Annotated in this window: 47 protein-coding genes and 3 tRNA genes (2 of these 50 cut by a window edge); 34 read left to right on the top strand and 16 right to left on the bottom strand. The window is 58.5% G+C overall.

Features of this window, described 5'->3' with window-relative positions; genetic code table 11:
* The 3 genes in view from carB to ACA060_RS03795 are tightly spaced (at most 28 nt apart) and all read left to right on the top strand, a layout consistent with a single transcriptional unit that may run on beyond the window.
* Positions 1-1,382, top strand: the end of a protein-coding gene (gene carB / locus ACA060_RS03785) for a carbamoyl-phosphate synthase large subunit (protein ID WP_497315519.1). It extends 1,840 nt beyond the left edge of the window; only the last 1,382 of its 3,222 coding nucleotides appear in the window; the start codon falls outside the window, past its left edge; its stop codon occupies positions 1,380-1,382.
* Entirely contained in the window at positions 1,379-1,855 is a 477-nt protein-coding gene (gene greA, locus ACA060_RS03790; RefSeq protein ID WP_010463507.1) for a transcription elongation factor GreA, read from the top strand. Before carB ends, greA begins: the two co-directional genes overlap by 4 nt.
* Positions 1,856-1,883: 28 nt before the next feature.
* A complete protein-coding gene (locus ACA060_RS03795) occupies positions 1,884-2,288 on the top strand; it encodes an MFS transporter (protein ID WP_497318173.1) in 405 nt (134 codons plus the stop codon).
* Between the two features lie 9 nt (positions 2,289-2,297).
* On the opposite strand, the gene ACA060_RS03800 is transcribed toward ACA060_RS03795, so the two are convergent.
* Positions 2,298-2,606 carry a YhbY family RNA-binding protein gene (locus ACA060_RS03800; protein WP_008057408.1) on the bottom strand — a complete coding sequence of 103 codons (309 nt, stop codon included), beginning with the start codon at positions 2,604-2,606 and terminating at the stop codon, positions 2,298-2,300.
* Between the two features lie 105 nt (positions 2,607-2,711).
* On the opposite strand from ACA060_RS03800, the gene rlmE reads away from it, so the two are divergent.
* The 16 genes from rlmE to ACA060_RS03880 all read left to right on the top strand — a co-directional run bounded on the left by rlmE (position 2,712) and on the right by ACA060_RS03880 (position 18,219).
* Positions 2,712-3,341: a 23S rRNA (uridine(2552)-2'-O)-methyltransferase RlmE gene (gene rlmE / locus ACA060_RS03805; protein WP_008005470.1), complete on the top strand. Its 630-nt coding sequence runs from the start codon at positions 2,712-2,714 to the stop codon at positions 3,339-3,341.
* Between the two features lie 202 nt (positions 3,342-3,543).
* Positions 3,544-5,457 (top strand): ATP-dependent zinc metalloprotease FtsH, encoded by a 1,914-nt coding sequence (gene ftsH / locus ACA060_RS03810; RefSeq protein ID WP_109627910.1) that lies wholly within the window; start codon positions 3,544-3,546, stop codon positions 5,455-5,457.
* 8 nt (positions 5,458-5,465) lie between these two features.
* Positions 5,466-6,317, top strand: a complete 852-nt coding sequence (gene folP / locus ACA060_RS03815) for a dihydropteroate synthase (RefSeq protein ID WP_497315521.1) — start codon at positions 5,466-5,468, stop codon at positions 6,315-6,317.
* A 16-nt stretch (positions 6,318-6,333) separates the two neighbouring features.
* Positions 6,334-7,671 (top strand): phosphoglucosamine mutase, encoded by a 1,338-nt coding sequence (gene glmM, locus ACA060_RS03820; RefSeq protein ID WP_497315523.1) that lies wholly within the window; start codon positions 6,334-6,336, stop codon positions 7,669-7,671.
* 66 nt (positions 7,672-7,737) lie between these two features.
* Positions 7,738-8,493 carry a triose-phosphate isomerase gene (gene tpiA, locus ACA060_RS03825; RefSeq protein WP_497315525.1) on the top strand — a complete coding sequence of 252 codons (756 nt, stop codon included), beginning with the start codon at positions 7,738-7,740 and terminating at the stop codon, positions 8,491-8,493.
* Between the two features lie 4 nt (positions 8,494-8,497).
* Complete coding sequence (gene secG, locus ACA060_RS03830; protein WP_010463489.1) at positions 8,498-8,881, top strand: preprotein translocase subunit SecG; 384 nt, start codon at positions 8,498-8,500, stop codon at positions 8,879-8,881.
* Positions 8,882-8,903: 22 nt separating this feature from the next.
* Positions 8,904-8,989: transfer RNA gene (locus ACA060_RS03835), tRNA-Leu, on the top strand.
* Between the two features lie 96 nt (positions 8,990-9,085).
* Positions 9,086-9,162 (top strand) — tRNA-Met (locus ACA060_RS03840).
* 138 nt (positions 9,163-9,300) lie between these two features.
* Positions 9,301-9,759 (top strand): ribosome maturation factor RimP, encoded by a 459-nt coding sequence (gene rimP, locus ACA060_RS03845; RefSeq protein ID WP_010463487.1) that lies wholly within the window; start codon positions 9,301-9,303, stop codon positions 9,757-9,759.
* 47 nt (positions 9,760-9,806) lie between these two features.
* Positions 9,807-11,288 carry a transcription termination factor NusA gene (gene nusA, locus ACA060_RS03850; protein ID WP_008024459.1) on the top strand — a complete coding sequence of 494 codons (1,482 nt, stop codon included), beginning with the start codon at positions 9,807-9,809 and terminating at the stop codon, positions 11,286-11,288.
* A gap of 27 nt (positions 11,289-11,315) precedes the next feature.
* Entirely contained in the window at positions 11,316-13,844 is a 2,529-nt protein-coding gene (infB, locus tag ACA060_RS03855) for a translation initiation factor IF-2 (RefSeq protein WP_109627914.1), read from the top strand.
* A 159-nt stretch (positions 13,845-14,003) separates the two neighbouring features.
* Positions 14,004-14,405, top strand: coding sequence for a 30S ribosome-binding factor RbfA (gene rbfA, locus ACA060_RS03860; protein WP_007942872.1), 402 nt, complete (start codon positions 14,004-14,006; stop codon positions 14,403-14,405).
* 3 nt (positions 14,406-14,408) lie between these two features.
* Positions 14,409-15,326 (top strand): tRNA pseudouridine(55) synthase TruB, encoded by a 918-nt coding sequence (gene truB / locus ACA060_RS03865; RefSeq protein WP_109627915.1) that lies wholly within the window; start codon positions 14,409-14,411, stop codon positions 15,324-15,326.
* A gap of 115 nt (positions 15,327-15,441) precedes the next feature.
* Positions 15,442-15,711: a 30S ribosomal protein S15 gene (rpsO, locus tag ACA060_RS03870; RefSeq protein ID WP_003176135.1), complete on the top strand. Its 270-nt coding sequence runs from the start codon at positions 15,442-15,444 to the stop codon at positions 15,709-15,711.
* 195 nt (positions 15,712-15,906) lie between these two features.
* Complete coding sequence (pnp, locus tag ACA060_RS03875) at positions 15,907-18,012, top strand: polyribonucleotide nucleotidyltransferase (RefSeq protein ID WP_010463478.1); 2,106 nt, start codon at positions 15,907-15,909, stop codon at positions 18,010-18,012.
* A 134-nt stretch (positions 18,013-18,146) separates the two neighbouring features.
* Positions 18,147-18,219: transfer RNA gene (locus tag ACA060_RS03880), tRNA-Thr, on the top strand.
* Positions 18,220-18,230: 11 nt separating this feature from the next.
* Here the strand turns inward: ACA060_RS03880 and ACA060_RS03885 are convergent.
* Entirely contained in the window at positions 18,231-19,250 is a 1,020-nt protein-coding gene (locus ACA060_RS03885) for a hypothetical protein (RefSeq protein ID WP_497315528.1), read from the bottom strand.
* 315 nt (positions 19,251-19,565) lie between these two features.
* Here ACA060_RS03885 and ACA060_RS03890 point away from each other — a divergent pair, with 315 nt between their 5' ends.
* A complete protein-coding gene (locus ACA060_RS03890) occupies positions 19,566-19,871 on the top strand; it encodes a DUF6388 family protein (protein WP_497315530.1) in 306 nt (101 codons plus the stop codon).
* Between the two features lie 48 nt (positions 19,872-19,919).
* Here ACA060_RS03890 and nadC read toward each other — a convergent pair whose 3' ends face one another.
* On the bottom strand, positions 19,920-20,768 hold the full coding sequence (gene nadC, locus ACA060_RS03895; RefSeq protein ID WP_497315532.1) for a carboxylating nicotinate-nucleotide diphosphorylase: 849 nt from the start codon (positions 20,766-20,768) through the stop codon (positions 19,920-19,922).
* A gap of 285 nt (positions 20,769-21,053) precedes the next feature.
* Between nadC and ACA060_RS03900 the strand changes: the two genes are divergently transcribed.
* The 4 genes from ACA060_RS03900 (at position 21,054) to ACA060_RS03915 (ending at position 27,060) form a co-directional block, all read left to right on the top strand.
* Positions 21,054-23,261 carry a DUF1631 domain-containing protein gene (locus tag ACA060_RS03900; RefSeq protein ID WP_497315534.1) on the top strand — a complete coding sequence of 736 codons (2,208 nt, stop codon included), beginning with the start codon at positions 21,054-21,056 and terminating at the stop codon, positions 23,259-23,261.
* 65 nt (positions 23,262-23,326) lie between these two features.
* Positions 23,327-23,902 carry a 1,6-anhydro-N-acetylmuramyl-L-alanine amidase AmpD gene (gene ampD, locus ACA060_RS03905; protein ID WP_109627919.1) on the top strand — a complete coding sequence of 192 codons (576 nt, stop codon included), beginning with the start codon at positions 23,327-23,329 and terminating at the stop codon, positions 23,900-23,902.
* Positions 23,899-24,735, top strand: coding sequence for a regulatory signaling modulator protein AmpE (ampE, locus tag ACA060_RS03910; protein WP_497315536.1), 837 nt, complete (start codon positions 23,899-23,901; stop codon positions 24,733-24,735). Before ampD ends, ampE begins: the two co-directional genes overlap by 4 nt.
* Before the next feature lie 1,620 nt (positions 24,736-26,355).
* The gene (locus ACA060_RS03915) at positions 26,356-27,060 is read left to right on the top strand and encodes a methyl-accepting chemotaxis protein (protein ID WP_371922074.1); all 705 of its coding nucleotides are present in this window, start codon (positions 26,356-26,358) and stop codon (positions 27,058-27,060) included.
* Positions 27,061-27,186: 126 nt separating this feature from the next.
* Here ACA060_RS03915 and ACA060_RS03920 read toward each other — a convergent pair whose 3' ends face one another.
* Together ACA060_RS03920 and cra are read right to left on the bottom strand one after the other, a co-directional pair.
* Positions 27,187-27,963, bottom strand: a complete 777-nt coding sequence (locus ACA060_RS03920; protein WP_109627922.1) for a TatD family hydrolase — start codon at positions 27,961-27,963, stop codon at positions 27,187-27,189.
* 3 nt (positions 27,964-27,966) lie between these two features.
* Complete coding sequence (cra, locus tag ACA060_RS03925; RefSeq protein ID WP_497315538.1) at positions 27,967-28,962, bottom strand: catabolite repressor/activator; 996 nt, start codon at positions 28,960-28,962, stop codon at positions 27,967-27,969.
* Positions 28,963-29,253: 291 nt separating this feature from the next.
* Here cra and ptsP point away from each other — a divergent pair, with 291 nt between their 5' ends.
* The 4 genes from ptsP (at position 29,254) to ACA060_RS03945 (ending at position 36,530) form a co-directional block, all read left to right on the top strand.
* Positions 29,254-32,115 carry a phosphoenolpyruvate--protein phosphotransferase gene (gene ptsP, locus ACA060_RS03930; protein WP_497315540.1) on the top strand — a complete coding sequence of 954 codons (2,862 nt, stop codon included), beginning with the start codon at positions 29,254-29,256 and terminating at the stop codon, positions 32,113-32,115.
* Positions 32,115-33,056, top strand: a complete 942-nt coding sequence (gene pfkB / locus ACA060_RS03935; RefSeq protein WP_497315542.1) for a 1-phosphofructokinase — start codon at positions 32,115-32,117, stop codon at positions 33,054-33,056. The genes ptsP and pfkB overlap by 1 nt, the downstream gene beginning before the upstream one ends.
* An 11-nt stretch (positions 33,057-33,067) precedes the next feature.
* The gene (locus ACA060_RS03940) at positions 33,068-34,807 is read left to right on the top strand and encodes a PTS fructose-like transporter subunit IIB (protein WP_497315544.1); all 1,740 of its coding nucleotides are present in this window, start codon (positions 33,068-33,070) and stop codon (positions 34,805-34,807) included.
* Positions 34,808-34,988: 181 nt separating this feature from the next.
* The gene (locus ACA060_RS03945) at positions 34,989-36,530 is read left to right on the top strand and encodes an alkaline phosphatase D family protein (RefSeq protein ID WP_497315546.1); all 1,542 of its coding nucleotides are present in this window, start codon (positions 34,989-34,991) and stop codon (positions 36,528-36,530) included.
* Between the two features lie 190 nt (positions 36,531-36,720).
* Here ACA060_RS03945 and ACA060_RS03950 read toward each other — a convergent pair whose 3' ends face one another.
* From ACA060_RS03950 to ACA060_RS03960, 3 genes are all read right to left on the bottom strand, one after another.
* Complete coding sequence (locus ACA060_RS03950) at positions 36,721-37,086, bottom strand: endonuclease domain-containing protein (RefSeq protein WP_497315548.1); 366 nt, start codon at positions 37,084-37,086, stop codon at positions 36,721-36,723.
* A gap of 235 nt (positions 37,087-37,321) precedes the next feature.
* Positions 37,322-39,850, bottom strand: coding sequence for a PepSY domain-containing protein (locus ACA060_RS03955; protein ID WP_497315550.1), 2,529 nt, complete (start codon positions 39,848-39,850; stop codon positions 37,322-37,324).
* 166 nt (positions 39,851-40,016) lie between these two features.
* Positions 40,017-42,332, bottom strand: a complete 2,316-nt coding sequence (locus tag ACA060_RS03960; protein WP_497315552.1) for a TonB-dependent receptor — start codon at positions 42,330-42,332, stop codon at positions 40,017-40,019.
* A 205-nt stretch (positions 42,333-42,537) separates the two neighbouring features.
* Here ACA060_RS03960 and ACA060_RS03965 point away from each other — a divergent pair, with 205 nt between their 5' ends.
* From ACA060_RS03965 to ACA060_RS03980, 4 genes are all read left to right on the top strand, one after another.
* Positions 42,538-43,218 (top strand): Fe2+-dependent dioxygenase, encoded by a 681-nt coding sequence (locus ACA060_RS03965; protein WP_497315554.1) that lies wholly within the window; start codon positions 42,538-42,540, stop codon positions 43,216-43,218.
* On the top strand, positions 43,215-43,970 hold the full coding sequence (locus tag ACA060_RS03970) for a tetratricopeptide repeat protein (RefSeq protein ID WP_497315556.1): 756 nt from the start codon (positions 43,215-43,217) through the stop codon (positions 43,968-43,970). Before ACA060_RS03965 ends, ACA060_RS03970 begins: the two co-directional genes overlap by 4 nt.
* A gap of 346 nt (positions 43,971-44,316) precedes the next feature.
* Positions 44,317-46,530 (top strand): alpha-xenorhabdolysin family binary toxin subunit A, encoded by a 2,214-nt coding sequence (locus tag ACA060_RS03975; protein ID WP_497315558.1) that lies wholly within the window; start codon positions 44,317-44,319, stop codon positions 46,528-46,530.
* 45 nt (positions 46,531-46,575) lie between these two features.
* The gene (locus ACA060_RS03980; RefSeq protein WP_497315560.1) at positions 46,576-47,454 is read left to right on the top strand and encodes a hypothetical protein; all 879 of its coding nucleotides are present in this window, start codon (positions 46,576-46,578) and stop codon (positions 47,452-47,454) included.
* 44 nt (positions 47,455-47,498) lie between these two features.
* On the opposite strand, the gene ACA060_RS03985 is transcribed toward ACA060_RS03980, so the two are convergent.
* The 5 genes from ACA060_RS03985 to ACA060_RS04005 form a co-directional block, all read right to left on the bottom strand.
* The gene (locus ACA060_RS03985; RefSeq protein WP_033058084.1) at positions 47,499-48,662 is read right to left on the bottom strand and encodes a type III PLP-dependent enzyme; all 1,164 of its coding nucleotides are present in this window, start codon (positions 48,660-48,662) and stop codon (positions 47,499-47,501) included.
* 411 nt (positions 48,663-49,073) lie between these two features.
* A complete protein-coding gene (locus ACA060_RS03990; RefSeq protein ID WP_497315562.1) occupies positions 49,074-50,231 on the bottom strand; it encodes an osmoprotectant ABC transporter ATP-binding protein OsmV in 1,158 nt (385 codons plus the stop codon).
* The gene (locus tag ACA060_RS03995; protein ID WP_010463438.1) at positions 50,228-50,881 is read right to left on the bottom strand and encodes an ABC transporter permease; all 654 of its coding nucleotides are present in this window, start codon (positions 50,879-50,881) and stop codon (positions 50,228-50,230) included. Before ACA060_RS03995 ends, ACA060_RS03990 begins: the two co-directional genes overlap by 4 nt.
* Positions 50,882-50,893: 12 nt before the next feature.
* Complete coding sequence (locus tag ACA060_RS04000; RefSeq protein ID WP_497315563.1) at positions 50,894-51,787, bottom strand: glycine betaine ABC transporter substrate-binding protein; 894 nt, start codon at positions 51,785-51,787, stop codon at positions 50,894-50,896.
* A 20-nt stretch (positions 51,788-51,807) separates the two neighbouring features.
* Positions 51,808-52,524, bottom strand: a complete 717-nt coding sequence (locus ACA060_RS04005; protein WP_008148956.1) for an ABC transporter permease — start codon at positions 52,522-52,524, stop codon at positions 51,808-51,810.
* 492 nt (positions 52,525-53,016) lie between these two features.
* Here ACA060_RS04005 and ACA060_RS04010 point away from each other — a divergent pair, with 492 nt between their 5' ends.
* Complete coding sequence (locus ACA060_RS04010; protein WP_007942808.1) at positions 53,017-54,600, top strand: peptide chain release factor 3; 1,584 nt, start codon at positions 53,017-53,019, stop codon at positions 54,598-54,600.
* 337 nt (positions 54,601-54,937) lie between these two features.
* Positions 54,938-55,192 (top strand): hypothetical protein, encoded by a 255-nt coding sequence (locus ACA060_RS04015; RefSeq protein ID WP_109627937.1) that lies wholly within the window; start codon positions 54,938-54,940, stop codon positions 55,190-55,192.
* 190 nt (positions 55,193-55,382) lie between these two features.
* Here the strand turns inward: ACA060_RS04015 and ACA060_RS04020 are convergent, their stop codons facing one another.
* The 3 genes in view from ACA060_RS04020 to ACA060_RS04030 are tightly spaced (at most 10 nt apart) and all read right to left on the bottom strand, a layout consistent with a single transcriptional unit that may run on beyond the window.
* Positions 55,383-56,363, bottom strand: coding sequence for a peptide ABC transporter ATP-binding protein (locus tag ACA060_RS04020; protein ID WP_219096535.1), 981 nt, complete (start codon positions 56,361-56,363; stop codon positions 55,383-55,385).
* Positions 56,363-57,331 (bottom strand): ABC transporter ATP-binding protein, encoded by a 969-nt coding sequence (locus ACA060_RS04025; RefSeq protein WP_109627939.1) that lies wholly within the window; start codon positions 57,329-57,331, stop codon positions 56,363-56,365. The genes ACA060_RS04020 and ACA060_RS04025 overlap by 1 nt, the downstream gene beginning before the upstream one ends.
* A gap of 10 nt (positions 57,332-57,341) precedes the next feature.
* Positions 57,342-57,671, bottom strand: the end of a protein-coding gene (locus tag ACA060_RS04030) for an ABC transporter permease subunit (protein ID WP_371922044.1). It continues 600 nt past the right edge of the window; only the last 330 of its 930 coding nucleotides appear in the window; its start codon lies beyond the right edge, outside the window; the stop codon is at positions 57,342-57,344.

Here is a 57,671-nt window from a genome sequence, read left to right on the forward strand (position 1 = left end):
GCCTGTACTTCGAGCCAGTGACCCTGGAAGACGTGCTGGAAATCTGCCGAGTCGAGAAGCCAAAAGGTGTGATCGTCCAGTATGGCGGCCAAACCCCGCTGAAACTGGCGCGTGCCCTGGAAGAAGCCGGCGTACCGATCATCGGCACCAGCCCTGACGCCATCGACCGAGCCGAAGACCGTGAGCGCTTCCAGCAAATGGTTGAGCGTCTGAACCTGCGTCAGCCGCCAAACGCCACCGTGCGCAGCGAAGACGAAGCGATTCGTGCCGCGGCCAAGATCGGTTACCCACTGGTGGTTCGTCCGTCCTATGTTTTGGGCGGCCGCGCGATGGAAATCGTCTACGAAGAAGAAGAGCTCAAGCGCTACCTGCGTGACGCGGTGAAAGTGTCCAACGACAGCCCGGTGCTGCTTGACCACTTCCTCAACTGCGCCATCGAAATGGACGTGGATGCGGTCTGCGACGGCACCGACGTGGTGATCGGCGCGATCATGCAGCACATCGAGCAGGCCGGCGTTCACTCAGGTGACTCCGCATGCTCCCTGCCGCCGTACTCGCTGCCGGCGCACATCCAGGACGAAATGCGCGAACAGGTCAAGAAAATGGCCCTGGAACTGGGCGTTGTCGGCCTGATGAACGTTCAGTTGGCGTTGCAAGGCGAAGACATCTACGTCATCGAAGTCAACCCGCGCGCTTCCCGTACCGTACCGTTCGTGTCCAAGTGCATCGGTGTTTCCCTGGCAATGATCGCGGCTCGCGTCATGGCCGGTAAAACCCTGAAAGAAATCGGCTTCACCAAAGAAATCATTCCGAACTTCTACAGCGTGAAAGAGGCGGTGTTCCCATTCGCCAAATTCCCTGGTGTGGACCCGATCCTGGGCCCAGAGATGAAGTCCACCGGTGAAGTGATGGGCGTGGGCGACACCTTCGGCGAAGCGTTCGCTAAGGCCCAGATGGGCGCCAGCGAAGTGCTGCCGACCGGCGGCACCGCGTTCATCAGCGTGCGCGATGATGACAAGCCACTGGTTGCAGGCGTGGCCCGTGATCTGATCAACTTGGGCTTCGAAGTGGTCGCCACTGCCGGGACTGCCAAGCTGATCGAAGCGGCAGGCCTGAAAGTGCGTCGTGTGAACAAGGTGACTGAAGGTCGTCCGCACGTGGTCGACATGATCAAGAATGACGAAGTCACCCTGATCATCAACACCACCGAAGGTCGTCAGTCGATCGCCGACTCGTACTCCATTCGTCGTAATGCCTTGCAGCACAAGATCTACTGCACCACCACCATTGCTGCTGGCGAAGCCATCTGCGAAGCGCTGAAGTTCGGTCCCGAGAAGACCGTGCGCCGCTTGCAGGATCTACACGCAGGATTGAAGGCATGATCAAGTACCCAATGACCGTCCAGGGCGCGAAAGCCCTGGAAGAAGAACACGCTCACCTGACCAAGGTCGTCCGTCCGAAGCTCAGCCAGGATATCGGCACGGCCCGCGAGTTGGGTGACTTGAAGGAAAACGCCGAATACCACGCGGCCCGCGAGCAGCAGGGGATGGTTGAGGCGCGGATTCGTGACATCGAGGGCCGGATTCAGAATCAGGTCATCATCGACGTCACGACCATTCCTCACACCGGCAAAGTGATTTTCGGCACTACCGTTGAAATCGCCAACGTCGAGACTGATGAAAGCGTCACTTACCACATCGTGGGTGAGGATGAGGCTGACTTCAAACTCGGCAAGATTTCGGTCGGCTCTCCACTGGCCCGCGCCTTGATCGCCAAGGAAGAGGGTGATGTGGTTGCCGTGAAAACGCCGGGTGGCGTTATCGAGTACGAGATTGTCGAAGTCCGCCACATCTGAAAGACGGCGCCCGCTCCGTGCGGGCGCCATGCTTTGGCAGCTGGCCCAGATGTTATGGGTGGGTGGCTTGTGGCTGTTACACATTGGTCTGCTGCCGGTGCTGGGCCAGATAGGCCTGGCGCCGCTGCTGATCGACGAAATTGCAGGCGTGCTGAATACGCTGATGGTGGGATTCGCCACAGCGTGCGTGATTTTTCAGGCTTTGGTGCTGGTTCAGGCCGAGGGCCTTGCCAGTCTATGGCGCGATATTCGCGGGCAAATGCTGCTGATGGCACTGTATGCGTGCGGGATGTTTTTCGCGGTGCGAGTCGGTTGGCCGGATGCAGTGCGTTGGCAGGTGTTCAGCTATCTGGTTCTGGGGCTTTCCGGGCTGGTGCTGGTGTTGCAGCCGGTGCCTGGATGGAGTGGCAGGGTGCGCGAAGCACACCCTTGACCCTTGCCATCACTTGAAGCGATGAACGTTCGACAGCTGCTTGTTGACGCTGAAGTTCTTGCGATAAATCAGTGCCATCTTGCCGATGACCTGAACCAGGTCCGCTTTGCCGACCTTGCACAGTTCTGCAATGTTCGCCAGGCGCGACTCGCGATCGAGGATGTTGAGCTTGATTTTAATCAGCTCGTGATCCGCCAAAGCGCGTTCAAGTTCGGCTAACACACCTTCAGTCAAACCGTTGTCAGCCACAATCAAAACTGGTTTCAGATGGTGGCCAATGGATTTGTACTGTTTCTTCTGCTCTTGAGTGAGCGGCATAATCTGACCCCTGCGTCTGATCTTGTAAAAAGCGGCGGCCAGTTTACCCGAGCGAGTCCCGGACCGCCCAGTTAATCACGACCCGTTTTATTTTCGAGGTGGCCCGTGGCCCGTTCCAAGACAAGCCTTAAATGGCTGCAAAGACATGTCAATGATCCCTATGTGAAGCAGGCGCAGAAGGATGGTTATCGCTCGCGTGCGAGTTACAAGCTTCTGGAGGTCCAGGAGAAATACAAACTGATCCGTCCGGGTATGAGCGTTGTCGATCTGGGAGCGGCGCCCGGCGGCTGGTCGCAGGTCACTAGTCGGCTGATCGGTGGTCAGGGGCGTCTAATCGCCTCGGACATCCTGGAAATGGACAGCATTCCGGACGTGACTTTCATCCAGGGTGACTTTACCCAGGACGAAGTGCTCGCTCAGATCCTTGAAGCCGTGGGTAATTCGCAGGTGGACCTTGTGATTTCCGATATGGCCCCCAATATGAGTGGTACGCCTGAGGTGGACATGCCAAAAGCCATGTTTCTATGTGAGCTGGCTCTTGATCTGGCGGCTCGGATACTCAAACCGGGTGGTAATTTCGTGATCAAGGTGTTTCAGGGCGAAGGGTTTGATGCTTACGTGAAGGACGCTCGTCAGAAATTCGACAAGGTCCAGATGATCAAGCCGGACTCTTCCCGCGGCAGTTCCCGCGAGCAATACATGCTGGCTTGGGGCTACCGCGGCCGGAGTGAGTAAATCGAGGTTTTTTTGCGGGTCGATAGGTTTTTCGTATTTCGCCCCGTGAGCATTAGCGAATATTGTGTAGAAAGTGTTTCACAAAGGGTTACAGACGGCGCCTGCCAGAGTCGTAGGTAATGTAGTAAGTTAGGCCGGTGAATATCATGCGAAGCGCGCGCCATTAGCGGAGCTTGCTTCAGAGGGTAGTTAATTGAACGATATGGCAAAGAATCTGATCCTGTGGTTGATCATCGCGGCTGTCCTGGTGACAGTGATGAACAACTTCTCCAGCCCTAACGAGCCGCAGACCCTCAACTATTCCGACTTCATCCAGCAGGTCAAGGATGGCAAGGTCGAGCGCGTAGCGGTTGACGGCTATGTGATTACCGGCAAACGCAACGATGGCGACAGCTTCAAGACCATTCGTCCTGCCATCCAGGACAACGGTCTGATCGGCGACCTCGTGGATAACCACGTTGTGGTCGAAGGCAAGCAGCCTGAGCAGCAAAGCATCTGGACTCAACTCCTCGTTGCAAGCTTCCCGATCCTGGTGATCATCGCCGTGTTCATGTTCTTCATGCGGCAGATGCAGGGCGGTGCAGGCGGCAAGGGCGGGCCGATGAGCTTCGGCAAGAGCAAGGCGCGCCTGCTCTCCGAAGATCAGGTGAAAACCACCTTGGGTGACGTTGCCGGTTGCGACGAAGCCAAGGAAGAAGTGGGTGAGCTGGTCGAGTTCCTGCGTGATCCGGGCAAGTTCCAGCGCCTGGGCGGCCGCATTCCACGCGGCGTGCTGATGGTGGGGCCTCCGGGTACCGGTAAAACCTTGCTGGCCAAGGCGATTGCCGGCGAAGCCAAAGTGCCGTTCTTTACCATTTCCGGTTCCGATTTCGTCGAGATGTTCGTCGGTGTCGGTGCCAGTCGTGTTCGCGACATGTTCGAGCAGGCTAAGAAACACGCGCCATGCATCATCTTCATCGATGAAATCGACGCCGTCGGTCGCCACCGTGGCGCCGGCATGGGTGGCGGTCACGACGAGCGCGAGCAGACGCTCAACCAATTGCTGGTTGAGATGGATGGCTTTGAAATGAATGACGGCATCATCGTCATCGCCGCAACCAACCGTCCTGACGTACTGGATCCTGCGTTGCTGCGTCCAGGCCGTTTCGACCGTCAGGTTGTGGTCGGGCTGCCGGATATTCGTGGTCGTGAACAGATTCTCAAGGTTCACATGCGCAAAGTGCCAATGGGTGACGACGTCGCTCCTGCAGTGATCGCACGTGGTACCCCTGGTTTCTCCGGTGCGGACCTGGCTAACCTGGTGAACGAAGCTTCATTGTTCGCAGCCCGTACCGGCAAGCGCATCGTCGAAATGAAAGAATTCGAGCTGGCCAAGGACAAGATCATGATGGGCGCTGAGCGCAAATCCATGGTCATGTCCGAAAAAGAGAAACAGAACACCGCTTATCACGAAGCAGGCCACGCTATCGTCGGTCGTGTCGTGCCAGAGCATGATCCGGTCTACAAGGTGTCGATTATCCCGCGTGGTCGTGCGCTGGGTGTGACCATGTTCCTGCCGGAAGAAGATCGCTACAGCCTGTCCAAGCGTGCACTGATCAGCCAGATCTGCTCGCTGTACGGTGGCCGTATCGCTGAAGAAATGACCTTGGGCTTCGACGGTGTTACCACCGGCGCGTCCAACGACATCATGCGCGCCAGCCAGATTGCGCGGAACATGGTGACCAAGTGGGGGCTGTCGGAAAAACTCGGTCCGTTGATGTATGCCGAAGAAGAGGGCGAAGTGTTCCTCGGTCGCGGCGGCGGTGGTCAGGGTGCGAGCTTCTCCGGTGAGACAGCCAAGCTGATCGACTCCGAAGTGCGCAGCATCATTGACCAGTGCTACGGCACGGCCAAACAGATCCTCACGGATAACCGTGACAAGCTCGACGCCATGGCTGACGCCTTGATGAAATACGAGACGATCGATGCCGATCAGATCGATGACATCATGGCCGGTCGTACGCCTCGCGAACCACGCGATTGGTCGGGCGGTGGCACCGGTACTTCCGGGACACCTCCGGTGGTGCAGGATGAGCGTCCGGAAACACCGATCGGCGGTCCGGCTGCTGACGTCTAAGGTTTGAAATGACTTCTGTTCAGTCCTCAACCCGGTTGCCTTGCGGCAACCGGGTTCTTGATTTGGCCCAGACGCATGTCATGGGCATTCTCAATGTCACTCCCGATTCCTTTTCTGATGGCGGCCGATACAGCCAGCTCGATGCGGCCTTGCGCCACGCCGAGTCGATGGTTGCGGCGGGCGCCACGCTGATAGATGTCGGTGGCGAATCGACGCGGCCCGGAGCAAGGGCGGTTTCGCCTCTTGAGGAGCTGGAGCGCGTAGCGCCTATCGTTGAGTGCATCAGTCGCGAGTTGGATGTCATTATTTCGGTCGATACTTCCACTCCCGCAGTCATGCGCGAAACCGCACGGCTCGGGGCGGGTTTGATCAATGATGTGCGCTCGCTACGTCGAGACGGTGCTCTGGATGCGGCAGCCGCCACCGGATTGCCGGTGTGTCTGATGCATATGCTCGGTGAACCGGGTGACATGCAGGATAATCCGCACTACGGGGACGTGACCAAAGAGGTCGGCGAGTTTCTCTCTGAGCGCATGGCCCAATGTGCGTTAGCGGGAATTCCGGCCGAGCGGATTATTCTTGATCCTGGCTTTGGATTCGCGAAAACCTTGCAGCACAATCTAAGCTTGTTCAAGCATATGGAAGCCCTGCATCTCTTGGGGCGGCCCCTCTTGGTCGGGGTTTCGCGAAAGAGCATGATAGGTCAGGCCTTGAATCGCCCGGTTGGAGAACGCCTGTTTGGCGGTCTGGCGCTCGCGGCGCTGGCTTCGGCCAAGGGTGCGCGTATATTGCGCGTCCATGATGTAGCCGAAACAGTGGACGTGGTGCGGATGATCGCCGCAGTGGAATCAGCCGAATAAGAATGATGGAGCACTTATGAGCAAAAAATATTTTGGCACCGACGGTATTCGTGGTCGGGTCGGCGAATACCCGATTACTCCTGATTTCATGCTCAAGCTTGGTTGGGCCGCAGGCATGGCGTTCCGAAAAATGGGCGCCTGCAAGGTGTTGGTTGGCAAGGACACCCGGATTTCCGGTTACATGTTCGAGTCCGCGCTCGAGGCCGGGCTGACGTCGGCAGGTGCTGACGTGATGCTGTTGGGCCCGATGCCGACGCCGGCGATCGCCTACCTGACGCGCACCTTTCATGCTGAAGCCGGTATCGTGATCAGTGCCTCGCACAATCCTCACGACGACAACGGCATCAAGTTCTTTTCCGGAAAGGGCACCAAGCTGCCGGACGAAGTCGAACTGATGATCGAAGAGTTGCTCGACACCCCGATGACCGTCGTTGAGTCGAGCAAGATAGGTAAAGTGTCGCGAATCAACGACGCCTCTGGCCGCTATATCGAATTTTGCAAGAGCAGCGTACCGACCGGTACCAACTTCTCTGGCCTGAAGATAGTGATCGACTGCGCTCATGGCGCGACCTACAAGGTTGCACCTAGCGTTTTCCGCGAGCTGGGTGCCGAAGTCGTTGTGCTTTCCGCCCAGCCTGACGGCCTGAACATCAATGACAATTGTGGTTCGACCCATATGGGCCCATTGCAGGCTGCCGTATTGGCCGAGCACGCCGATCTGGGTATTGGCTTCGATGGTGACGGTGATCGCGTCCTGATGGTCGATCACACTGGCGCCATTGTTGATGGTGACGAGCTGCTGTACATCATTGCCCGCGATCTGCATGAGCGCGACAAACTGCAAGGCGGTGTGGTCGGCACATTGATGAGTAACCTGGGGCTGGAATTGGCTCTGGCGGATCTATCGATTCCTTTTGTGCGTGCCAACGTCGGCGACCGTTATGTGATCGCCGACCTGCTGGAGCGCAACTGGTTGGTAGGTGGTGAGAACTCGGGTCATATCGTCTGCTTCAATCACACCACCACAGGTGATGCGATCATCGCTGCACTCCAGGTGCTGATGGCGCTGAAGACTCGTTCCGAAGGTCTGGCGCAGGCTCGTCAAGCGTTGCGCAAGTGCCCCCAGGTGCTGATCAATGTCCGTTTCGGCGGTGGTGCGAGTCCGCTCGACCATCTGGCAGTCATGGAAGCCAGCGCCCGTGTCACCGAGGCTATGGCTGGTCGTGGGCGCGTGCTGTTGCGCAAGTCCGGGACAGAGCCACTGGTGCGGGTGATGGTTGAAGGCGAGGACGAAACACAGGTTCGCGGTTACGCCGAAGAGCTGGCAAAACTGGTTACTGAAGTTTCTGCCTGAATTCGGCTTGCCAGCCATGATTGTGTTGGGTAACATCTGCGCCCACTTTGACCGACGAGGTACAGCATGCGTCGCCCTATGGTAGCTGGTAACTGGAAGATGCACGGTACCCGCGCCAGCGTCGCTGAGCTGATCAATGGCCTTCGTCATCTGGCCTTGCCGAGCGGTGTTGATGTAGCGGTATTCCCGCCTTTCTTGCATATCAATCAAGTGATTGATGGTTTGGGCGGTAAGTCGATTTCGATCGGCGCGCAGAACTCTGCGGTGGAATCCATGCAAGGCGCTTTGACCGGTGAAGTTGCACCGAGTCAGTTGGTGGATGCAGGTTGTTCCCTGGTTCTTGTCGGGCACTCCGAACGCCGCCAGATTATGGGCGAGCAGGACGGTGTGCTGATTCGCAAGTTCGCGGCGGCACAGGCATGTGGCTTGATTCCGGTGTTGTGCATAGGGGAAACCCTTGAGCAGCGCGAAGCCGGGAAAACTCTTGAGGTTGTCGGGCGTCAGCTAGGCAGTATCATAGAAGAGCTGGGTGTCGGTGCCTTTGCAAATGCAGTGATTGCTTACGAGCCGGTCTGGGCCATTGGCACCGGGCTGACTGCTTCGCCGCAACAAGCGCAGGATGTGCATGCAGCCATCCGCGCTCAGTTGGCGGCAGAGAATTCTGAAGTCGCACAAGGTGTGCGGCTTCTATACGGCGGCAGCGTGAAGGCGGCCAATGCGGTCGAACTGTTCGGCATGCCGGATATCGATGGGGGGCTCATTGGTGGAGCTTCCCTGAATGCAGATGAGTTCGGTGCGATCTGTCGCGCCGCGGGAAACTGAAAAAATGCTGGAAACAGTCGTAGTCGTTTTTCATCTGCTGGGTGCATTGGGCGTAGTTGCTCTGGTATTGCTGCAGCAGGGTAAAGGTGCGGATGCTGGCGCGTCTTTCGGAGCAGGTGCTTCAAATACTGTGTTCGGAAGCCAAGGTTCCTCTACCTTTCTTAGTAAGTTTACTGCTATACTTGCCGCCGGTTTCTTCATAACCAGCTTAGGGTTAGGTTACTTTGCTAAAGAGAAAGCTCAACAGCTGACTCAAGTAGGTTTGCCAAACCCGGCAGTGTTGGAAGTTCCAAAGCAACAACCGGCTTCTGATGATGTACCGGTGCTTCAAGAGCAAAAGTCGGCTACTCCAGCGACTGACGTGCCTCCAGCTCAAGAGCAAAAGTAAGAAGGGTTTCAAACGTAGTATTGCCGAGGTGGTGGAATTGGTAGACACGCAACCTTGAGGTGGTTGTGCCCATAGGGTGTAGGGGTTCGAGTCCCCTTCTCGGTACCAATTATCAGGAGAGCCCGCTGTTGCGGGCTTTCTTGTAGGTGGAAGGTTACATTGACCCTGTCAGGGATCGGTCGTATACTTCCGCCCCAGCTTTGTCGCGGGGTGGAGCAGTCTGGTAGCTCGTCGGGCTCATAACCCGAAGGTCGTCGGTTCAAATCCGGCCCCCGCAACCAGTTTAAGGAGCCCCTTTTAAGGGGCTTTTTGTTAGCTGGACACTTTCTACGCCGCTGTTCGACGGCGTTTCAAGGATGGGCGTTTCGCCCATTTTTTTATTTTGCATAGCATGCACATACATGCACGAGGGGGTTCAGGTGTCGAGCAAGCTAGAAGAGTTGCAGGCCTTGTTGGCCCCGGTGGTCGTGGCCCTGGGCTATGAATGCTGGGGTATTGAGTTTTCGGCTCAAGGTCGCCACTCAATGTTGCGCGTTTATATTGATAAAGAGGGCGGTGTGCTGGTGGACGATTGTGCCATCGTCAGCCGTCAGATCAGCGGTGTCCTGGATGTTGAAGATCCAATCGCCGTTGAATACACCCTTGAAGTTTCCTCGCCTGGCATGGAACGCCCACTGTTCACTATTGAGCAGTTTGCAAAATTTGCCGGTGAACAAGTGAAGATCAAGCTGCGCTCGCCTTTTGAAGGACGACGCAACTTTCAGGGCCTTCTGCGCGGTGTAGAAGAGCAGGACGTCGTGGTGCAGGTAGAAGACCATGAATTCCTGTTGCCGATCGATATGATCGACAAGGCCAACATTATTCCCAGTTTTGACTGAGACGCGGATCCCGCGGATCCAATGGCTTGCGAAAGGCGAGGCGTACGATGAGCAAAGAAGTACTGCTGGTTGTTGAGTCGGTATCCAATGAAAAGGGCGTACCGGCAAACGTTATTTTTGAAGCGCTGGAGCTGGCTCTGGCCACTGCTACCAAAAAGCGTTTCGAGGACGAAGTCGATCTGCGTGTGGAAATCAATCGCCACACCGGTGCTTACGAGACCTTCCGTCGCTGGACGGTCGTCGAAGAAGCAGACCTGGATGATCCGGCCATCGAAACCTGGCCGAGCAAGGTTGCGGAAACGCACCCGGGTGCCCAGGTAGGTGATGTAGTCGAAGAGAAAATCGAATCCATCGAGTTCGGCCGCATTGCTGCACAGACTGCCAAGCAAGTCATCGTGCAGAAAGTTCGCGAAGCCGAGCGCGCTCAAGTCGTTGACGCCTATCGCGAGCGCCTGGGGGAAATCATCTCCGGCACCGTGAAGAAAGTCACCCGCGACAACGTGATCGTCGACCTGGGCAACAACGCTGAAGCGTTGCTGGCTCGTGAAGACATCATTTCTCGCGAAACCTTCCGGGTTGGCGTGCGTCTGCGTGCGCTGCTCAAGGAAATCCGCACCGAGAACCGCGGCCCGCAGCTGATCCTGTCGCGTACCGCGCCGGAAATGCTGATTGAGTTGTTCCGCATCGAAGTGCCGGAAATCGCTGAAGGCCTGATCGAAGTAATGGCTGCGTCCCGTGATCCGGGTTCGCGCGCCAAGATCGCGGTCCGCTCGAAAGACAAACGCATCGACCCGCAAGGCGCTTGCATCGGTATGCGCGGTTCGCGCGTCCAGGCAGTGTCGGGTGAGTTGGGCGGTGAGCGTGTTGATATCGTCCTGTGGGACGACAACCCGGCTCAGTTCGTAATCAACGCCATGTCCCCGGCTGAGGTTGCGGCAATTATCGTTGACGAAGATGCCCATGCAATGGACATCGCCGTTGGCGCAGACAATCTGGCTCAGGCCATCGGTCGCGGTGGTCAGAACGTGCGTCTGGCTAGCCAATTGACTGGCTGGACCCTGAACGTGATGACCGAATCGGACATCCAGGCTAAGCAGCAAGCAGAAACCGGCGACATCCTGCGCAACTTCATCGACGAGCTGGAAGTCGACGAAGACCTGGCACAGGTGCTGGTAGATGAAGGCTTCACCAGCCTGGAAGAGATTGCCTACGTACCGTTGGAAGAAATGCTCAACATCGACGGCTTTGACGAAGAAACCGTCAACGAGCTTCGCGCTCGCGCCAAGGATCGTTTGTTGACCAAAGCCATCGCTACTGAGGAAAAGCTGGCAGACGCCCATCCGGCCGAAGACCTGCTCTCGCTTGAGGGTATGGACAAGGATCTGGCGATGGAACTGGCGGTGCGCGGCGTAATTACCCGCGAAGACCTGGCCGAGCAGTCTATTGACGATCTGCTCGACATCGACGGCATTGACGATGATCGTGCCGGCAAGTTGATCATGGCCGCCCGAGCCCACTGGTTCGAGTAATTAGGCGCGGCCTGAGGAGAGAAGTGCATGACGCAAGTCACGGTGAAACAACTGGCCGATGAGGTCAAAACACCGGTAGAGCGCCTGTTGCAGCAGATGCGTGAGGCAGGTCTGCCGCACACCGCCGCCGAAGAACATGTGACTGATAGTGAGAAGCAATCTTTGCTGACTCACTTGAAAAGCAGCCACAAGGCGAAAGTGGAAGAACCACGCAAGATCACACTGCAGCGTAAAACCACCAGCACCCTGCGTGTTGCTGGCAGCAAAAGCATCAGTGTTGAAGTCCGTAAAAAGAAAGTTTTCGTACAGCGCAGCCCGGAAGAAATCGAAGCCGAGCGCAAACGCGAACTGGACGAACGTCGCGCAGTAGAAAATGCTGCTCGTCAGAAGGCTGAAGAAGAAGCCAAGCGTCGCGCCGAAGAAGAAGCGCGTCGCCAGCCTGCTGCTGCGCAATCCGCTACTAACGACGCCGTTGCAGCGCCTGCTGCAGTTGCCGAACCAGTACGCGAAAGCGCACCGGTTGTAGCCGCTGCTCCAGCTCCGTCTGCTGACGTTCGCAACAAGCAGAACGAACAGCGCCGTCCGGACAAACCACGTGCCGACGATAACAATCGTCGTGGCAGTGGCGATGGTGAGCGCAAAAACGCTCCACATCGTGCTTCGGTTAAAGAGAAAGCGCCTGCTCCACGTGTTGCGCCACGTACTACCGACGAAGAAAGCGATGGCTTCCGTCGTGGTGGTCGCGGCAAGGCCAAGCTGAAGAAACGCAACGCTCACGGTTTCCAGAACCCAACCGGTCCTGTCGTGCGTGATGTGCAGATCGGCGAGACCATCACTGTTGGCGATCTCGCCCAGCAGATGTCGGTCAAGGCTGCTGAAATCATCAAGTTCATGTTCAAACTGGGTACCCCAGCGACCATCAACCAGGTACTGGATCAGGAAACTGCCCAACTGGTTGCTGAAGAGCTGGGCCACAAAGTGACCCTGGTTAGTGACACTGCCCTGGAAGATTCCCTGGCCGAGTCCCTGAAGTTTGAAGGTGAGTCGTTCTCCCGTGCACCGGTTGTGACCGTAATGGGCCACGTTGACCACGGTAAGACCTCGCTGCTCGACTACATCCGTCGTGCCAAGGTAGCTGCTGGCGAAGCCGGCGGTATCACCCAGCACATCGGTGCGTACCACGTTGAAACTGATCGCGGCATGGTCACTTTCCTCGATACCCCGGGTCACGCTGCGTTTACCGCAATGCGTGCCCGTGGTGCCAAGGCGACTGACATCGTGATCCTGGTAGTTGCAGCGGACGACGGCGTGATGCCGCAGACCATTGAAGCTGTCCAGCACGCCAAGGCCGCCGGTGTTCCACTGGTAGTTGCTGTGAACAAAATCGACAAGCCGGGCGCCGATCTCGATCGCATCCGTAGCGAACTGTCGGTTCACGGCGTGACTTCTGAAGAGTGGGGCGGTGACACCCCGTTCGTATCGGTTTCGGCGAAAGTCGGTACCGGCGTGGACGAGTTGCTCGAAGCTGTTCTGCTGCAAGCCGAAGTTTTGGAACTGAAAGCGACGCCTTCGGCTCCTGGCCGTGGTGTTGTAGTTGAATCGCGTCTCGACAAAGGTCGTGGCCCGGTTGCAACCGTTCTGGTTCAAGACGGTACCCTGCGCCAAGGCGACATGGTGCTGGTCGGTTCGAACTATGGCCGTGTACGTGCCATGCTCGACGAGAACGGCAAGCCAATCAAAGAAGCCGGTCCTTCCATCCCTGTCGAGATCCTCGGCCTGGACGGTACTCCGGACGCTGGCGACGAGATGAGCGTGCTGTCGGACGAGAAGAAAGCCCGTGAAGTGGCTCTGTTCCGTCAAGGCAAGTTCCGCGAAGTCAAACTGGCTCGCGCTCACGCCGGCAAGCTGGAAAACATCTTCGAAAACATGGGCCAGGCAGAGAAGAAGACGCTCAACATCGTCCTCAAATCTGACGTCCGTGGTTCGCTGGAAGCGTTGAACGGTGCCTTGAACGGCCTGGGTAACGACGAAGTGCAAGTGCGTGTTGTCGGTGGCGGTGTCGGTGGTATCACCGAGTCCGACGCTAACCTGGCACTGGCCTCCAACGCTGTACTGTTCGGCTTCAACGTGCGTGCCGATGCTGGCGCTCGCAAGATCGTCGAGCAGGAAGGTCTGGATATGCGTTACTACAACGTGATCTACGACATCATCGAAGACGTCAAGAAAGCCCTCACCGGTATGCTGGGCAGCGATGTTCGCGAGAACATCCTGGGTACCGCTGAAGTGCGTGACGTGTTCCGTTCGCCGAAGTTTGGCGCGATCGCCGGTTGCATGGTTATCGAAGGTGTTGTTCACCGTAACCGTCCAATCCGTGTACTGCGTGAAGACATCGTTATCTTCGAAGGCGAGCTGGAATCCCTGCGCCGCTTCAAGGATGACGCTTCCGAAGTACGTGCCGGCATGGAATGCGGTATTGGCGTGAAGAGCTACAACGACGTCAAAGTCGGTGACAAGATCGAAGTCTTCGAGAAGGTTCAGGTTGCTCGCAGCCTCTAACTCGCGCACTTCAAGGGCCACGCCAAGCCGCCGCATGCAAATGCGCGGCACAGCGTCAGGACTCTAAACGCAACGCCCGGTCTGGCTTTTGTCAGGCCGGGCGTTTGCCGCTTTCAGACCCCTCGGGTTTCACCGTGGGGCAGTAACAGGTAACAAGACATGGCAAAAGAATACAGCCGTACCCAACGTATTGGCGATCAGATGCAGCGTGAGCTGGCACAGCTGATCCGTCGTGAAGTCAAAGACCCGCGCGTCGGCCTGGTCACCATTACCGCTGTTGAAGTCAGCCGTGACGTCGGTCACGCCAAGATCTTCATCACCGTGATGGGGCAGGACAACGCCGAAGACATCGCACAAAGCATCAAGGTGCTCAACTCCGCCGCCGGTTTCCTGCGTATGCAGTTAGCTCGCGAAATGAAGTTGCGCAGCGTTCCTCAGCTGCACTTCCACTACGACGAAAGCGTCGTGCGTGGTGCGCATCTGTCGGCCCTGATCGAGCGTGCGGTGGCTGAAGACAATCAGCACCCGGTAGCGGCTGAACCCGAAGACGCCAAGGAGTAATCGGTGGCTCAGGTCAAACGTATCCGTCGTAACGTCAGCGGTATCATTCTGCTCGACAAGCCGTTGGGGTTTACCTCCAATGCCGCGTTGCAGAAGGTTCGCTGGTTGCTGAACGCCGAGAAGGCCGGACACACCGGCAGTCTCGATCCGCTGGCCACCGGCGTGTTGCCGTTGTGCTTCGGTGAGGCCACCAAGTTTTCGCAATACCTGCTCGATTCCGACAAGGGTTACGAAACCGTGGCGCAACTGGGCAAGACCACCACCACGGCCGATGCCGAGGGTGAAGTTTTGCAGGAACGCCCGGTGACCGTTGGTCGCGCCGATGTCGAAGCTGTATTGCCGAATTTTCGCGGGCAAATCAGTCAGATACCGCCGATGTACTCGGCGCTCAAGCGTGATGGCCAGCCGCTGTACAAGCTGGCCCGTGCAGGCGAAGTAGTGGAGCGCGAACCGCGTTCTGTTACTATTGCGCGCTTGGAATTGCTGGCCTTTGAGGGTGATACTGCGCGGCTTGCGGTGGATTGCAGCAAAGGCACCTATATTCGCACCCTGGTGGAGGATATCGGTGAGCAACTCGGTTGTGGCGCTTACGTGGCAGAATTGCGACGTACCCAGGCCGGGCCTTTCACGCTGGCGCAGACGGTCACGCTTGAAGAGTTGGAAGCTGTACATGCCGAAGGCGGCAACGAAGCGGTCGACCGCTTCCTGATGCCATCGGACAGCGGCCTGCTGGATTGGCCGCTGTTGCAGTTCTCGGAGCACAGCTCGTTCTACTGGCTTAACGGCCAACCGGTACGAGCCCCGGATGCACCGAAGTTCGGCATGGTACGGGTACAGGATCACAACGGTCGCTTCATCGGTATCGGTGAAGTGAGCGAAGACGGGCGCATCGCGCCGCGTCGACTGATTCGGTCAGAATGACCGGACGAGGGTGGCTGTCAACAGGCACGGTCACTACTCATTTTTAGATACAGGGATTTGTCCCTGGCCTGTTGAAATCGTCCTCTGGATGGTTTCCTGATAAAAGGATTGCCTCATGGCTCTCGACGTTCAAGAAAAAGCTCAAATCGTAGCTGACTACCAGCAAGCTGTTGGTGACACTGGTTCGCCAGAAGTGCAAGTTGCACTGCTGACCCACAACATCAACAAGCTGCAAGGTCACTTCAAGGCCAACGGTAAAGATCACCACTCCCGTCGTGGTCTGATCCGCATGGTAAACCAGCGCCGTAAGCTGCTGGACTACCTGAAAGGCAAGGATCTGGGCCGTTACCAGGCTCTGATCGGTCGCCTGGGTCTGCGTCGCTAATAAGCGATTGCGCTAGAGGTTGGTTGTTTGCTGTGTGTCAGCGGGTTTCCCGCAGGCGCATGGCAGGCTCCCAGCCTCAAGTTTTATCTGGATAGTCGTTTTACCCTGGACAGGCGTTGGGCCGATTCCCGACATTGCCCAAGAATTTCGCAAGAAGACAAGTTCCCCAAGAGCCACAAAAGAAGGTAGGACACCGTGAACCCGGTAATCAAAAAATTCCAGTTCGGTCAGTCGACCGTTACCCTCGAGACTGGCCGTATCGCCCGTCAGGCCTCCGGCGCAGTATTGGTCACCGTTGACGACGACGTCAGCGTATTGGTGACGGTGGTCGGCGCCAAGCAAGCCGATCCAGGCAAGGGCTTCTTCCCTCTGTCCGTTCACTACCAGGAAAAGACTTACGCTGCCGGTAAGATCCCTGGCGGTTTCTTCAAGCGTGAAGGCCGTCCTTCCGAGAAAGAAACCCTGACTTCCCGACTGATCGACCGTCCGATCCGTCCGCTGTTCCCTGAAGGTTTCATGAACGAAGTGCAGGTTGTCTGCACCGTCGTATCTACCAGCAAGAAGACCGATCCGGACATCGCTGCGATGATCGGTACCTCGGCTGCGCTGGCTATCTCCGGCATTCCTTTCGATGGCCCGATCGGCGCTGCCCGCGTTGCGTTCCACGAAAGCACCGGCTATCTGCTGAACCCGACTTACGAACAACAGAAAGCTTCGAGCCTGGACATGGTCGTTGCCGGTACTTCGGAAGCTGTTCTGATGGTTGAATCGGAAGCCAAAGAGCTGACCGAAGACCAGATGCTGGGCGCGGTACTGTTTGCTCACGACGAGTTCCAGGTGGTGATCAACGCTGTTAAAGAACTGGCCGCTGAAGCTGCCAAGCCGACCTGGACCTGGGCTCCGCAGCCAGAAGCCACCGCTCTGCTGGGCGCCATCCGTGCCGAGTTCGGCGACGCGATCTCCCAGGCTTACACCATCACCATCAAGGCCGACCGTTACGCTCGTCTGGGCGAACTGAAAGACCAGGTGGTTGCCAAGCTGTCCGGTGAAGAAGGCCAGCCTTCCTCCAGCGAAGTCAAAGCAGCTTTCGGCGAAATCGAATACCGCACCGTTCGCGAAAACATCGTTAACGGCAAGCCACGTATCGACGGCCGCGACACCAAGACCGTACGTCCTTTGAACATCGAAGTCGGTGTTCTGCCAAAGACCCACGGTTCGGCGTTGTTCACCCGTGGCGAAACCCAGGCTCTGGTCGTTGCAACACTGGGCACCGCCCGTGATGCACAGCTGCTGGACACCCTGGAAGGCGAGAAAAAAGACCCGTTCATGCTGCACTACAACTTCCCTCCGTTCTCGGTAGGTGAGTGTGGTCGCATGGGTGGCGCTGGTCGTCGCGAAATCGGTCACGGCCGTCTGGCCCGTCGTTCGATTGCAGCCATGCTGCCTGCTGCCGACGTGTTCCCGTACACCATCCGTGTTGTATCGGAAATCACCGAATCCAACGGTTCGAGCTCCATGGCTTCGGTCTGCGGCGCTTCCCTGGCCCTGATGGACGCCGGCGTTCCGATGAAGGCACCGGTTGCCGGTATCGCCATGGGTCTGGTTAAAGAAGGCGAGAAGTTCGCCGTCCTGACCGACATCCTGGGTGACGAAGACCACCTGGGCGACATGGACTTCAAAGTAGCCGGTACCGCCAAAGGTGTGACCGCGCTGCAGATGGACATCAAGATCAAAGGCATCACCGAAGAAATCATGGAAATCGCTCTGGGCCAAGCCCTGGAAGCGCGCCTGAATATCCTCGGTCAGATGAACCAGATCATTGGCCAGTCGCGTACCGAACTGTCGGAAAACGCTCCGACCATGATCGCGATGAAAATCGACACCGACAAAATCCGTGACGTCATCGGTAAAGGCGGCGCGACCATTCGTGCGATCTGTGAAGAGACCAAGGCTTCGATCGACATCGAAGACGACGGCTCGATCAAGATCTTCGGCGAAACCAAGGAAGCGGCTGAAGCAGCACGTCAGCGCGTTCTGGGCATCACCGCAGAAGCTGAAATCGGCAAGATCTACGTCGGCAAGGTTGAGCGCATCGTCGACTTCGGCGCATTCGTCAACATCCTGCCAGGCAAGGACGGTCTGGTTCACATCTCGATGCTGAGCGATGCTCGCGTTGAGAAAGTGACCGACATCCTGAAAGAAGGCCAGGAAGTGGAAGTTCTGGTACTGGACGTGGACAACCGCGGCCGTATCAAGCTGTCCATCAAAGACGTAGCAGCGGCCAAGGCTTCGGGCGTTTAATCACCCCAGCCTGACCGTTTCGACGTTATAAAAAATGCCCCGCAGTGAAAACTGCGGGGCATTTTTTTATCTGCCATTAACCGAAACGGACTTGCGGTTGCGACTCGTGAAAGCTGTGCTAGGTTTAGCTCACCGCCCGTGTAGCTCAGTTGGTAGAGCAGCGCACTCGTAACGCGAAGGTCGCAGGTTCGATTCCTGTCTCGGGCAAAAATTATCTGTTACTTCACCTTTCTGCTTAAGTCTTCCACGGTGCGTTTGAGCTGATCCAGTTGATTGTCCTGATCGCTGACTTCCCGCTTAAGGCTGGACAGGTCGCTGGAGCTCGAGCTGGAGTTCGAACCGGCGCTGCGCTTGAGGTCTTCCACTTGGCTGGCAAGCCGTTTCAGGTCGTTTTCCTGTTCGTTGACAGTGCGCTTGAGGTCGTTCACTTCGCTGGAGCTGGAGCTTGAACTGGAGTTCGAACCGCTGCTGCGTTTCAGTTCGTCCATCTGACTGGCGAGCTTCTTCAGTCCGCTTTCCTGTTCACTCACCGTACGCTTGAGATCGCTCACTTCGCTGGAGTTAGAACTCGAGCTGCTGCTGCGCTTGAGATCGTCCATCTGGCTGGCGAGTTTTTTCAGTCCGTTGTCCTGTTCGCTGACCGTGCGCTTGAGATCGCTGACTTCGCTGGAACTGGAGCTGGAATTCGAGGTGCTATTGCGTTTGAGTTCGTCCACGGCCTTGGCGAGGTTTACCAAACCGGTGTTCTGATCACTGACCGTGCGTTTGAGGTCATTAACTTCGCCGGCGCTGGCGCTGGAACTCGAGCCGCTGCTGCGTTTGAGTTCGTCCATGGCCTTGGCGAGGTTTTTCAGCGCCGTTTCCTGGTCACTGACGGTGCGCTTGAGTTTGTCCACTTCGCTGGCTGTCGAGCTCGAACCTGACACCGTGTTCTTTTTCAACTCTTCGATGAGCCGCGCCTGTGCAGTGACGGTTTTCTTCAGCTCTTCCAGATCAGCCGTACTGGTTTTTACAACTCTTTGTAATGTTTCCACCTCCTCGATACTGACGTCGGATCTGACCATCACGTTTGTGCCGTAATAGTTGTGGAAAACGAGGAATTTATCGGAAGAATTAGCGCTGTCGGGTTTGTATTCCAGACTGGCTTGAGCGGTGTTGGGCAGTGCCAGGCTGCCGAGAAGAAGGGCAGCCATGCCGGTTGCAGACAGGATGGACGAAAGCTTGGAAAAATTGCGCATCACCGGGTTCCTTGTGAAGTGCCTAGATGGCATATCGCTATGACTTTACCTTTTGAACGTTGTTCCCGGGTAGCGACTGGAAATTTTCAGAAAGCCCGATCAAAGGTTTTTTTGTAGATTTGATGTAAAAGTCCATATAAATCGTCGAGCAAACGTCCTATATTCGAACGTTGCACACGTACCACTTTGCAGTTTTCAGATGATCCCCGAATGGTTCTGAAGGCCAGACAAACCGGGCTTCAAACGGTTTTTTGCGTCAGAGAGATCCTTGATGATCCAGATCCATCTTCCATTCCCCAGATCAGCGAGAACGCCATGACCGTTAAAGAATTGACTCAAGAAGCCAGACACGAAGAAGCGCTGAAAAAGTACCTGCTGGATACACCCCAGCTTGCTGAAGAGATCAAGGACCTGCCCGTCGACGATCAGAAAGACCAGATCCAGTGGGCGTTCGAGGATGAGGCGGAATCCCAGGGCTTGCAGCCGTGGGAGCTGACGCTCAAGTACACCTCGACCCCTGAAGAGTTCGAGGCTGCGCGCCTGGTGCTGCACAAGGAGGCGGCCGAGGTGTTGGGCGTCGAGTGGGAAGAATACTGCGAGATGAACAATCTGGTGGTGTGACAAAAACGCCAGCCTCAATGAGGCTGGCGTTTTTTCATTCTCAGAGGCTCAGAGGCTCAGACGCATCGACAGGTCGACAGCCTTCACATCCTTGGTCATTGCACCAATCGAAATGTAATCCACCCCGGTTTCGGCGATCGGCAGCAGCGTGCTTTCGTTGATACCGCCGCTGGCTTCCAGTTTTGCCTTGCCGCCGTTGAGGCGCACCGCTTCACGCATGTCCTCCAGGCTCAGCTCATCGAGCATGATGATGTCTGCACCCGCCGCCAGGGCTTCCTTGAGCTCATCCAGGCTTTCCACTTCAATCTCCACCGGCTTGCCCGGGGCGATCTTGTGCGCAGCGTTAATGGCTTCAGGAATGCCACCGCTGGCGGCGATGTGGTTTTCCTTGATCAGGAAGGCGTCGTACAGACCGATGCGGTGGTTGTGGCAACCGCCGCAGGTCACGGCGTACTTCTGCGCCAGACGCAGCCCTGGCAGGGTTTTACGGGTATCGAGCAGCTTCACCTGAGTCTCGGCGACAAAGTCCGCCAGGTATTGCGCGCGAGTGGCCACGCCCGAGAGCAATTGCAGGAAATTCAGTGCGCAGCGTTCACCGGTCAGCAGTGACCGTGCCGGGCCTTCGAGGTGGAACAGCGCCTGATTGGGATTCACTCGTTCGCCATCGCGCACCTGCCAGTGCACCGCGACCCGTGGATCAAGCTGCCGGAAAACGGCATCGACCCATGCGGTGCCGGCAATGACCGCGGCATCGCGGGTGATGATGGTGGCTTTGGCCAGGCGTTCGGCGGGGATGAGCTGCGCGGTGATGTCGCCGCTGCCGATGTCTTCGAGCAACGCACGGCGCACGTTGGCTTCGATTTCGGCGGTCAAATCGGCGAGACGTAGATTCGGCATAACGGGCTCCACAAACAAAGTGGCCCGATTATAGGGCCATGGCGTGAGGCAACCCAAGGCATCAAAGGCGTTCCCGTCGGGTGCACACCTGCATTTGGTCGATTCCCTTGAGTCATCGGCCCTAAGTCGGCGTCTTCCCTACGCGTCTATTTCAATGTGGAGCACAGAGTCTGCTGGCACATCGAGGCTCTTTTACCAGATAATCCGCCTTGCTTTTGACGTCATGGCTTTGACGTGCTCTTGGGTTAACGACTATTCGCAGAATCACCGTTTCAGGAGGCTTGGATGCACAATGACGGGAATGTAGTGCCTTTGCACAAGGCGACTACCGAACAGGCGACGCAATCGCCGCTCGCCCGCCTGCCGGTGATTCTGCTTCAGGTTCGCGACAAGGCCACTCAACAGCTCAGGCACGGTTTACAGGAACTGTTTGATAACGCTGACGACACGCTGTTCGAAATGGCCGATCGCGCCCGCAACGACGTCGAGCAGAACCTCTTCTTCGAAGCCATGCGCGACTTGCGCCTCAAGCGAAAAAGCATCGAGCGCGGTTTTCTCGAACAATTTTTCGAGGCGTTCGTCAGCCTCTCGCAGTACGACAACCCCCAGGCAGCCTTGCCTCAGGCATTGGTGGTCGATGCCGATGCTTTGCCCAATGACGATCTGGAGCGTAGCGTCGCGGTGGAGGCCATGGTCAGCAAGGTGCTGAATCGCGACGGCTTTGCCCTTGACCAACTGACGGCCCGACTCAGCGCTCTGCTGGGCAAGGCGCTGGACAATCAGCACAACCCGTTGGGACCGGAAAGGCTCTGCGAGTATTTCTTGCAGGCCTGGCGCAACCTGGGGGTGGAGATCAAGGTCAAGTTGATCATCCTCAAGCTGTTCGACCGCTACGTGCTCAGCAGCGCAGATCAGTTGTACGCTGAAGCCAATCAACTGCTCATCGCTACCGGCGTGTTGCCCGACCTCAAGCCTGCTCCCACGCGGCGAGCCAGCGATCATGCAGCCGCCAGCGCGCATGCCGAACCAATCGAAGTCGGCATCCATTCAGGCGAGACGCCGATCGACGACGGCGTGCAGGAAGTCTTTGCCGCGTTGCAGGAACTGTTGTTGCATGTGCGCGGCAGCGTCGCACCGACCCTCGACGCCAGCACCCAGACCCAACCCATTTCCACCCGCGACCTGTTGCGCCTGCTCTCGCACTTGCAGCAATACGTGCCGGCGCTGGCGACCCAGGACGACTTCGATCTGCGCAATCAGCTCGAACAACTGCTGACCCGGGTCAGCGTCAAAAGCGGCAAATCGCGCGTGGTCGGTGTAGCTGACGAAGACGTGATCAACCTTATTGCGATGCTCTTCGAATGCATCCTTGATGACCGCAACTTGCCGGACTCTCTCAAGGCGCTGATCGGTCGATTGCAGATCCCGATGCTCAAGGTTGCGGTGCTCGACAAGAGCTTCTTTAGTCGCGCCAGCCACCCGGCCCGGCGCCTGCTCAACGAAATCGCCGCTGCCGCAATGGGCTGGGGAGCGTGCGACGACCATGAGCGTGACAGCCTGTACGTGCGCATTGAACAAGTAGTGCAGCGCCTGTTGAACGACTTTGCTGACGATCCGGCGATCTTTTCCGAGTTGCTCGCGGATTTTCTCACGTTCACCAGTGATGAGCGTCGCCGCAGTGAATTGCTGGAGCAGCGCACCCGTGACGCCGAAGAAGGCCGAGCCCGGACCGAACTGGCGCGCCAGCGTGTCGAGCAGGCGCTGAATCAGGCGTTGTTGGGCAAAATGCTACCCCAAGGAGTAGTGGTTTTCGTCCAGGACGCCTGGGGCAAAGTGCTGTTGTTGACCTGCCTCAAACACGGTGATGCGTCGACGCAATGGCAGGCCGATGTGCAGACCATGGAGCAATTGATCTGGAGCGTGCAGCGCCATGACGAGCCCGATGCCGGCCTGCGTTTATTGGCGCTGGTGCCCGGATTGCTTAAGGCCTTGCGCGACGGGTTGAGCCGCTCGGCGTTCGATCCGTTTGCCACCAGTGAATTTTTCAGTGAGCTGGAAACCTTGCACGTGCAACTGTTCGAGCGTCCGGGCCAGGCGGTTGCACAGTCCATCGAGCCGCCGGTGATGGTCGAAGTGCTGCAGCACATCGTGCTGCGAACCGCCGACGAGGGCCCGGTAGATGTTGTGTCGGTGCGGTTGCCGGCAGACGATGCCGGATTGCTTCAGGTCGATCGACTGCGTCCGGGCAGTTGGGTCGAGTTCCAGGAAGACGATGAAAACACCCTGCGCTGCAAGCTGGCTGCAATCATAGACGCCACCGGGAAATTCATCTTCGTCGACCGCACCGGCATGAAAGTGCTGGAGCGCAGCCGCACCGGCCTGGCCCTGGAATTTCGCCGTGGCGCGGTGCGGGCGTTGGACGACACGTTGCTGTTCGACCGGGCGCTGGAATCGGTGCTGGGTAATCTGCGGCGTCTCAATCGCGGCAAGTGATCGCGCCCCGAGGGTCTATCGCGGCATACTGGGCGCCAACACAGTCGTCGTTGAAGGAACCCTGTATGCAGTTGGACCCCGCGAGCGGTTGGTGTCAGGGCGTGCGTGTATGCCCATCGCCCAACTTCAATGCGCGCCCCTCGAACGAAATTTCCCTGCTGGTGATCCACAACATCAGCCTGCCGCCAGCGCAGTTTGCCACCGGCAAGGTGCAGGAATTTTTCCAGAATCGTCTGGATGTCACGGAGCATCCCTACTTTGAAGGGATTGTTGACCTGCGGGTGTCTGCGCACTTTCTGATCGAACGTGACGGTACCGTCACTCAGTTTGTCTCTTGTCTGGAGCGCGCCTGGCACGCCGGTGTCTCGAGTTTCGAGGGGCGGGACACCTGTAACGACTTTTCCGTGGGCATCGAGCTTGAAGGCACGGATGATTTGCCTTTTACCGATGCTCAGTATCAAGCGTTGACCAAGCTGACCCGACAGCTGCAAAGCACGTTTACGGCGATTACACCGCAGCGCATCTGTGGGCATAGCGACATCGCACCGGGGCGCAAGACGGACCCGGGACCCGCGTTCGACTGGGCACGCTATCGCGCCGCCCTGGCAAAAGCCGCTTTGGAACAAGAGGAAGGACAATGAGTTTTCTGGTGTTGCTGTTGGCTGTCTGGATCGAGAAGTTCTCGGCCCTGCGCCATCGGGTTCAACGTGACGGCGGTTGGGTGCGTGAGCTGAACAAGCTGGAAGTCAGCCCGCGTCTGATCGATCAGCCATGGCTGATATTGGTGGTGCTGGTGTTGCTGCCGGTGGCGCTGTTGGGTTTGTTGTTGGTGGTGCTGGAACCAGTGGCCTATGGGTTGCTGGCGTTGCCGGTGCACTTGCTGGTGGTGATTTACAGTCTGGGTCGCGGCGATCTGCTGGCCGGCCTTGGGCCGTTTCGTGATGCCTGGCGCCGGGAAGACCTGCAAGCGGCTGCCCATGTGGCGAAGCGCGACCTGGACATCTGCGCCGATAGCGGCGAGCAACTGCTTGAGCGGGTTGAAGGCCATTTGCTGTGGGAGGCTTACCAGAGCTTTTTTGCGGTGATTTTCTGGTACTTCGTGCTGGGCCCGGTCGCCGCCCTTAGCTACCGGCTGCTGGCGCTGGCCGAAGAACACGGGCAGAACCCGGCCGTGGTCGAACGCGCGGCGCAGTTGCGTCACGCGTTTGATTGGGTGCCGGTGCGCCTGCTGGCGGCCAGTTTCGCGCTGGTCGGCAATTTTGTGGCGGTCAGCCGGGTGATGCTGCATGAACTGCTGAACTGGAACATCGGCGCCGCCCAGTTGATCGAGAAAGTCGGGCTGGTGGCCGGTGAAATCCCTGCACCGGTCGTCGGACCGGATGGCATCAACAGCCTCGACCGGATCTGGGAGTTACTGCTGCGTGCGGCGGTGCTCTGGTATGCCGGTTTTGCGTTGTGGACCGTGTTGCCGTAGCGCTGAAGTGAACACCATTGTGGCGAGGGGGCTTGCCCCCGTTCGGCTGCGGAGCAGTCGTAAAACCTGCGATTCGGTTTCACAGAACGAACGCTGGGGGACGCTTCGCGACCCAACGGGGGCGAGCCCCCTCGCCACAGGGATATCAATCGTCCCAAGTGCGCATCCTGCCGTTAACCTTAAGTTACAAAACCCCCTGCCGATTTAAGCTATACAGGGATAGCGCTGAATAGTGGCTATCTGCCGTCGACCTGCGCCTGCCAATAAAAATAAGAATCAAAAGGGAGACTTCCAGTGAAGAGCTTGCTCTATCCCGCCGTCGCGCTGATGAATCGCCTGAGCTTCGGCATGAAGTTCAGCCTGATCAGTGTGCTGTTCCTCGTGCCGATGCTGGTGACCAACTTCTATCTGGTGCGCGATTCCTATCGTGAATTCCAGGGTACCCAAGTCGAGTTGCAAAGCCTCGACCTGCTCGGCAGCAGCCTGACCCTGCGGCGTGATCTGGAAACCCTGAACAACCTGGTGCAGATCAACGTCACCCTCGGCCAGTCCGGCAAGGCCGGCAATGTCGAGACCAAGATCAGCGCCCTGGAACAAAGTGTTCTGGCTCGCCTGCAAGGGCTGATGGCGATGACCACGGACCCGGAGCAGATCACGGTGTTCGATGGCAAGCGCGATGAAATGATCGCGGCGTTCAAGGCCCAGCAAGCGGAAACATCCCTGCAAAGTAAAAGTGCGCTGATCGGCAAACTGCTCGGCAACGCGCAGATTTTCAGCCAGATCATCGCCACTCAAGCCGGTCTGAGTCGCGACAGTCAAAGCGACATGCGTCAGCTCAGCGAGCTCATTACCAACGTCACTCCACCTGTTACTCAGCTTCTGGGCGACGGTCGGGCGATGGGTTCCTATTCGCTGGGGCAAGGTTTTCTGAATTCGTCGTCGAGCACCCGATTCGATGAGCTGCTGGCGCAAATCGAAAAGCTCCAGGGTGAGTACAGTCTCAAGCTCAATGACGCATTGGGCTCCAGCAAGGCTGCGCGTGAAACCCTGGCGGCACAGGCCGAAAGCAGCAAGGCCTCGCTGAAAAAGGCCAGTGAACTGTTCGAAGAACAGGTGGTGATGGCCGACACCCTCGATGCGCCGTGGCAGGCTTTTTACGACCAAGTCACCAGCCTGATGGAACAGACCTACCAACTCAACGAAGCCACCCTGACTTTTCTCGGCACTCAGTTGCAGCAGCGACTGGAGCAGAATCGCACCCATATGGTCTTGCAGGCCGTGGCGCTGTCGGTGGTGTTTGTGTTGATTTTCTACCTCTACGGCGGCTTCTACGCCTCGACCCGCACCACCCTCAAACGCCTCGGCGCGACGCTGGACAAAGTCGCAGCGGGCGACATGACCGTCACGTTCCGCGCCGAAAGCCGCGATGAGTTGGGCGAGTTGGGCGAGGTGTTCAACGGCACCGTGAAGAAAATCCATGACCTGATCGAACGCGTTGGCCAAACCGTGAATGAGGTCGAGCGCCAGGCTGGGCAGGTCGAAAGTGTGTCTGCCCAGAGCAACCAGGCGGTGGCGGGGCAGCGCTCGCAGATTGAGCAGGTCGCCATAGCCATGAACCAGATGTCGGCCACTTCACTTGAGGTGGCGCGCAGTGCCGCCGCGGCGGTCAGCAGCGCTCACAGTGTCAACGACGAGACCATCAGCGGTCGCGGCCTGGTGGCGTCCCAGCAGGGCAGCATCGCGCAACTGGCCAGTGAGATCGATCAGTCGGTGCGGGTGGTCAACCAATTGGCCAGCGACAGCCAATCCATCAGCCGCGTGCTTGAAGTGATCAAAAGCATCGCCGAGCAGACCAACCTGCTGGCGCTCAACGCCGCGATCGAAGCTGCTCGGGCCGGTGAACAGGGGCGTGGTTTTGCGGTGGTGGCCGATGAGGTCCGGACCCTGGCCAAGCGCACCCAGCAATCGACCGAAGAAATCGAGCAGATGATCACCAAGCTTCAAAATGGTGTCGGCGCGGCGGTGAAAGCCATGGGCGTCAGCCACCAAGTGGCGGATGGCACCGTCGGGCAGTCGGAAAAGGTCCAGCAGGCGCTGGAAAACATCCTCGGCGCGGTCGGCATGATCGTCGACCAGAACCAACAGATCGCCGCAGCCGTGGAGCAGCAGACCGCAGTGGCCCACGACATCGACCAGAACATCGTCGAGATCAACCGCGCGGGTGAACGCACCGCCGAAGGGGCGCATCAGACCGAGGATGCCAGCCGTGCGCTGTCGGCCCAGGTGGTGGAACTCAAACAGCTGATCAGCGCGTTCCGGGTCTGAAAACACACAGGAATCAATGTGGGAGCGGGCTTGCTCGCGAAGGCGGTGTATCAGTCAACCTCATGAGTGACTGATACACCGTCTTCGCGAGCAAGCCCGCTCCCACAGGGTTTTGTGCAAGGCGGATTACCAGTTGAACAGCTCACAGGCATTGGCCGTGCTGGCGGCAGCCAATTGTTCAGGGCTGATCGACATTATCCCGGCCAGTGCCGAGCAGATTGCCGGCAAATGCGCCGGGCTGTTGCGTTGGCCGGGAAACATGGCGGGCGCCATGTCCGGTGAGTCGGTTTCCAGCACCACCGACTCAAGGGGCAACTCGGCGAGCACACGGTGCATGCGCAACGCCTGCGGCCAGGTCGCGGCACCGCCCAGGCCCAGTTTGAAACCAAGCTTGATGTACTCGCGCGCCTCTTCCTTGCTGCCAGCGAAGGCATGAATGATGCCCGCGCGTTTCAATCGAAACCGTTTGAGCGTGGCAATCACCGCCGCATGGCTGCGCCGTACATGAATCAGCGCAGGAAGATTGAAGTCCACCGCCAGTTGCAGTTGCGCGTCGAACAACGCTTGCTGGCGCTCACGGTCGAGGGTTTCGATGAAGTAATCCAGACCGATTTCGCCCACGGCACACAATTGCCGATGACCCGCCAAGCGGGTCAGCCAGGCACCGAGTTCGGACAAGTCTTCAGGACGATGCTGATCCAGATACACCGGATGCAACCCGAACGCCGCGTGCAGATCGGGATCGCTCTGCACCAGGTCCCAGACCCGCTGCCAATTCCCCTGATACACCCCCAGCACCACCATCCGCCGCACCCCGAGGGCGCGGCTTTCGGCGAGCAGCGCCGGGCGGTCCTCGTCGAAGTCCGGAAAATCCAGATGAGTGTGGCTGTCGATCAGCTCCACGGTTCAATCCTGGCGAATACGCAGCTTGAAGGTCCGCGCGATGGCTTGCACGCCGGGTTGGTAATCGGACTGCTCGATGGCGGCCAATGCCAAGGCCAGCGCCTTGTCGGCAATCAACTGATGCTGCTGGGCCATGGCGTTGACCGGCAGCGGCAGGAAGTCCAGTAACTGCGTGTCGCCGAAGGTGCCGAGGCGCAGCGGACGGGTTTTCAGCGGGTAATCGTGCAAGGCATCGAACACGCCTTGAAGCAGCACGTAGGACGTAGTCACCAGCGCATCCGGCAAATGCCCCAGGCGCTGCAGCAACTCTTCCATCAACTGTTTGCCGCACTCGCGGCTGAACGACTCACCGTGCTCGATCAGCACCTCGCCTTTGAACCCGGTCAACGCTTCCTTGAACCCGGCGGCCCGTTCCTGGCTGATGCTCAGCTCGGGACGGGCGCCGATCAGAGCGATTTGCTTGGGCAGTGGATCGAGCAGACTGCGGGTCAGTTGCAGGCTGGCCTCGCGATCATCGCTGATCACCGAGCAGAAATGCTCAGGTTCCATCACCCGGTCGATGGCGATGATCGGAATGCCTTTGGCTTGCAGCTGACGGTAGCTGTCGTCACCGGCCGGCAGGCAACTGGCGACGATCAACGCATCACAACGCCGGGCGCGGAACAGTTGCAACAATTGCCGTTCGCTGTCCGGCGCATCGTCGGAACTGGCGATCAGCAATTGATAACCGCGAGCCCGGGCACCTTGTTCCAGCAGTTTGGCAATGCGGGCGTAACTGGGGTTTTCCAGGTCCGGCAGAATGAAGCCCAAGGTGCGGGTGTGCCGACTGCGCAGCCCTGCCGCCTGGGGGTTAGGTGTGAAACCATGTTGCTCGACGACCGCACGAACGCGCTCGACGGTGGCACTGCTGATACGTTGCTGTTCGGCCTTGCCATTAATGACATAACTGGCGGTGGTAACGGACACACCGGCCAACTGTGCGATATCACTGAGTTTCAACTCGGGATTTCCTTGTTTTTTCGAGCTTGCCCCGACATTTTCGCCAATCCTACCCGATTCGGGCAGACGACCATCGTCACAACGCTTCCGACAAGTTGGACTTCAAGGATGGGACATAATCGAGTAACGTGCCAATCATTCTAGATTAAACGTTTCAGCAAGCGTATTTTCTACGTTATAAGCGCATTTGGCCGGTTCTGCCGCGAAACCGCCAAAAGTGATGACTAAGCGCCTAAGCTGGAATCATTCAAAACAATACCTGGCGCCAACAGACGCCAAAAAGGAGAAAGCATGCTCGAGCTCACCATAGAGCAGATATCCATGGGCCAGTCGGCTGTGGATAAGTCCGACGCGTTGCAATTGCTGGCCCGGCATCTGGTCACCGATGGCTTGGTGGCCGAGGGTTATCTCGCCGGTTTGCAGGCGCGCGAAGCCCAGGGCTCGACCTTTCTCGGTCAAGGTATTGCCATCCCCCACGGCACGCCGGAAACCCGCGATCAGGTTTTTTCCACCGGTGTGCGGTTGATGCAATTCCCCGAAGGCGTGGACTGGGGCGACGGTCAGATCGTCTACCTGGCGATTGGTATCGCCGCCAAATCCGATGAACACTTGCGACTGCTGCAACTGCTGACCCGTGCCCTCGGTGAAACCGACCTGGGCCAGGCCCTGCGTCGCGCCGGTTCCGCCGAAGCCTTGTTGAAACTGCTGCAAGGCGCACCGCAGGAACTGGCGCTGGATGCACAGATGATCGGCCTCGGTGTTTCCGCCGACGACTTCGAAGAACTGGTCTGGCGTGGTGCGCGTTTGCTGCGTCAGGCCGATTGCGTCAGCAACGGGTTCTCCGCCGTGTTGCAGCAAGTCGAAGCGCTGCCGCTGGGCGATGGCTTGTGGTGGCTGCACAGCGAGCAAACCGTGAAACGCCCGGGTCTGGCCTTCGTCACACCGGATAAACCGATGCGCTACCTCGGCCAGCCCCTCAGCGGCCTGTTCTGCCTGGCCAGCCTCGGCGAGGCGCATCAGGCTCTGCTCGAACGCCTTTGCGCGTTGCTGATTGAAGGTCGTGGCCACGAATTGGGCCGCGCCACCAGCAGCCGTAAAGTCCTCGAAGTGCTGGGCGGTGAACTGCCGGCGGATTGGCCGAGCGCACGCATTGCGTTGGCCAATGCCCACGGTTTGCATGCTCGCCCGGCGAAGATCCTCGCGCAGTTGGCGAAAAGTTTTGAAGGCGAAATCCGCGTGCGCATCGTCGATGGCCAGGACAGCGCCGTGTCGGTGAAGAGCTTGAGCAAACTGCTCAGCCTCGGCGCCCGTCGCGGTCAGGTGCTGGAATTCGTCGCCGAGCCGAGCATCGCCGCCGATGCGTTGCCGGCCTTGCTGGCGGCCATCGAAGAAGGCCTCGGTGAAGAAGTCGAACCGTTGCCCGCCGTGAGCCAGCAGCGCGAAGTGTTTGCTGATGTGGCGCAAGTGCTTCTCGCGCCAGCGTCCGGCAGCCAGGTCCAGGCGATTGCCGCTGCACCGGGCATCGCCATCGGCCCGGCGCATGTTCAAGTGCTGCAAACCATCGATTATCCGCTGCGAGGCGAATCTGCGGCGATCGAGCGCGAGCGTCTCAAACTAGCGCTGGAGCACGTGCGTCGCGACATCGAAGGCCTGATCGAGCGCAGCAAGTCCAAGGCCATTCGCGAGATTTTCATCACCCACCAGGAAATGCTCGACGACCCGGAATTGACCGATGAAGTCGACACCCGCCTCAAGCAAGGCGAAAGCGCCGAAGCAGCGTGGATGGCGGTGATCGAAGCGGCGGCCAAACAACAGGAATCGTTGCAGGACGCCTTGCTCGCCGAACGTGCCGCCGACTTGCGCGACATCGGCCGTCGGGTGCTGGCGCAACTCTGTGGCGTCGAAACCCCGAGTGAACCCGATCAGCCGTACATTCTGGTGATGGATGAAGTCGGTCCGTCCGACGTCGCCCGTCTCGACCCGGCTCGCGTGGCCGGCATTCTCACGGCCCGTGGCGGCGCGACCGCTCACAGCGCGATTGTCGCCCGGGCGCTGGGCATTCCGGCCTTGGTCGGCGCCGGTGCAGCGGTGTTGCTGCTGGCGCCGGGCACGCCGCTGCTGATTGACGGACAGCGCGGTCGCCTGCACGTGGACGCCGACGCGGCGACCCTGCAGCGCGCCACCGAAGAACGCGACACCCGCGAGCAACGCCTCAAAGCCGCCGCCGAACAACGCCATCAACCGGCACTAACCACTGACGGCCACGCGGTCGAAGTGTTCGCCAACATCGGCGAAAGTGCAGGCGTGACCAGCGCGGTGGAGCAGGGTGCCGAAGGCATCGGCTTGCTGCGCACCGAACTGATTTTCATGGCCCATTCCCAGGCGCCGGACGAGGCCACCCAGGAAGTCGAATACCGCCGCGTCCTCGATGGCCTGGCCGGGCGTCCCCTGGTGGTTCGCACCCTCGACGTCGGTGGCGACAAACCGCTGCCGTACTGGCCGATCGCGAAAGAAGAAAACCCGTTCCTCGGCGTGCGTGGCATTCGCCTGACCTTGCAGCGTCCGCAGGTCATGGAAGCGCAGTTGCGCGCCTTGCTGCGTGCTGCGGATAACCGCCCGCTGCGGATCATGTTCCCCATGGTCGGCAGCGTCGATGAGTGGCGACAGGCCCGGGACATGACCGAACGCCTGCGTCTGGAGATCCCGGTTGCCGACCTGCAACTGGGGATCATGATCGAGGTGCCATCGGCGGCTTTGCTGGCGCCAGTGCTGGCCAAGGAAGTCGACTTCTTCAGCGTCGGCACCAACGACCTGACCCAATACACCCTGGCCATCGACCGGGGGCATCCAACGCTGTCGGCCCAGGCTGACGGCTTGCACCCGGCGGTGCTGCAACTGATCGACATCACCGTGCGCGCGGCCCATGCCAACGGCAAGTGGGTCGGCGTGTGCGGCGAACTGGCGGCCGATCCGCTGGCAGTGCCAGTGCTGGTCGGCCTCGGCGTGGATGAATTGAGCGTGTCGGGCCGCAGCATTGCCGAGGTCAAGGCGCGCATCCGCGAACTCAGCCTCAGCCAAACCAAAATTCTCGCCCAACAGGCCCTGGCCGTTGGCAGCGCCAATGAAGTGCGCGCATTAGTGGAGGCCCTGTAATGGCCAGGATATTGACCCTGACGCTCAACCCGGCGCTGGACCTGACGGTGCAATTGCCGCGTCTTGAGCCCGGCCAAGTCAATCGCAGCGACGAGATGCACACCCACGCCGCCGGTAAAGGCGTGAACGTCGCGCAGGTGCTGGCCGACCTCGGGCATCAGTTGACGGTCAGCGGGTTCCTCGGTGAGGACAACCTTCAAGCGTTCGAAACCCTGTTCGCCAAACGCGGTTTTGTCGATGCGTTCATCCGGGTGCCCGGCGAGACGCGCAGCAACATCAAACTCGCGGAAAACGATGGTCGGATCACCGACATCAACGGTCCGGGGCCGATGGTCAATGAGGCGGCGCAGCAGGCGTTGCTGGATCGACTTGATCAGATTGCCCCCGGCCATGACGCCGTCGTCGTGGCGGGCAGCCTGCCGCAAGGGATCAGCCCGCAGTGGTTGCAGGCGTTGATTGAACGTCTGAAAACCCTCGGTCTGAACGTCGCCCTCGACAGCAGCGGTGAAGCGTTGCGCGCCGCACTTAAGGCCGGCCCGTGGCTGATCAAACCGAACACTGAAGAGCTGGCTGACGCGCTGGGCTGCGAGGTGGTATCGGTGGCGGCGCAAGCCGAAGCGGCGAGCCGTTTGCACGCTCAAGGCATCGAGCATGTGGTGATCTCCCACGGTGCCGACGGCGTGAACTGGTTCAGTGTCGGCTCGGCGATGCACGCCACGCCGCCCAAGGTCAGCGTCGTCAGCACCGTGGGCGCAGGCGATTCGTTGCTGGCCGGCATGCTCCACGGTTTGCTCAGCGCCGACACGCCTGAACAAACCTTGCGCACCGCCACGGCGATTGCCGCGATGGCGGTCACGCAGATCGGTTTCGGTATTGGCGATGTCGCGCAATTGGCACGGCTCGAACAGGGCGTGCGCATCCGCACCCTGACAGAACAATAAGAGGGTTTGTCATGAAGTTAGCCATTGTTACGGCCTGCCCGAACGGCATGGTCACCAGTGTGCTGTGCGCCCGCTTGCTTGATGCAGCGGCCCAGCGTCAGGGTTGGAGCACCAGCGTCGAAGTGGTGGATGCCGCGCATCCGGAACGTCAGCTGTCGGCGGCCACGATTGAAACCGCCGAGTGGGTGTTGCTGGTCACCAGCACGCCGGTGGACATGTCGCGGTTTGTTGGCAAGCGCGTGTTCCAGAGTACGCCGGCCCAGGCGTTGCAAGATGTCGAAGCGGTGCTGCGCCGAGGCGCTGAAGAAGCTCAGGTGTATGTCGCGCCTGAAGTCGTCGCGCAACCTGCGGCCACCGTTGAAAACGCGCCACGTCTGGTGGCGATCACGGCGTGCCCGACTGGTGTCGCCCACACGTTCATGGCTGCCGAAGCCTTGCAACAAGCAGCCAAGCGTCTGGGGTACGACCTGCAAGTGGAAACTCAGGGCTCGGTTGGTGCGCGCAATCCACTCAGCGCCGCAGCGATTGCCGATGCTGATGTGGTGCTGTTGGCCTGCGATATCGAAGTAGCCACCGAGCGTTTTGCCGGCAAGAAAATCTACCGTTGCGGCACCGGTATTGCGTTGAAGCAGGCCGAGGCGACGCTGAACAAAGCGCTGACCGAAGGCAAGCAGGAAACCGCTGCGACCGGTGCCAAGGGTCCGGCCAAGCAAGAGAAAACCGGCATCTATAAACACTTGCTGACGGGGGTGTCGTACATGCTGCCGATGGTAGTGGCGGGCGGTCTGATGATCGCCTTGTCCTTCGTGTTCGGCATCACTGCCTTCAAGGAGGAAGGCACACTCGCCGCCGCCCTGATGCAGATCGGCGGCGAGACCGCGTTCAAGTTGATGGTGCCGCTGCTGGCGGGTTACATCGCCTATTCGATCGCCGACCGTCCGGGCTTGGCACCGGGGATGATCGGTGGTCTGCTGGCGAGCACTTTGGGCGCCGGTTTTATTGGCGGGATCATTGCCGGTTTCATCGCCGGTTACGCGGCGCAGGCGATCAATCGATACGCGCGTCTGCCGCAAAGTCTTGAGGCGCTGAAACCGATCCTGATCATCCCGTTGCTGGCGAGCCTGTTCACTGGCCTGGTGATGATTTACATCGTCGGCAAACCGGTGGCCGGGATGCTTGAAGGGCTCACGCACTTCCTCGACAGCATGGGCACCACCAACGCGATTCTGCTGGGTGTGCTGCTCGGCGGGATGATGTGCGTCGACCTTGGCGGGCCGATCAACAAGGCCGCGTATGCGTTCTCGGTCGGGCTGCTGGCCTCGCAAAGTTATGCACCGATGGCCGCGACCATGGCCGCCGGCATGGTGCCGCCGATTGGCTTGGGCATCGCCACGTTTATCGCCCGCCGCAAGTTTGCCCAGACTGAGCGCGAGGCCGGTAAGGCAGCGTTGGTGTTGGGGCTGTGTTTTATCTCCGAAGGCGCGATTCCGTTTGCCGCCAAGGATCCGTTGCGGGTGATTCCGGCGAGCATTGCCGGCGGCGCGCTGACCGGTGCGCTGTCGATGTATTTCGGCTGCAAACTGATGGCGCCGCACGGTGGGTTGTTTGTGCTGGCGATCCCGAATGCGATCAACCATGCGCTGTTGTATTTGCTGGCGATTGTGGCCGGGAGTTTGCTGACGGCGGTGGCGTATGCGCTGCTCAAGCGGCCTGAAGTTGTGGAGATGGCACTCGAACCCGCCAAGGCCTGACACATAACCTGTGGGAGCGGGCTTGCTCGCGAAGGCGGTGGATCAGTCAACATCATCGTTGAATGACACACCGCCTTCGCGAGCAAGCCCGCTCCCACAGGGGATCAGTGGTGTTGAGATTTTGGTGTCACACCGGTTTCATGCGAACGTGCTTTAGTTTTTCCTTTTCAGGGAGAACACCATGAGCGAATTCGACCTCGGTCGCCGTCGTGTCATGCAAGCCGTCGGCGCCGGGCTTTTGCTTCCGGGCCTGGCGCCGGCCGTCATCGCTTCGGTCAAGGACCGTCCGCAACTCACCGATGGTGTGCAGTCCGGCGATCTGCAGGGCGACCGGGCGATGATCTGGAGTCGCAGCGACCGGCCAGCACGGATGGTGGTGGAATGGGACACCCGCAGCCTGTTCGGCAACCCCCGCCGATTCGTCTCGCCACTGGCTGATGCGCGTACTGACTTCACCGCGCGGGTCGAACTCACCGGCCTGCCCGCCGATCAGGCGATTTTCTACCGCGTTTATTTCGAAGACGCCCAAAGCGGCGTCGCCAGCGAACCCTGGTTCGGCCACTTGCGCAGCGTGCCGCAAACCCGGCGCGACCTTCGTTTCGTCTGGAGCGGCGACACCGTCGGCCAGGGCTTCGGCATCAACCCGGACATTGGCGGCATGCGCATCTACGAAGCCATGCGTTTGCGCCTGCCGGACTTTTTTATCCACAGTGGCGACACCATCTACGCCGACGGCCCGGTGCCGGCGCAACTGACCACCGAAAGCGGCCGGGTGTGGCGCAATATCACCAGCGAAGCCAAGAGCAAAGTCGCCGAGACCCTCGACGATTATCGTGGCAATTACCGCTACAACCTGATGGACGAAAACGTCCGCCGCTTCAACGCCGAGGTCCCGCAGATCTGGCAGTGGGACGACCACGAAGTGGTGAACAACTGGTCGCCGGGCAAGCAGTTGGATGAGCGCTACACGAGCAAAGATATCCACAGTCTGGTGGGCCGTGCCCGGCAGGCGTGGCTCGAATATGCGCCCATGCGTTTGCAGAGGGCGGACGGCGGCGGGCGGATTTATCGCCAGCTCGGCTATGGGCCGATGCTGGATGTGTTTGTGCTGGACATGCGCAGCTATCGCGAAGCCAATGACGACAACCTCGGCGCTGCCAAACCCTTTCTCGGTCGTGAGCAACTCGACTGGCTGAAGGCGTCGTTAAAAGCCTCCAGTGCCCAATGGAAAGTTATCGCCGCTGACATGCCGATCGGCCTTGGCGTCCCCGACGGTGAAGTCAGCCCCGGTGTGGCGCGCTGGGAGGCGGTGGCCAATGGTGATCCCGGACCGGCCCAGGGACGTGAACTGGAAATCGCCGAGCTACTGGGCTTTTTGCGGGCGCAGCAGGTGCGCAATTTTGTTTTCCTGACGGCGGATGTGCATTACTGCGCGGCCCATCATTACCACCCGGATCGTGCTGCGTTCCAGGACTTTGAACCGTTCTGGGAGTTTGTGGCCGGGCCGTTGAATGCTGGTAGCTTCGGGCCCAATCCGCTGGACAAGACGTTCGGGCCCGAAGTGGTTTTCGAGAAGGCACCGCCGGCGCAGAACACCTCACCGTTTGCCGGGTTTCAGTTTTTTGGCGAGGTGAATATCGATGGGCAGACGGGGGAGATGAGTGTGGTGTTGCGGGATCTGGATGGGGTGGCGGTGTTTGAGCAGAAGCTGCAGCCTGTCTGATAGATCCACCCCTCACCCCAGCCCTCTCCCCAGAGGGGAGAGGGGAGAGGGGAGAGGGGGAGCAGATATTCATCGTATCCAAACCTGAGTTCGACTCGATTTTTCAGGTCGATGTAACTCTAAGAACAACTCGGTCAGTCCCCTCTCCCTCCGGGAGAGGGTTAGGGTGAGGGTGGATTTAAGATCAGAATCACGACGTTCGATTCACAGCAATCCTTATGATTTGTTCAAGCACTTCACTCATCCGCTCAATTACTTCCAGATTGCTAAACCGCACAACCTCAATACCTTGCTGCTGAAGGTAAAGCGTTCGACGCTGGTCATGTATTTTTGCCGCCGTCTCGTAATGCTGACCACCATCCAGTTCGATGGCCAACTTCAGTTCCACGCAATAAAAATCCAGGATGTATGGCGGGCATGGAAACTGCCGACGGAATTTCAGATTGGCGATTTGCCGAGAACGAAGTTTTTGCCAGAGCAGCAGTTCGCAGTCGGTTTGGTGGGTGCGCAGGTGGCGGGCGAATTGGCGTTGGTTGAGGGTGGGGCGGGTGGGCATGCTTCACGTCCGTGTGAAGGGGGATGGAGGTTTAACTGTAGTCTGGATTTTGCGGATGATTTGAAATCGACCCCCTCACCCCAGCCCTCTCCCCAGAGGGGAGAGGGGGAAAGGGAGCAGATATTCATCGTTCTCGATGCCTGAGTTCGACTCGATTTTTCAGGTCGATGTATGACGTGAGACCCCTCGGTCAGCCCCCTCTCCCTCTGGGAGAGGGCCAGGGTGAGGGGCTCTTTCAGTAGACGTCGCGGCGGTAGCGGCCCTGTTCGATCAGGCGGTCGACTTCTTCAATGCCGAGCACTTCGTTGAGCACGTGATCCACGCCTGAAGCCATTCCCTGCAAGCTGCCGCAGATGTAAATCACCGCACCGTCGGCCAACCATTGCTTCAGGAGAACGGCCGACTCGCGAAGTCGATCCTGCACATAAATCTTCTCGGCCTGATCCCGCGAGAACGCCAGGTCCAGTCGCTCCAGGTCGCCTGACGTCAGCCACTCTTCAAGCTCATCGCGACACAGGTAGTCGAATTCCCGATTACGCTCGCCAAACAGCAGCCAATGCCGTTGCTGCCCATCGGTAATGCGCGCCTTGAGCAAACTGCGCAGCCCGGCCAGCCCGGTGCCGTTACCCAGCAGGATCATCGGTACCGGCTCGGTCGGCAGGTGGAAACTACTGTTGCGCCGCACCCGCAGGCTGATGGTGCCACCCACCGGCGCGTGTTCGGTCAGCCAGCCGGAGCCGATGCCGAGGCTGCCGTCGGCGTGCAGCTCCTGACGCACGATCAACTCCAGCATGCCGTCGGCGGCGATCGACGCGATGGAGTATTCGCGCATGGCCAACGGCACCAGGGCGTCGACCAGCGCTTGCGCGTGCAGGCCGACCAGATGCGCTCTGTTCTCGGGCAGTTGGCGACTGGCGAGGGCGTGCTCCAGCGGTTGCGACAGGCCATCGAAGGTCACCATCGCCCGGCCTTCAATGCCCAGGCCATCAAGGAAATGCTCGATCGCCCACGGGCAATTGCGTGGCAACACTTCCACCAGATCCCCGGCCAGCCAGCTGCTGGTCGTCGGGGCGGTGAGGCCCAGCAAGTACACCGACGAGCCGCTGCTGTCCGGGTTCATCAACTCGCGGCGGGTCAGGGTCCAGTTGTCGAAGTTCGGTGCTTGCCAGGTGTCGACCGGCGCTTGCCCGGTCAACAGGCCGAGTTGCTGCTGCCAGTGGCGCAAAGCGTAAGGGTCGCCGCTGTCGACTTCCACCGGGGCGAACAAGGTCGTGCCGCCATGCTCGCCGAGCCAGGTGTGCAAGCGTCGGGCGAAGCCGCAGAAGTGTTGATACTGGCGATCACCGAGACCCAGGACTGCGTAGTTCAGGCTTTCCAGGTTCGATGCATGGCCCAGCACCTTGCGTTCGAAACCCCGGGCGCTGTCCGGTGCTTCGCCATCGCCGAAGGTGCTGACCACGAAGAGCGCGTTGCTGGATTCACGCAAATCCTGTTCGCTGACATTCGCCAGCGGCTGAACCTTCACCGGCAGGCCGGCCGCCTGCAATTGCCCGGCGGTCTGCCACGCCAGCTGCTCGGCAAACCCGCTTTGGCTGGCGAAACCGATCAACCAGGCGGGGGCATTGTTGCCCGTTTGCGCGAAGTCTTTGCGGGCGTCCCTGATCTGCTTTTTCTTGCGCCGACGATCGAGATACAGCAACCAGCCAGTGACGAAAAACAGCGGCATGGTCAACGCGGTGATCGTCAGGATGATCCGCCCGACGATGCCGAAGTAGCTGCCGACGTGCAGCGCGTAGAGGCTGGTCAGCAGCTGCGCCTTGAGGCTCTTGTCGCTGTAACGGTCATGCCGTTTGACGAGGCCGGTGGCCGGATCGAGGGTGATCTGGTTCAGCGCCCGGTCATGGGGCGAGGTGTTCAACAGGTAGAAAACAGTCGCCGGTTGCCCGGCCACTGGCGGCATGCGGATGTTGTAGGCGCTGAGTGCCGGACCTGCGGCGCTGTAGATGCTGCTCCACATGGCGGCGTAATCCGCGGTCGGCGCCGGACCGCTCGGTGCAGGGCCACGACCGCCGCGAACGCGCTCGTTTTGCGGTGAGTCGGAAAGCAGTCGGGTCAGGCCCTTGTTGTACCACTCATAGGACCAGGACAACCCGGTCAGCGCTGACAGGAGGTAAAACACCAGGCACCAGGTGCCGGCCACGGAGTGCAGGTCCCAGTTGAAGCTGCGGCCCTTTTTCTTCCAGTCGAGGGTCAGCCAGGCGCGCCAGTTTTTCCATTGGCGCGGCCACCGCAGGTACAGGCCGGACAGGCAGAAAAACACCAGGATCAGCGTGCAGGCCCCGGTGATCTGCCGACCGGTATCGCCCATGGCGAGGAAACGGTGCAGTCGCAGCATCAGGCCGAAGAAATCCTGGCCGGTGGCCTCACCCATGAACTCGGCGGTGTACGGATCGAAGTAGCGCATCTCGCCCCGGCGTTCACCCGGTGGCGGCGTGAAGCTCACCCGCGCGGCGTTGCCGCTGTCGGTATCGACCCAGAGCATCGCGACTTTCTTGCCGGAGGCACCCTCGATTTTTTCCACCAGTTCGGCAGGCGGCAAGACGCCGGCAACCTGCTTCTCGACCTGCAGCACGGAAGGATTGAGCACGCTGAGGATTTCATCCTCAAACGAGACCATCGCCCCGGTGATGCCCATCAGGGCCAGGACCAGCCCGGCACTGATGCCGAAAAACCAGTGCAACTGGAACAGGGTTTTCTTCAACACGTCGCTCGCCTTGTTCGTTCGAAATAATCATCACGGCGCGCATTATGCCGTGGGTTGCTGAGAAACATTCTTTTTACGCACAAAAGCCCCGTTCATATGGATGAACGGGGCCTGACTCTGATTTCAGCCTTCACCACTTTCCATGTGGGAGCGGTGTGGCTGGCAATCAGAAATGGAAGTTGGTGCTCAGCAATGCCGTGCGGCCCGCCGCCTGGTTGGCGAAGTGGGTCGAGAAGGCTTTGTCGTAGTAGGTTTCGTCAGTCAGGTTCTGCACGTTCAGTTGCAGGTCCACGTTTTTGCTCAACTTGTACGCAGCCATTGCGTCGTAGCGAACGTAGGAGTCCACCATGGTGGTGTTGGCTACGCTGCCGAATACGTCGTCGACATAGAACGCACCGCCACCGATGGTCAGCTTCGGCGTGACCTGATAGGTCGTCCACAGGCTGGCACTGTTTTTCGGCGTGTTCGGCAGTTCGTTGCCATCGTTGGCCGCGCCCAGCGGGCCGCCATCGACTTGCTCGCTGTCCATGTAGGCGTAACCGGCGAAGACCTGCCATTTCTCGGTGATCTTGCCGCTGGCCGACAATTCGATACCTTGAACCCGGGTTTTGCCGGCGTTTTCATAGGACGTGGTATCGACCTGAACGCGGGCGTTGTCTTTCTCGGTGCGGAAGATATCGGCGGTCAGGGACAGGCGATCGTTGAGCAAGTCCCACTTGGTGCCGATTTCGTAGTTCTTGGTGGTTTCCGGCTCCATGTCGCTGCTCAGCAGATTGCCGTTGCGATCCGGAGTGCCGCCCAACGGATTGCCTTCCTGGCCTTCGCCCAGGGTGTTGCCCGGCGGCGTGGCGGAGGTGGCGTAGGACGCGTAGATGCTGCCGTTTTCGGCCGGTTTGTAGACCACGCCGAACTGGCCGGTCACGAACTCGCTGACGTCATCGCCCTTGGACGTGGTCACGCTGGAGGCGTTGTAGGTTTTGTACTTCGTATCGAAATGGTCGTAACGCAGGCCCATGTTCACCAGCCATTGCTCGGACAATTCCAGGGTGTCGAACACGTACAGCGCGTAGGTGTCGGCCTGGGTGTCGGTGCCGGCGTAGTTACGCGAGATGGCACCGTTCCACGGATCGTTCGGGTTCGGGTTGGCCAGCGAGGTGCAGTTGTAGCCGCTTGGCGCGCCGATCAATGCCGGTGAGCAGTTGGTGGTCGCTGCCGCCGTTCTCGGGGTGGTGTCGACGTTGACGTTGTACGAGGATTTCTGGCTCTCCTCGCGGCTCAACTCGATGCCGGTGGCGAAGCTGTTCTTGAAGCCGGCGATGTAGACGTCACCAAACAGGTCGGTCTGGTTGGTGGTGGTCTCGGTGTTGCTGACACGGGTGTTGGCCCGGCGCCAGACGCTGCCGTTATTGACGTTGCCCTTGCTGTCGTCCGGCTGGGTGAGGATGTAATCCTGCATGCTGCTGCCGTGGCGCAAGGTGTTCTTGACGGTCAGCGCATCGCTCAAGTCATGCTCGATGGCGAAGGTTGCCGTGTCGGTGCGACCCTTGCGGAAATCGCGATCCAGCCCGTAGAAGTTGCTGTGATCGCCGCCGGCGAACGGCTTGTCCGGGTTCGACTTGGTGCGTGCGGCCGAACCGGCGACAGGGATGGTGTACGGAATGCCCGAGTCTGGCGTGTCGTTACTTTCCAGATGGTAGTAATCGAGGTTGACCCGGGTGTCGGTGCCCAGGCCGAACGCCAGCGACGGCGCGATGCCCCAGCGGTCGTAGTCGACGCTGTCACGGCCGGCGACGTTGCTTTCGTGGCTCATCAGGTTCAGTCGGCCGGCAGCGGTGTCGGTGAACTGGTAGTTGCCGTCCAGGGTGTAGCGCTGGGTCTGGTCCGAACCCCAGGTGAAACCACCGTCAAACGAGTCGCCCAAGTGCGCCTTTTTGCTCACCAGGTTAATGCTGCCACCCGCCGCGCCACGGCCGCCAATGGCCGAGTTCGGGCCTTTGCTGACTTCGATCGACTCGACGGCGAAGATCTCGCGGCTCTGCGAACCGGTGTCGCGCACGCCGTCCAGGTACGTATCGCCCTGAGCGTCGAAACCACGAATGAACGGACGATCACCTTGAGGGTTGCCACCTTCACCGGCACCGAAGGTGATGCCCGGAACGGTGCGCAGCGCGTCCTGCATATTGAGGGCGCCGGTGTCCTTGAGCACCTGCTGCGGGATGACGGTGACCGAACGCGGTGTGTCCACCAGCGGTGCGGTGTACTTGGGAGAGGAGGCTTTTTCGACGTTGTAGGCCGTCGCATCCTGAGCTTCGCCAGTGATGGCGGTAGCGCCCAGGGAAATCGCGTTACTCGGCGCTTTTTCCTCGGTCTTTTCAGCCGCGAAAACCATGTGGCCAGCAGAGCCGGCAGTGATCGCCACGCCAATTGCAGACGCGAGCAAACGCGGTGAACTGACCGGTAATTGTGAGTGTTGGCGTGACATGTGAATTCCCCTCCCCAAGGATTTGAGGCCGCGGAATATAGGGTAGACGCGTATTTGTATCAATTGCGAAACGTTACTATTCGCGAGGAATTTACATTCTTTACAATTTAACCTTACGGTTTTTGCTGATTCGTTCGTCGTGGGGGTTTTACACAGTCAATAAGAATCAATACCATTAGCGCCTCTTTACCCTCAGGTGTCCTCCATGCTGCTGCACATTCCCGGCGTGTTCGCGAAAGAAGAAGTGCAGCGCATCCGCGAAGCGCTGGAGCAGGCGGATTGGGCCGACGGCAAAATCACCGCCGGCTACCAGTCGGCCAAAGCCAAGCACAACCTGCAGCTGCCCGAAGGTCATCCGCTGGCCAAGGAGGTGGGCGCGGCGATGCTTGAACGGCTGTGGAAAAATCCGCTGTTCATGTCCGCGGCGTTACCGCACAAAGTCTTCCCTCCGTTGCTGAACTGTTACACGGCAGGCGGCAGTTTCGACTTCCATATTGATAACGCCGTGCGCCAGCCCAAAGGCGGTATCGAGCGGGTTCGCACCGATCTGTCGGCGACGCTGTTCTTCAGCGAGCCGGAGGACTACGACGGCGGCGAACTGGAAATCCAGGACACCTTCGGCACACAGCGCGTGAAGTTGCCGGCCGGGGACATGGTCCTGTATCCCGGCACCAGCCTGCACAAAGTCAACGCCGTCACCCGCGGTACCCGTTACGCGTCGTTCTTCTGGACCCAAAGCCTGGTGCGCGAAGACAGTCAGCGTGCGTTGCTGTTCGAGATGGACGGGGCGATCCAGCAACTGACTCAGGACATGCCTGATCATCCTTCGCTGATTCGTCTCACGGGCACTTATCACAACCTGCTGCGTCGCTGGGTTGAGGTATGAGCTATCAATTACGCCGCGAGGAAATCCTCGACGGTGATGCGCTCAAAGCCATGCTCGACGAAAGCCCCGCCCGGGCTGCCCAGGCGATTCTGATCGCCGCCGGCGAAAACATCCTCGATGCTCAGGCCTTGCTCGGGCAGATTCTGCTGGACGGGCAGGGCATCGGGCAGGACCAGCCGCTGGCAGTGCGCTGGTTCGAGATCGCCGCCCGGCGCGGGCATCTGATGGCGCGCAACATGCTCGGTCGTTGTCATGAACATGGCTGGGGGTGTGCGGCGCAGGCTTCGGTTGCCGCGCAGCACTATCGAGTCGCGGCAGAAGCCGGGCTGGATTGGGCGATGTACAACTACGCCAATCTGCTGGCGACCGGGCGTGGCGTGACAGTGAATCAGCTGCAAGCCTTGAGTCTGTATCGACAGGCGGCCGAACTGGGCCATGCAAAGTCCATGAACCTGCTGGGACGTTATTTGGAAGATGGCAAGGTGTGCCTCGCCGATCCACTCGCGGCCCGGCAGTGGTATCAACGCTCTGCCGAAGGCGGGGACTTTCGGGGGCAGTTCAGTTACGCGGCGGTGCTGGCCGATGAGGGGCGAGTCGATGAAGCGCTTGGCTGGTTGCGCAAGGCACTGGTCGGGGGGAACGCGAACTTCTTGCGGGTGAGTTGTGAGTCATTACAACGTTCAGATCATCCACAAATCCGCAGGATGGCTGATGCTTATCGGCTACGGCTATCTCAGTTGGTTGCGTTGTAATCTTTTATGCCATTGATTTATCCCACCCACATAACGCTCACTCTGCTAACGCATTAAACCTTGTCAGGTAATGCTATCGCCCCCTGCGACGTTCTGACTGAAAAACGTTACTTCGCCAGGTTGGTTGATGGTGTTGATGTGGCTATTGCGTCAAATATAGGGGGCGGATATTGCAGTGTGGAGTGTGTGAGTTGTATTGAATTTTAATATTTAAAGGCTTGTGAGTAGTTGTCGTTGTGCTCTAAGTTTCGTTTGTCGATATCTGTAATTGGGTTGCATGAAGCGACTTATCAGCATTGATGGGAACTTAAATAATATTAACGTCTGGAATGACAAGGAGTCTCTAATGACGTTCAAGATAGATGATAAGGTAATTGAGGCCGCTGCCAAAGCGCCAAAAATATTTGTGGACGCATCGCTTGGTGAGGGTGATGAATATAATCGGGATCCTGGCCTGCAAGTGACCAAGGCTCAGATTATTAGTCTGAGGAAGTACGAGATCCTGGGGCTTTCTCTTCCCGTTCGTCTGCAAGACGTAGTTGCGTACTTGAACTACGGCGCCGGAGAAACAGGCGGCACGGGCCTTGGCGCTCAGGATTTTCTACGTACGTTCACCATGACATATGAACATGCCAGTCGCTGGTCGCCATTGCGCGAAAAAATAATGCTGACAGGCACCGATCTTAAAGTTTTCGCCGGTAGCATTATCAGAACGGGTAATGAAATTGTAGAGGTCTATGCACAACACAGAGCATCGAAGTATCTGGAAGAAAACAATATCAATACACCCGAGGAGTTTTTGAAACTCCCGTTCACGGATCTTGCCGATATTGAGTTGCACCCGGATGATGTAACGGATATCAGATCCTCCCTCAATGACTTGCTTGGAAAAGTTAAGTTTTGTCATGATAAGGCGGAGGTTGTAAGGTCAGAGCTGGATAGTTTTGGTTCTGATATGCGCAAGGTCGTATTGCCGGAAATAAAACTGCGATTGGAATTTGTTAAAAAGAATACCTATCAGAAAGATGTTCAGGACCTGCAAGATGAAATTGACCAGCATTCCCAACAAATCGATGAGCTCAGTAAACAGTACGATCAGTTGGTTCAGGAAGCGATCAAGGCTGCAGCGACTTTAAATGTTGGCGGGTTGATTCTCGGCATCTATCAAGGGGTCAAGGCTGAAAAGATTCGCCGCGAACGAAATCAACTGAAAGAAGCACAGCACGTCGCCAACCAAAAGATGGCTGGCAAAAACCAGACGCTGGCCGCCTTGAACAAAGTGCGTGATGATCTGCAGAACCTCACCGACGTCGCAATTGAAGCTGAAGTTGCCACTCAAAATCTCATGCTGGTATGGAATGCGCTGAGTTTATACATTACGGCGTCCTATGATGAGGTCGGCAAGCTGGATGAAGCGGCTTCTTTGAGACGGTTCAAAAATCAGATCATCAGTATCGTTGAACCGTGGGTGCAAATTCGGGGCAGTTCGGATCAATTGCTTCGAGTGTTCGCAGAGGCGGACGCAGAGTATGAAAATAATCGGTTGGTTTTCAAGAGTAAGATGGCCATGCATTCGTTATTTAATAGTTCGGAAAGCCCTGCTTTCAATATCGCAGACTTACGTAATCATAATGCCGCGTTACAAGCAGTAAATACCACCGCGCAAATGCTTGTGGAGCAATATAAATATTTGCCTGGCACCGTGGGGACTATGAATAATCTGGCGGTCGCTATCAATAAGACAACGTTTGATCTGCGTAACCAGGCCCAGACAAATATCATCGCTTTGGGCCGTGCGAAGAAAGAACTGGAGATCCTACAATCAGATCTTGGAAGTCCAGACGAGTTGGAGGAGATTCGTGAGGATATGGAGAAGCAACTCAATAGTGTGCGCAACACAATATCCACACAAGCGGTGGATCTAAAAAGTGTCCATAAAAGTATTAGCGCCCCCTATGACAGGGCTAATTCGGAAGCGTTGATTGTTGTGTTGCAGCAGGATCGGACACTTGCTGAAGAGCTGAAAAGCAAATCCGAAGAGAAACTGGCTGAACTGAACGAGCAGATAAAGTCTGTGTCCGAAGCAATTGATTTGATCGTGAAGGCCGGAGTTGAAAAAATCGGGGAAGAGGCTCAGTTGTCGCTGGATAATCTGAAAGCATTGGGTTTGGCGCCGCCGCAGGTTCAAATCGCATTGTTGGCCATTGATACGCTTAAAAAGTTGATCTCTGGTATTGGGGAGGCTGTTAACTATCTAAACATGCTGGCGGCGTATAACAGGCTCAGGCAGAAAGCTGTCGATCTGAAAGCGCAGGCGCAAATACAAATCAACCATATCACCCAAATTGATGGGAAGATTGAGTTGCTAAAGACTCTGGACGAGCTGGACGATGGGCGCTGGGGTTTCGTGAGTGAATTTTCGAATCTGGTTGCCGACGTTAAAAAGTTCTCTAGCGAATTCAAACAAGATGAATCGTTGTCCGTTGAAGAACAAGCTGATTCTGCGATTTCCCGGATTTCAGAAGTTATCACGTACTTGAATTCCATTAAGCAGCTATAAAGAGCAGAGGGCGTGGGCGCATGCCTACTCCCTCTAAGAGGGAATATGAATATTCTTGCCTATGAATTCACCGCGGCTCAGCGGCGTGTGTTAGACCGTTACACCCGTTTTCTTGGTTCCTTGCAGCCGACGTTCAATAATATACCGATTGTGTTCGAGCGCCGTAGAAACAGCGGCCATCAACTCGCGGTTTTATCCTCCGATTCACGCTTGAATAACGCCATGTTTAATGAGCGATATTTGCAAGAGTTCTGGAAGCGTACTGAAGAAACCACGCGACTATGCAACGGTTATGTTGAAGATCTCGCGATGTTTGTCTGTGAATCTCTTGAGCTGACTAAGCAAACCTCCAGGAACGAACCTATGGGTCAGGTGGATTTTAACGCGTATACGTTATCCAGATCCTCGACATGGATGTTGTTTCCACCGAAGAATGTGCAGGATCTGGTTCACGAACTGTACCTTCGCTTTGATAATCTGAAATCTGCTGTGCGGCAACTGAAATTCACCAATACCGAGTTGTATCGGGAGTCGTTCGGGCTGAACTCGGTATTCACTGGGGCCATGAACCATAAATCCTGTAACTGCCATTCACAACCGGCTGTGGTGGAGGAGTTGTTTCGTGAGAATGGCACCACACCTGTGTGGGACATCGCTTACTCTTCCAGGGATGCGTTGGTGAGGGCGACCGAATATAAAGCCGATATTGCTGCGTTGTTTAACGGATTCGCTTCTGTGAATTCCCAGATGGGGTTATTTATCGAGGAAATACATCAGCGCATGAATAGCGTAATCAACGAACTGTTCAGTGCAAAGCGAGCCTCCAGACTCGGAGAGTTGAATTTCAAGTTGGAAGCGGCTATGGAGGGCGCACATGAGTGCATGGCGATGATGAACCACCTTGAGGGATGGTTGCGCAAATAAAAAAAGGTCCATGTTTCCATGGACCTTTTACTTCATGAGATCGCTTACACGTAGAAGGATTTCAGCGGCGGAAAGCCATTGAACTCAACCGCGCTGTAACTGGTGGTATACGCACCGGTGGAAAGCCAGTACAAACGATCACCAATCGCCAGGTTCAGCGGCAAACCGTACTTGTAGTTTTCATACATGATGTCGGCGCTGTCGCAGGTCGGGCCGGCGATGACCACTTCTTCCATTTCGCCTTTCTTCTCGGTCCAGATCGGGAACTTGATGGCTTCGTCCATGGTTTCGATCAGGCCGGAGAATTTGCCCACATCCGTGTACACCCATCGCTCTACAGCGGTACGGGATTTACGCGCAACCAACACCACTTCGCTGACCAGGATGCCGGCGTTGGCGATCAACGAACGGCCTGGCTCGAGGATGATTTCCGGCAGCTCGTCGCCAAAGTCTTCCTTGAGGAAACGGATGATTTCTTCAGCGTAGGTTTCCAGGCTGTTGGTGCGGGTGATGTAGTTGGCCGGGAAGCCGCCGCCCATGTTGATCAGCTTGAGGTGGATGCCGTCTTCTTCTTTCAGACGCTCGAAGATCACTTTGACCTTGGCGATCGCCGCGTCCCAGACGCTGATGTCGCGCTGTTGCGAGCCGACGTGGAACGAGATGCCGTAAGGCACCAGGCCGAGGTCGCGAGCGAGGATCAGCAGGTCCATGGCCATGTCGGTCTGGCAGCCAAATTTACGCGACAAAGGCCAGTCAGCGGTGGTCGAGCCTTCGGTGAGGATGCGCACGTAGACTTTCGAACCCGGTGCTGCCTTGGCGATGTTGCGCAGGTCGGCTTCGGAGTCGGTGGCATACAGACGCACGCCCTTCTCGTAGAAGTAGCGAATGTCTTTGGATTTCTTGATGGTGTTGCCGTAGCTGATGCGATCCGGGCCGACGCCCTGGTTCATCACTTTGTCGAGCTCGTAGATCGACGCGATGTCGAAGTTCGAGCCTTTCTCTTTGAGCAGGTCGATGATTTCGACGGCCGGGTTGGCCTTGACCGCGTAGTAGACCTTGGCGAATTCGAAACCGGCGCGCAGGTCGTCATAGGCCTGGCTGATCATCGCGGTATCGATCACCACGAACGGGGTTTCTTGTTTGTCGGCGAAGGCCTTCATTTTGTTGAAGGTATCGCGCGCGAAATAGTCTTCGACGTTGATCGACATGCTGGGAACTCCTACTGGCAAACTAGATTAATCAATGGGTGCAAATGAACGTCCTCCGTATCCCCACTTTGGTTCGCCTACTTCCCAAGGCATGTCGCCGAAAGCAAAAAGGCCCCGGGAGGCGGTGCTTCCCTTGGCCTTGCTGTCTCGTCGTCAGTACTTGAGCCGGATGGATCGTTTCCAGCATGGACGTTCGGCGCGAACTTTAGGGCGTGAGGGGCTCGAGATCAACAAAAAATGTCGCGTTTTTGCACGCATCCGTCGTGCGGTCCCTGACAGCTACTGATGTAACCGACCTGCATGACAGTGTGATGTTCCCCGGATGAGGAATTCTGAAGGGATTTACACATAGCCTTTGTGGTGAGGGAGCAAGCTCCCTCGCCACAAAAGCACTGGAGTCTCAGAAAGAGATCAGGCCATTGCAACTTCGGCCGGCGAAACAATGCTGGTCTTGCCCCCACGGGACTTGCCGGAGCTCAGATACTCGGCAATCGATTCCTGCGTCACTTCCCCCAGGAACACCCGCTCGGCATCCATCACCGGCAGCCACGAGCGGTTGAACTCGTACATGCGCGACAGCAGGATACGCAAATGCTCGTCGAACGCCGCGGTGGCGTTGAACTCGCGCAGGTACTGTGCGCAAGTCCCTGTCTGACGGTGCAGGTCGCGACGTCGTACATAACCGAGCGCCTTGTTCTCACCGTCCGTGACCACCACATAACGACGGTCCAGTTCGTCCATCAACTCCAGGGCTTCAGCCACTGGAGTTCCCGGGCTCACCGACGGTGCGTTGTCCGCCGCGTCTTCGGCTTTCACCAGCAACAGTCGCTTGAGGGTGCTGTCCTGGCCGACGAAGTTGCTGACAAAGTCGTCCGCCGGGTGCGCCAGCAGCGTGTCCGGGTGATCGATCTGCAGCAGCTTGCCGGCGCGGAAGATTGCAATCTTGTCGCCCAGCTTGATCGCTTCGTCGATATCGTGGCTGACCATGATCACGGTCTTGTTCAGCGCGCGCTGCATCTCGAAGAACTCGTTCTGGATCATCTCGCGGTTGATCGGGTCGACCGCGCCGAACGGTTCGTCCATCAACAACAGCGGCGCATCCGCCGCCAGCGCACGAATCACGCCGATCCGCTGTTGCTGACCGCCGGACAATTCACGCGGGTAGCGATTCAGGTACTGCTTGGGTTCGAGCTTGATCATGCTCATCAACTCGCGGGCGCGGTCGTGGCATTTCTGTTTGTCCCAGCCCAGCAGGCGCGGAACGATGGTGATGTTTTCCTCGATGGTCATGTTCGGGAACAGGCCGATCTGCTGGATCACATAACCGATGTTGCGACGCAGGGTTACGGCGTCGAGGTCGGTGGTGTCTTCGCCGTTGATCAGGATCTTGCCCGAGGTCGGCTTGATCAGGCGGTTGATCATTTTCAGCGTGGTGCTTTTGCCGCAGCCCGATGGCCCGAGGAATACGCAGATTTCGCCTTCATTGACGGTCAGGCTTACCGAGTCCACGGCTTTCACATCTTTGCCGTTGCTTTGGAAGGTCTTGCTGAGGTTTTGAAGTTCGATCATTTGAGCAGTCCTTTTGGAGTCAGCGTGCGTTGCAGCCATTGCAGAAGCAGGTCGGCGAAGATGGCCAGGAGACTGACCAGCACGGCGCCGACGATCAGCATCGACATATCGCTGCGGCTGATTGAAGCGAGAATAAGTACACCGAGGCCACCGGCACCGATGGTCGCGGCGATGGTCATGACACCGATGTTCATGACCACGGCGGTGCGCACACCGGCGAGAATCACCGGCACGGCGATTGGCAGCTCGACCATGCGCAGGCGCTGGCCGAAGGTCATGCCGATGCCGCGCGCGGCTTCGCGAATACCCGGTTCGACGCCGGTCAACGCCAGGTAGGTGTTACGCATGATCGGCAGCAGCGAGTACAGAAACACAGCGGTAATCGCCGGCATCGGCCCCAGGCCCTGGCCAAACTTGGAGTAGAACGGCAGCAACAGACCGAACAGTGCAATCGACGGAACCGTCAGCAGCACCGTGGCGCTGGCTTGCAACGGGCCGGCGAGGGTCGGGAAGCGTGTCATCAGCACGCCCAACGGCACGCCAACGAGGATCGCCAATGTCACGGCGATGCCGACCAGAGTGATGTGCTGCCAGGTCAGGTGCAGCACCAGCGGCCAGTCGAGATGGGAAAAGGCGTTCAGAAATTCCATGTCTTCTCCTCCTCAGTTCAGGGGATGCTGGCGCAGGAAATCTGCGGCAACGGATGAAGGGCTTTCGTGATCGACATCGACCCGCGCATTGAGCTGGCGCATGGTGGCGTCGTCGAACAGTTCAGCCAGCGGCTTTATTTCTTCCGCCAGTTTTGGATGGGCGTCGAGGTAGTCCTGACGCACCACAGGCGCGGCGGTGTAGTCGGGGAAGTAGTGCTTGTCGTCTTCGAGGAGTTTGAGCTTGAAGGCATTCAAACGACCGTCGGTGGTGTAGACCAGACCGGCAAACACCTGGCCATTGCGCAGGGCGGTATAGACTAGCCCGGCGTCCATCTGCCGGATGTTCTTACGGGTCAGGTTCATGCCGTAGAGGTCGACCATGCCGTCCAGACCGTCGGAACGGTTGGCGAACTCGGTGTCCAGTGCGACGAGGTGATTGGTCTTCGCTTCAGCCTGCAGCGCCGTGTTCAGCTCGCTGATGGTGTTGATCTGCGGGTAAGCCTTCGCGGTGCTTTCCGGCAAGGCCAGGGCGTAGGTGTTGCTGAACTTCGACGGGGTCAGCCAGATCAGGCCTTTTTTCGCGTCGAGTTCTTTCACCTTGGCGTAGGACTGAGCGCTGTCGAGTTTCTCGGTAATGTGGTTGTAAGCCACCAGCGAGACGCCGGTGTATTCCCACATCAAATCCAGCTGGCCACTTTCGTGGGCGCTGCGGGCCAGGTTGCTGCCCAGTCCGCCGGTCACCTGGGTGTCGTAACCCTTGGTGCGCAGGTATTGGGAAGTGATTTCCGCCAGCAGGGTTTGTTCGGTGAACACCCGGGCGCCGATGCGGATCACCGGTTTTTCAGCGGCTTGGGCCAATCCTGCGAACAGCAGGGCGCAGCCTATTAATAAGCTAAGTTTTTTCATAAATATTCCTTTGCCGAGGCTTAAGACGGGCGCAAGCCGCGTTCGAGCCAGAGGCGGCTGGCGAGTGTCACCAGACCGTCGAGCAGCAAGGCCAGCAGGGCGGTGCAGGCCGCGCCGAGCAGCAGTTGCGGCTGATTGTTCAGGGCGATGCCAGGGAAAATCAGGCTGCCCAGGCTGTTGGCGCCGATCAGGAACGCCAGCGGTGCCGTCCCGACGTTGATCGCCAGGGCCACGCGCACGCCACCGATGATGATTGGTACAGCGTTCGGCAGCTCGACTCGCCACAGCACCTGAGTCGGTGTCATGCCAATGCCGACGGCCGCTTCCTTGAGCGATCCCTGAACGTTTTTCAGGCCTTCATAGGTGTTGCGCACGATCGGCAACAGCGAGGCGAGGAACAGGGCGAAGATCGCGGGGCCGCTGCCGATGCCGAGGATCCCCAGGGCGATGGCCAGTACGGCAAGAGGCGGCACAGTGTTGCCGATGTTGAAGATCTGCATGAAGCGTTCAGCGCGGCCCACCATGGTCGGGCGGCTGAGGAAAATACCGGCGGGGATGCCCACAACAAGGGCGGCCAGCATGGAAGCGAGGACGAGAATCAGGTGAGCTTGCAGGTAAAACAACAAATCGTCGCGGTAATGTTCGATCGTGTTGATGCCAATCCAGTGGACCAGCAGGGCCAGGAGAGCGACGACAACCGCACCTCCTATCAGCCCCTTGCCATAGCGAATAGCCACAGGCGGACTCCTTTTTTCTTTGTCGGCGAACGCAGTCCCGAGTGGCAACGCCATTCCTGGCTGCCGGGATTATCAACGTTCGCGAGAAGCAGCTCTTCATGCTGATGCAACCGCATGAGATCGAGCCATAAGCGCAGCCTCGTCAGGCTAACTTGCAGGTTTTTCAAACCCTGCTACGAGAGCTGTAACAGGGGAGTGGACGCCTCCACCTTTTAAAAGGTTCCATATTTAGCAGCAATTAGCTACCACGCATCTCATCTTGCCTTTTGTAGCAGCTGTCGAGCCTGCGAGGCTGCGTCCGGCGGCGAAGCCGTCGTAGAGTCGATACTCGCGGTCGGTCTGATACACCGCAGCGTCAGGTTTTACGACGGCTTCGCCGCCGGACGCAGCCTCGCAGGCTCGGCAGCTGCGACAGGGCGAACGGTGGTCCGTAAGACTCGGTTTGCGCTATACTCGCCGCCCTTTTTTGAATCACCTGCCAGGCGATTTCCCATGACCAAACAGGCCGCCGAAGTCGCGAAACGCCGCACTTTCGCCATTATTTCCCACCCCGATGCCGGTAAAACCACCATCACCGAGAAGCTCTTGCTGATGGGCAAGGCGATTGCGATTGCGGGCACGGTGAAATCCCGCAAGTCCGACCGCCATGCCACCTCCGACTGGATGGAAATGGAAAAGCAGCGTGGTATCTCGATTACCACGTCGGTCATGCAGTTCCCGTATCGCGACCACATGATCAACCTGCTCGACACCCCGGGCCACGAAGACTTCTCCGAAGATACCTACCGTACCCTGACGGCAGTGGACTCGGCATTGATGGTCCTCGACGGCGGTAAGGGTGTAGAGCCACGGACCATCGCGCTGATGGACGTCTGCCGTCTGCGTGATACGCCGATCGTCAGCTTCATCAACAAACTCGACCGCGACATCCGCGACCCGATCGAACTGCTCGACGAAATCGAAGCCGTCCTGAAAATCAAGGCAGCGCCGATCACCTGGCCGATCGGCTGCTACCGCGATTTCAAAGGCGTTTATCACCTCGCCGACGACTACATCATCGTGTACACCGCGGGCCACGGCCACGAGCGCACCGATGTCAAAATCATCGAGAAGCTCGATTCCGATGAAGCTCGCGCGCACTTGGGCGACGAGTACGATCGCTTCGTCGATCAGCTGGAACTGGTGCAGGGCGCCTGTCACGAATTCAATCAACAGGAATTCCTCGACGGCCAACTGACCCCGGTGTTCTTCGGTACTGCATTGGGCAACTTCGGTGTCGATCACGTGCTCGACGCCGTGGTCAACTGGGCGCCGAAACCGCTGGCCCGTGTCGCCAACGAGCGCACCGTTGAGCCGGTCGAAGAAAAGTTTGCAGGCTTCGTGTTCAAGATCCAGGCGAACATGGACCCGAAACACCGCGACCGCATCGCCTTCATGCGTATCTGCTCCGGCAAATACGAAAAAGGCATGAAGATGCGCCATGTGCGCACCGGCAAGGACGTACGGATCGGCGATGCCCTGACGTTTTTCTCCTCCGAGCGTGAGCAACTGGAAGAAGCGTTTGCCGGCGACATCATCGGCCTGCACAACCACGGCACCATCCAGATCGGCGACACGTTCACCGAAGGCGAAGTCCTGGGCTTCACCGGTATTCCGCACTTCGCCCCGGAACTGTTCCGCCGCGTGCGTCTGCGTGATCCGCTGAAATCCAAGCAACTGCGCCAAGGCTTGCAGCAGTTGGCGGAAGAGGGCGCGACCCAGGTGTTCTTCCCTGAGCGCAGCAACGACATCATCCTCGGCGCCGTTGGTGTGCTGCAGTTCGATGTGGTCGCCAGCCGCTTGAAAGAGGAATACAAGGTCGAGTGCTCCTACGAGCCGATCACCGTGTATTCCGCGCGCTGGATCGATTGCGACGATAAGAAGAAGCTCGAGGAGTTTCGGGTCAAGGCCGTGGAAAACCTGGCGGTCGACGGCGGTGGTCACCTGACCTACCTGGCCCCGACACGGGTCAACCTGGCGCTGATGGAAGAACGCTGGCCGGACGTGAAATTCCGTGCGACGCGTGAGCATCACTAAGCGTTGAGTTGCAAAATCAAAAGCCCCGGTCGCGAAAGCACCGGGGCTTTTTCATGCCCGACCCAACTCCCTGTGGGAGCCAGCCTGCTGGCGATAGCGGAGTGACATTCAACACATTCATTGAATGAAAGACTGCCATCGCCAGCAGGCTGGCTCCCACAGGGATCAGTGTTGTTGATGGGTTTGGTTATATACATTATTCCAAACCAGTCTCCCCACTCATGGCATTTCCCGCGCATCGTCAGGGTCCTATCTGGAGAACCCGCCCCATCGGAACCGGTTGTCTATCAGTGCCGTCGGGCTTTCACGTTTCACCTGCAAAAGGATGGAATCGGCCATGAGTATTTTTCAACGCATTGTGTTGTTGCTGAAGGTTTTCGTAATGCTGTCCGTAGGCCTGTCGTCGGCAGCGTGGGCTGAGTGTCCGGATCATGATGAACAAGCGTCGAGCGGGCAGGTGACGCACACCGGGCTGATGATCGCCGCGTCCGAGTCGGAGCCAGGCGACCAGGGGCAGGGCGGCAGCGCGGACGATGACGACTCGACCACCGAGGATCCGGATGCCGATACCGATGAAGATGAAGGGGCTTGAGGAACAGGCAAAAGAAAACCCCTTCTCCCCCGGACTGATGCGCAGCCGGGGCAGAAGAGGTTATTGAACAGCTCAGATATCCCTATGGGAGCGGCGGTGCGACGATTCGACTTGCTCGCGAAAGCGGTGTGTCATTCACATAAATGGTGACTGACACACCCTCTTCGCGAGCAAGCCCGCTCCCACATTTTTACGCGGCGCCGTCGAGGAACTGCTCGGCGTAGTGGCACGCCACTTGGCGGCTGTCGAGCAGGCGCAGGGCCGGCTCTTCAGTGCTGCAACGCTCGGTCGCGTACGGGCAGCGCTTGTGGAAAGCGCATCCCGACGGCGGGTTCAACGGATTGGGCAACTCGCCGACGATCTTGATTTTCGGCTTGTTCGGGTCCGGGTGAATGGTCGGGGTAGCCGACAGCAGCGCCTGGGTGTAGGGGTGCAAAGGACGTTCGTAGATGTCGTTCTTCGGGCCCATTTCCACCGGGCGGCCGAGGTACATCACCATCACGTCATCGGCAACGTGTTGCACCACGGCCAGGTTATGCGAGATGAACACGTAGGCGGTGTTGAACTCTTGCTGCAAATCCATGAACAGGTTCAGCACCTGGGCTTGAATCGACACGTCCAGCGCCGAAGTCGGTTCGTCCGCGACCAGCACTTTCGGTTGCAGCATCATCGCGCGAGCGAGGGCGATCCGCTGGCGCTGACCGCCGGAGAACATGTGCGGATAACGCTGATAGTGCTCAGGACGCAAGCCTACCTGTTTCATCATCGCCTGAACTTTCTCGCGACGTTCGGCCGCGCTCAGGCTGGTGTTGATCAGCAATGGTTCGGCCAGTTGATCACCGACTTTCTGCCGTGGGTTCAACGACGCGTACGGGCTCTGGAACACCATCTGCACGTCTTTGCGCAGTTGCTTGCGCTGAGCCTTGTCCGCTCCGGCGACTTCTTGCCCGGCGATTTTCAAGGAGCCGGAGGATGGCTCTTCGATCAGCGTCAGGGCACGGGCCAGGGTGGATTTGCCGCAGCCCGATTCGCCTACGACGGCGAGGGTCTTGCCGGCTTCCAGTTCGAACGACACGCCGTTCAGGGCGCGGACGGTCGCATGGCCCTTGAACAGGCCACGGGACACTTCGTAGTGACGGGTCAGGTCGCGGGCGGTAAGTACGACGGCCATTACGCCACCTCCTGATTCAGCGGGTAGAAGCAGCGGGCAAGGCTGTTGCTTTTCGGATCGAGGGCCGGACGCTGGGCACGGCAATTCTCTTGCACATACGGGCAGCGCGGCGACAGCAGGCAACCCTGCGGGCGGTCGTAACGACCGGGAACGATGCCCGGCAGCGTGGCCAGGCGTGTGGCGCCCAGGCTGTGTTCCGGAATCGCCTTGAGCAGCGCTTCGCTGTAAGGGTGTGCCGGAATGTCGAACAGCTGTGGCACTTGACCCACTTCTACCGCTTGGCCGGCGTACATCACGCACACGCGCTGAGCGGTTTCGGCCACGACCGCGAGGTCGTGAGTGATCAGCACCAGGCCCATGTTCTGCTCTTTCTGCAACGCCAGCAGCAGGTCCATGATCTGCGCCTGAATCGTTACGTCCAGTGCGGTGGTCGGCTCGTCGGCGATCAGCAGTTTCGGTTCGCCGGCAATCGCCATGGCGATTGCAACACGCTGGCTCATACCGCCAGAGAGTTGATGCGGGTAAGCGTCCATACGACTGGCGGCGCCCGGGATTTCAACTTTTTCCAGCAGTTCGATGGCGCGTGCGCGGGCTTGCTTGCCGGACATTTTCAGGTGCAGGCGCAGCACTTCTTCGATCTGGAAGCCAACGGTGTAGCTCGGGTTCAGCGCGGTCATCGGGTCCTGGAAGACCATGGCCAGGTCTTTGCCGACAATTTGCCGACGCTGACGGTTGCTGAGCTTGAGCATGTTCTTGCCGTCGAAATTCAGCGCGTCGGCGGTGACGATCCCTGGATGCTCGATCAGGCCCATCAGCGCCATCATGGTCACGGATTTACCGGAACCCGACTCGCCAACGATGGCCAGCACTTCGCCCTTGTCCACGGTAATGTCGAGACCGTCGACCACCGGAACGGCGTTCTTGTCGCCGAAGCGAACGTTGAGATTCTTGATTTCTAACAGTGACATTTGAATCTCCTCAGGCGGCGTTCTTGAGTTTCGGGTCCAGCGCATCGCGCAGGCCGTCGCCCATCAAGTTGATTGCCAGCACGCTGAGCAAAATGGTCAAACCAGGCAGACTGACGACCCACCAGGCGCGTTCGATGTAATCGCGAGCCGAAGCCAGCATGGTGCCCCACTCAGGCGTCGGCGGTTGTACGCCAAGGCCGAGGAAGCCCAGTGCCGCGGCATCGAGAATCGCCGAGGAGAAACTCAGGGTCGCCTGAACGATCAGCGGCGCCATGCAGTTGGGCAGCACGGTGACGAACATCAGGCGTGGCAGACCGGCACCAGCCAGGCGCGCGGCGGT

The organism is Pseudomonas sp. LBUM1671, assembly GCF_059695685.1.

What these genes read in the sequence shown, in the direction of transcription:
- greA (WP_010463507.1), top strand. Translation starts at nt 1,379, where the DNA reads ATGATCAAGTACCCAATGACCGTCCAGGGCGCGAAAGCCCTGGAAGAA.
- ACA060_RS03795 (WP_497318173.1), top strand. Translation starts at nt 1,884, where the DNA reads ATGCTTTGGCAGCTGGCCCAGATGTTATGGGTGGGTGGCTTGTGGCTG.
- ACA060_RS03800 (WP_008057408.1), bottom strand. Translation starts at nt 2,606, where the DNA reads ATGCCGCTCACTCAAGAGCAGAAGAAACAGTACAAATCCATTGGCCAC.
- ftsH (WP_109627910.1), top strand. Translation starts at nt 3,544, where the DNA reads ATGGCAAAGAATCTGATCCTGTGGTTGATCATCGCGGCTGTCCTGGTG.
- folP (WP_497315521.1), top strand. Translation starts at nt 5,466, where the DNA reads ATGACTTCTGTTCAGTCCTCAACCCGGTTGCCTTGCGGCAACCGGGTT.
- glmM (WP_497315523.1), top strand. Translation starts at nt 6,334, where the DNA reads ATGAGCAAAAAATATTTTGGCACCGACGGTATTCGTGGTCGGGTCGGC.
- tpiA (WP_497315525.1), top strand. Translation starts at nt 7,738, where the DNA reads ATGCGTCGCCCTATGGTAGCTGGTAACTGGAAGATGCACGGTACCCGC.
- secG (WP_010463489.1), top strand. Translation starts at nt 8,498, where the DNA reads ATGCTGGAAACAGTCGTAGTCGTTTTTCATCTGCTGGGTGCATTGGGC.
- nusA (WP_008024459.1), top strand. Translation starts at nt 9,807, where the DNA reads ATGAGCAAAGAAGTACTGCTGGTTGTTGAGTCGGTATCCAATGAAAAG.
- infB (WP_109627914.1), top strand. Translation starts at nt 11,316, where the DNA reads ATGACGCAAGTCACGGTGAAACAACTGGCCGATGAGGTCAAAACACCG.
- rbfA (WP_007942872.1), top strand. Translation starts at nt 14,004, where the DNA reads ATGGCAAAAGAATACAGCCGTACCCAACGTATTGGCGATCAGATGCAG.
- rpsO (WP_003176135.1), top strand. Translation starts at nt 15,442, where the DNA reads ATGGCTCTCGACGTTCAAGAAAAAGCTCAAATCGTAGCTGACTACCAG.
- ACA060_RS03885 (WP_497315528.1), bottom strand. Translation starts at nt 19,250, where the DNA reads ATGCGCAATTTTTCCAAGCTTTCGTCCATCCTGTCTGCAACCGGCATG.
- ACA060_RS03890 (WP_497315530.1), top strand. Translation starts at nt 19,566, where the DNA reads ATGACCGTTAAAGAATTGACTCAAGAAGCCAGACACGAAGAAGCGCTG.
- nadC (WP_497315532.1), bottom strand. Translation starts at nt 20,768, where the DNA reads ATGCCGAATCTACGTCTCGCCGATTTGACCGCCGAAATCGAAGCCAAC.
- ACA060_RS03900 (WP_497315534.1), top strand. Translation starts at nt 21,054, where the DNA reads ATGCACAATGACGGGAATGTAGTGCCTTTGCACAAGGCGACTACCGAA.
- ampD (WP_109627919.1), top strand. Translation starts at nt 23,327, where the DNA reads ATGCAGTTGGACCCCGCGAGCGGTTGGTGTCAGGGCGTGCGTGTATGC.
- ampE (WP_497315536.1), top strand. Translation starts at nt 23,899, where the DNA reads ATGAGTTTTCTGGTGTTGCTGTTGGCTGTCTGGATCGAGAAGTTCTCG.
- ACA060_RS03915 (WP_371922074.1), top strand. Translation starts at nt 26,356, where the DNA reads ATGTCGGCCACTTCACTTGAGGTGGCGCGCAGTGCCGCCGCGGCGGTC.
- ptsP (WP_497315540.1), top strand. Translation starts at nt 29,254, where the DNA reads ATGCTCGAGCTCACCATAGAGCAGATATCCATGGGCCAGTCGGCTGTG.
- pfkB (WP_497315542.1), top strand. Translation starts at nt 32,115, where the DNA reads ATGGCCAGGATATTGACCCTGACGCTCAACCCGGCGCTGGACCTGACG.
- ACA060_RS03940 (WP_497315544.1), top strand. Translation starts at nt 33,068, where the DNA reads ATGAAGTTAGCCATTGTTACGGCCTGCCCGAACGGCATGGTCACCAGT.
- ACA060_RS03945 (WP_497315546.1), top strand. Translation starts at nt 34,989, where the DNA reads ATGAGCGAATTCGACCTCGGTCGCCGTCGTGTCATGCAAGCCGTCGGC.
- ACA060_RS03950 (WP_497315548.1), bottom strand. Translation starts at nt 37,086, where the DNA reads ATGCCCACCCGCCCCACCCTCAACCAACGCCAATTCGCCCGCCACCTG.
- ACA060_RS03960 (WP_497315552.1), bottom strand. Translation starts at nt 42,332, where the DNA reads ATGTCACGCCAACACTCACAATTACCGGTCAGTTCACCGCGTTTGCTC.
- ACA060_RS03965 (WP_497315554.1), top strand. Translation starts at nt 42,538, where the DNA reads ATGCTGCTGCACATTCCCGGCGTGTTCGCGAAAGAAGAAGTGCAGCGC.
- ACA060_RS03970 (WP_497315556.1), top strand. Translation starts at nt 43,215, where the DNA reads ATGAGCTATCAATTACGCCGCGAGGAAATCCTCGACGGTGATGCGCTC.
- ACA060_RS03975 (WP_497315558.1), top strand. Translation starts at nt 44,317, where the DNA reads ATGACGTTCAAGATAGATGATAAGGTAATTGAGGCCGCTGCCAAAGCG.
- ACA060_RS03980 (WP_497315560.1), top strand. Translation starts at nt 46,576, where the DNA reads ATGAATATTCTTGCCTATGAATTCACCGCGGCTCAGCGGCGTGTGTTA.
- ACA060_RS03985 (WP_033058084.1), bottom strand. Translation starts at nt 48,662, where the DNA reads ATGTCGATCAACGTCGAAGACTATTTCGCGCGCGATACCTTCAACAAA.
- ACA060_RS03990 (WP_497315562.1), bottom strand. Translation starts at nt 50,231, where the DNA reads ATGATCGAACTTCAAAACCTCAGCAAGACCTTCCAAAGCAACGGCAAA.
- ACA060_RS03995 (WP_010463438.1), bottom strand. Translation starts at nt 50,881, where the DNA reads ATGGAATTTCTGAACGCCTTTTCCCATCTCGACTGGCCGCTGGTGCTG.
- ACA060_RS04000 (WP_497315563.1), bottom strand. Translation starts at nt 51,787, where the DNA reads ATGAAAAAACTTAGCTTATTAATAGGCTGCGCCCTGCTGTTCGCAGGA.
- ACA060_RS04010 (WP_007942808.1), top strand. Translation starts at nt 53,017, where the DNA reads ATGACCAAACAGGCCGCCGAAGTCGCGAAACGCCGCACTTTCGCCATT.
- ACA060_RS04015 (WP_109627937.1), top strand. Translation starts at nt 54,938, where the DNA reads ATGAGTATTTTTCAACGCATTGTGTTGTTGCTGAAGGTTTTCGTAATG.
- ACA060_RS04020 (WP_219096535.1), bottom strand. Translation starts at nt 56,363, where the DNA reads ATGGCCGTCGTACTTACCGCCCGCGACCTGACCCGTCACTACGAAGTG.
- ACA060_RS04025 (WP_109627939.1), bottom strand. Translation starts at nt 57,331, where the DNA reads ATGTCACTGTTAGAAATCAAGAATCTCAACGTTCGCTTCGGCGACAAG.